The 57,671-nt window shown below is 50.3% G+C and carries 49 protein-coding genes, 1 pseudogene and 1 riboswitch (1 of these 51 running past the window's edge); of the genes and pseudogenes, 23 read left to right on the top strand and 27 right to left on the bottom strand.

All coding sequences use genetic code 11. From position 1 onward, the window contains the following. Window positions 1-1,216 precede the first annotated feature (1,216 nt). The 15 genes from ACO0LC_RS11350 (at window position 1,217) to ACO0LC_RS11420 (ending at window position 20,385) form a co-directional block, all read left to right on the top strand. A complete protein-coding gene (locus ACO0LC_RS11350; RefSeq protein ID WP_423003045.1) occupies window positions 1,217-3,001 on the top strand; it encodes an ABC transporter substrate-binding protein in 1,785 nt (594 codons plus the stop codon). An 86-nt stretch (window positions 3,002-3,087) separates the two neighbouring features. After that, complete coding sequence (locus ACO0LC_RS11355) at window positions 3,088-4,935, top strand: ABC transporter substrate-binding protein (protein ID WP_423003047.1); 1,848 nt, start codon at window positions 3,088-3,090, stop codon at window positions 4,933-4,935. 39 nt (window positions 4,936-4,974) lie between these two features. Continuing rightward, the gene (locus ACO0LC_RS11360; RefSeq protein WP_423003049.1) at window positions 4,975-5,913 is read left to right on the top strand and encodes an ABC transporter permease; all 939 of its coding nucleotides are present in this window, start codon (window positions 4,975-4,977) and stop codon (window positions 5,911-5,913) included. 9 nt (window positions 5,914-5,922) lie between these two features. Next, window positions 5,923-7,038 (top strand): ABC transporter permease, encoded by a 1,116-nt coding sequence (locus tag ACO0LC_RS11365; RefSeq protein WP_423003051.1) that lies wholly within the window; start codon window positions 5,923-5,925, stop codon window positions 7,036-7,038. Window positions 7,039-7,047: 9 nt separating this feature from the next. Next, window positions 7,048-8,748 carry an ABC transporter ATP-binding protein gene (locus ACO0LC_RS11370; protein ID WP_423003053.1) on the top strand — a complete coding sequence of 567 codons (1,701 nt, stop codon included), beginning with the start codon at window positions 7,048-7,050 and terminating at the stop codon, window positions 8,746-8,748. Window positions 8,749-8,958: 210 nt separating this feature from the next. Then, window positions 8,959-10,356 (top strand): TldD/PmbA family protein, encoded by a 1,398-nt coding sequence (locus ACO0LC_RS11375; RefSeq protein WP_423003596.1) that lies wholly within the window; start codon window positions 8,959-8,961, stop codon window positions 10,354-10,356. Continuing rightward, complete coding sequence (locus ACO0LC_RS11380) at window positions 10,356-11,678, top strand: metallopeptidase TldD-related protein (RefSeq protein ID WP_423003055.1); 1,323 nt, start codon at window positions 10,356-10,358, stop codon at window positions 11,676-11,678. Before ACO0LC_RS11375 ends, ACO0LC_RS11380 begins: the two co-directional genes overlap by 1 nt. 333 nt (window positions 11,679-12,011) lie before the next feature. Beyond that, window positions 12,012-12,806, top strand: coding sequence for an enoyl-ACP reductase FabI (gene fabI / locus ACO0LC_RS11385; RefSeq protein WP_423003057.1), 795 nt, complete (start codon window positions 12,012-12,014; stop codon window positions 12,804-12,806). A 71-nt stretch (window positions 12,807-12,877) separates the two neighbouring features. Then, a complete protein-coding gene (bcsZ, locus tag ACO0LC_RS11390) occupies window positions 12,878-14,068 on the top strand; it encodes a cellulose synthase complex periplasmic endoglucanase BcsZ (RefSeq protein ID WP_423003059.1) in 1,191 nt (396 codons plus the stop codon). Between the two features lie 421 nt (window positions 14,069-14,489). Beyond that, entirely contained in the window at window positions 14,490-15,953 is a 1,464-nt protein-coding gene (locus ACO0LC_RS11395; protein ID WP_422951117.1) for a DEAD/DEAH box helicase, read from the top strand. 273 nt (window positions 15,954-16,226) lie between these two features. Continuing rightward, complete coding sequence (gene selD / locus ACO0LC_RS11400; protein WP_423003061.1) at window positions 16,227-17,285, top strand: selenide, water dikinase SelD; 1,059 nt, start codon at window positions 16,227-16,229, stop codon at window positions 17,283-17,285. 33 nt (window positions 17,286-17,318) lie between these two features. After that, the gene (gene tal / locus ACO0LC_RS11405) at window positions 17,319-18,254 is read left to right on the top strand and encodes a transaldolase (protein ID WP_423003063.1); all 936 of its coding nucleotides are present in this window, start codon (window positions 17,319-17,321) and stop codon (window positions 18,252-18,254) included. Between the two features lie 74 nt (window positions 18,255-18,328). Continuing rightward, the gene (locus tag ACO0LC_RS11410; protein WP_423003065.1) at window positions 18,329-18,967 is read left to right on the top strand and encodes a CatA-like O-acetyltransferase; all 639 of its coding nucleotides are present in this window, start codon (window positions 18,329-18,331) and stop codon (window positions 18,965-18,967) included. Between the two features lie 2 nt (window positions 18,968-18,969). Next, window positions 18,970-19,656, top strand: coding sequence for a hypothetical protein (locus ACO0LC_RS11415; RefSeq protein ID WP_423003067.1), 687 nt, complete (start codon window positions 18,970-18,972; stop codon window positions 19,654-19,656). A gap of 36 nt (window positions 19,657-19,692) precedes the next feature. After that, complete coding sequence (locus ACO0LC_RS11420; protein ID WP_423003069.1) at window positions 19,693-20,385, top strand: tetratricopeptide repeat protein; 693 nt, start codon at window positions 19,693-19,695, stop codon at window positions 20,383-20,385. Window positions 20,386-20,406: 21 nt separating this feature from the next. Here ACO0LC_RS11420 and ACO0LC_RS11425 read toward each other — a convergent pair whose 3' ends face one another. After that, window positions 20,407-22,041 carry a DUF342 domain-containing protein gene (locus tag ACO0LC_RS11425; RefSeq protein WP_423003071.1) on the bottom strand — a complete coding sequence of 545 codons (1,635 nt, stop codon included), beginning with the start codon at window positions 22,039-22,041 and terminating at the stop codon, window positions 20,407-20,409. 200 nt (window positions 22,042-22,241) lie between these two features. On the opposite strand from ACO0LC_RS11425, the gene ACO0LC_RS11430 reads away from it, so the two are divergent. Both ACO0LC_RS11430 and ACO0LC_RS11435 read left to right on the top strand, forming a co-directional pair. Then, window positions 22,242-22,547 carry a hypothetical protein gene (locus ACO0LC_RS11430; protein ID WP_423003073.1) on the top strand — a complete coding sequence of 102 codons (306 nt, stop codon included), beginning with the start codon at window positions 22,242-22,244 and terminating at the stop codon, window positions 22,545-22,547. Between the two features lie 593 nt (window positions 22,548-23,140). Then, entirely contained in the window at window positions 23,141-25,093 is a 1,953-nt protein-coding gene (locus tag ACO0LC_RS11435; RefSeq protein WP_423003075.1) for a TonB-dependent receptor domain-containing protein, read from the top strand. A gap of 152 nt (window positions 25,094-25,245) precedes the next feature. Here the strand turns inward: ACO0LC_RS11435 and ACO0LC_RS11440 are convergent, their stop codons facing one another. Beyond that, complete coding sequence (locus ACO0LC_RS11440) at window positions 25,246-25,377, bottom strand: hypothetical protein (RefSeq protein ID WP_423003077.1); 132 nt, start codon at window positions 25,375-25,377, stop codon at window positions 25,246-25,248. A 59-nt stretch (window positions 25,378-25,436) separates the two neighbouring features. Between ACO0LC_RS11440 and ACO0LC_RS11445 the strand changes: the two genes are divergently transcribed. From ACO0LC_RS11445 to ACO0LC_RS11455, 3 genes are all read left to right on the top strand, one after another. Further along, entirely contained in the window at window positions 25,437-25,730 is a 294-nt protein-coding gene (locus ACO0LC_RS11445; RefSeq protein ID WP_423003079.1) for a hypothetical protein, read from the top strand. 11 nt (window positions 25,731-25,741) lie between these two features. Beyond that, the gene (locus tag ACO0LC_RS11450; protein WP_423003081.1) at window positions 25,742-27,343 is read left to right on the top strand and encodes a PepSY-associated TM helix domain-containing protein; all 1,602 of its coding nucleotides are present in this window, start codon (window positions 25,742-25,744) and stop codon (window positions 27,341-27,343) included. A 76-nt stretch (window positions 27,344-27,419) separates the two neighbouring features. Beyond that, window positions 27,420-27,827 carry a hypothetical protein gene (locus tag ACO0LC_RS11455; protein WP_423003083.1) on the top strand — a complete coding sequence of 136 codons (408 nt, stop codon included), beginning with the start codon at window positions 27,420-27,422 and terminating at the stop codon, window positions 27,825-27,827. Here the strand turns inward: ACO0LC_RS11455 and ACO0LC_RS11460 are convergent. The 16 genes from ACO0LC_RS11460 to ACO0LC_RS11535 all read right to left on the bottom strand — a co-directional run bounded on the left by ACO0LC_RS11460 (window position 27,824) and on the right by ACO0LC_RS11535 (window position 43,080). Continuing rightward, the gene (locus ACO0LC_RS11460; RefSeq protein WP_423003598.1) at window positions 27,824-29,245 is read right to left on the bottom strand and encodes a cobyric acid synthase; all 1,422 of its coding nucleotides are present in this window, start codon (window positions 29,243-29,245) and stop codon (window positions 27,824-27,826) included. The genes ACO0LC_RS11455 and ACO0LC_RS11460 overlap by 4 nt on opposite strands. Window positions 29,246-29,279: 34 nt before the next feature. After that, window positions 29,280-30,089 carry a cobalamin-binding protein gene (locus ACO0LC_RS11465; protein ID WP_423003085.1) on the bottom strand — a complete coding sequence of 270 codons (810 nt, stop codon included), beginning with the start codon at window positions 30,087-30,089 and terminating at the stop codon, window positions 29,280-29,282. Then, window positions 30,086-30,964 (bottom strand): cobalamin-binding protein, encoded by an 879-nt coding sequence (locus tag ACO0LC_RS11470; RefSeq protein WP_423003087.1) that lies wholly within the window; start codon window positions 30,962-30,964, stop codon window positions 30,086-30,088. Before ACO0LC_RS11470 ends, ACO0LC_RS11465 begins: the two co-directional genes overlap by 4 nt. An 84-nt stretch (window positions 30,965-31,048) precedes the next feature. Beyond that, window positions 31,049-32,092 (bottom strand): threonine-phosphate decarboxylase CobD, encoded by a 1,044-nt coding sequence (gene cobD, locus ACO0LC_RS11475; protein ID WP_423003089.1) that lies wholly within the window; start codon window positions 32,090-32,092, stop codon window positions 31,049-31,051. Then, window positions 32,085-33,038, bottom strand: coding sequence for an adenosylcobinamide-phosphate synthase CbiB (gene cbiB, locus ACO0LC_RS11480; RefSeq protein ID WP_423003091.1), 954 nt, complete (start codon window positions 33,036-33,038; stop codon window positions 32,085-32,087). Before cbiB ends, cobD begins: the two co-directional genes overlap by 8 nt. Continuing rightward, the gene (gene cobU, locus ACO0LC_RS11485; protein WP_423003093.1) at window positions 33,032-33,613 is read right to left on the bottom strand and encodes a bifunctional adenosylcobinamide kinase/adenosylcobinamide-phosphate guanylyltransferase; all 582 of its coding nucleotides are present in this window, start codon (window positions 33,611-33,613) and stop codon (window positions 33,032-33,034) included. Before cobU ends, cbiB begins: the two co-directional genes overlap by 7 nt. Continuing rightward, window positions 33,610-34,923 (bottom strand): cobyrinate a,c-diamide synthase, encoded by a 1,314-nt coding sequence (locus tag ACO0LC_RS11490; RefSeq protein ID WP_423003094.1) that lies wholly within the window; start codon window positions 34,921-34,923, stop codon window positions 33,610-33,612. The genes cobU and ACO0LC_RS11490 overlap by 4 nt, the downstream gene beginning before the upstream one ends. Then, window positions 34,917-35,552 (bottom strand): cob(I)yrinic acid a,c-diamide adenosyltransferase, encoded by a 636-nt coding sequence (gene cobO / locus ACO0LC_RS11495; protein WP_423003096.1) that lies wholly within the window; start codon window positions 35,550-35,552, stop codon window positions 34,917-34,919. Before cobO ends, ACO0LC_RS11490 begins: the two co-directional genes overlap by 7 nt. Window positions 35,553-35,560: 8 nt before the next feature. After that, window positions 35,561-36,322 carry an ABC transporter ATP-binding protein gene (locus tag ACO0LC_RS11500; protein ID WP_423003098.1) on the bottom strand — a complete coding sequence of 254 codons (762 nt, stop codon included), beginning with the start codon at window positions 36,320-36,322 and terminating at the stop codon, window positions 35,561-35,563. Further along, complete coding sequence (locus ACO0LC_RS11505; RefSeq protein ID WP_423003600.1) at window positions 36,322-37,380, bottom strand: FecCD family ABC transporter permease; 1,059 nt, start codon at window positions 37,378-37,380, stop codon at window positions 36,322-36,324. The genes ACO0LC_RS11500 and ACO0LC_RS11505 overlap by 1 nt, the downstream gene beginning before the upstream one ends. A 133-nt stretch (window positions 37,381-37,513) precedes the next feature. Further along, entirely contained in the window at window positions 37,514-39,412 is a 1,899-nt protein-coding gene (locus ACO0LC_RS11510; RefSeq protein ID WP_423003100.1) for a TonB-dependent receptor domain-containing protein, read from the bottom strand. 136 nt (window positions 39,413-39,548) lie between these two features. Then, a riboswitch (cobalamin riboswitch) is annotated at window positions 39,549-39,787 on the bottom strand. A gap of 105 nt (window positions 39,788-39,892) precedes the next feature. Continuing rightward, window positions 39,893-40,237 (bottom strand): PilZ domain-containing protein, encoded by a 345-nt coding sequence (locus ACO0LC_RS11515; RefSeq protein ID WP_423003102.1) that lies wholly within the window; start codon window positions 40,235-40,237, stop codon window positions 39,893-39,895. Between the two features lie 55 nt (window positions 40,238-40,292). Beyond that, the gene (locus ACO0LC_RS11520; protein ID WP_423003104.1) at window positions 40,293-40,841 is read right to left on the bottom strand and encodes a histidine phosphatase family protein; all 549 of its coding nucleotides are present in this window, start codon (window positions 40,839-40,841) and stop codon (window positions 40,293-40,295) included. After that, window positions 40,842-41,609 (bottom strand): adenosylcobinamide-GDP ribazoletransferase, encoded by a 768-nt coding sequence (locus ACO0LC_RS11525; protein ID WP_423003106.1) that lies wholly within the window; start codon window positions 41,607-41,609, stop codon window positions 40,842-40,844. 27 nt (window positions 41,610-41,636) lie between these two features. Beyond that, complete coding sequence (gene cobT / locus ACO0LC_RS11530) at window positions 41,637-42,671, bottom strand: nicotinate-nucleotide--dimethylbenzimidazole phosphoribosyltransferase (RefSeq protein WP_423003108.1); 1,035 nt, start codon at window positions 42,669-42,671, stop codon at window positions 41,637-41,639. A gap of 10 nt (window positions 42,672-42,681) precedes the next feature. Further along, window positions 42,682-43,080: a diacylglycerol kinase gene (locus ACO0LC_RS11535; protein WP_423003110.1), complete on the bottom strand. Its 399-nt coding sequence runs from the start codon at window positions 43,078-43,080 to the stop codon at window positions 42,682-42,684. Between the two features lie 280 nt (window positions 43,081-43,360). Here ACO0LC_RS11535 and ACO0LC_RS11540 point away from each other — a divergent pair, with 280 nt between their 5' ends. Further along, window positions 43,361-44,140, top strand: a complete 780-nt coding sequence (locus ACO0LC_RS11540; RefSeq protein WP_423003112.1) for an IclR family transcriptional regulator — start codon at window positions 43,361-43,363, stop codon at window positions 44,138-44,140. A gap of 54 nt (window positions 44,141-44,194) precedes the next feature. On the opposite strand, the pseudogene ACO0LC_RS11545 reads toward ACO0LC_RS11540, so the two are convergent. From ACO0LC_RS11545 to tkt, 9 genes and pseudogenes are all read right to left on the bottom strand, one after another. Further along, window positions 44,195-44,344 (bottom strand): annotated as a pseudogene (locus ACO0LC_RS11545) (hypothetical protein); the annotation flags it as partial. A gap of 72 nt (window positions 44,345-44,416) precedes the next feature. Then, window positions 44,417-45,034: a hypothetical protein gene (locus ACO0LC_RS11550; protein ID WP_423003114.1), complete on the bottom strand. Its 618-nt coding sequence runs from the start codon at window positions 45,032-45,034 to the stop codon at window positions 44,417-44,419. 143 nt (window positions 45,035-45,177) lie between these two features. Further along, complete coding sequence (locus ACO0LC_RS11555; protein WP_423003116.1) at window positions 45,178-47,286, bottom strand: S8 family serine peptidase; 2,109 nt, start codon at window positions 47,284-47,286, stop codon at window positions 45,178-45,180. A 401-nt stretch (window positions 47,287-47,687) separates the two neighbouring features. Further along, window positions 47,688-48,149 carry a cache domain-containing protein gene (locus ACO0LC_RS11560; RefSeq protein ID WP_423003118.1) on the bottom strand — a complete coding sequence of 154 codons (462 nt, stop codon included), beginning with the start codon at window positions 48,147-48,149 and terminating at the stop codon, window positions 47,688-47,690. 168 nt (window positions 48,150-48,317) lie between these two features. Then, window positions 48,318-48,791 (bottom strand): BON domain-containing protein, encoded by a 474-nt coding sequence (locus ACO0LC_RS11565; protein ID WP_423003120.1) that lies wholly within the window; start codon window positions 48,789-48,791, stop codon window positions 48,318-48,320. A 150-nt stretch (window positions 48,792-48,941) separates the two neighbouring features. After that, the gene (lepB, locus tag ACO0LC_RS11570) at window positions 48,942-49,622 is read right to left on the bottom strand and encodes a signal peptidase I (RefSeq protein WP_423003122.1); all 681 of its coding nucleotides are present in this window, start codon (window positions 49,620-49,622) and stop codon (window positions 48,942-48,944) included. A 129-nt stretch (window positions 49,623-49,751) separates the two neighbouring features. Beyond that, a complete protein-coding gene (gene gap, locus ACO0LC_RS11575) occupies window positions 49,752-50,765 on the bottom strand; it encodes a type I glyceraldehyde-3-phosphate dehydrogenase (RefSeq protein WP_422639180.1) in 1,014 nt (337 codons plus the stop codon). A gap of 278 nt (window positions 50,766-51,043) precedes the next feature. Beyond that, window positions 51,044-51,643, bottom strand: a complete 600-nt coding sequence (locus tag ACO0LC_RS11580) for a GNAT family N-acetyltransferase (RefSeq protein WP_423003124.1) — start codon at window positions 51,641-51,643, stop codon at window positions 51,044-51,046. A gap of 14 nt (window positions 51,644-51,657) precedes the next feature. Continuing rightward, window positions 51,658-53,661: a transketolase gene (gene tkt / locus ACO0LC_RS11585; RefSeq protein WP_423003126.1), complete on the bottom strand. Its 2,004-nt coding sequence runs from the start codon at window positions 53,659-53,661 to the stop codon at window positions 51,658-51,660. A gap of 194 nt (window positions 53,662-53,855) precedes the next feature. Here tkt and ACO0LC_RS11590 point away from each other — a divergent pair, with 194 nt between their 5' ends. Further along, complete coding sequence (locus ACO0LC_RS11590) at window positions 53,856-57,209, top strand: SNF2-related protein (protein ID WP_423003128.1); 3,354 nt, start codon at window positions 53,856-53,858, stop codon at window positions 57,207-57,209. A gap of 10 nt (window positions 57,210-57,219) precedes the next feature. Continuing rightward, window positions 57,220-57,671, top strand: partial view of a polyamine aminopropyltransferase gene (speE, locus tag ACO0LC_RS11595; protein WP_423003130.1) — the 5' end (the start) only. The gene runs 784 nt beyond the window's last position; only the first 452 of its 1,236 coding nucleotides appear in the window; its start codon is at window positions 57,220-57,222; the stop codon falls past the right edge of the window.

The raw sequence follows: 57,671 nt of genomic DNA on the forward strand, positions 1-57,671 counted from the left end.
GGCCTTGCGTGCCAGGCCTGATACCAGGGCCCATACGACAAGTATGTGAAATAATATGACCAGCCCCAAACCGATAAATTTCTTTCCCGGCTCTTGCTGGCGATTTGAAAAATCCATTCCCGCTCCTCCACTACCACTAGGTCTACTGTCTGACGCAAGTCAAAACAACTCAAACAAAAAAGTGATTATAAATGCTGAGCATCAATAAAAAGCCATACCGATACAAAACCACTTATAAATTCATAAGCAGCAGACTCATCAAAATATAAATCGCGCTTTTTCTTAAAACTGACTTATTTAATTTTGCCTGCGGCTTAACTATCAAGCTTTACTGATCACATCAGCAACTGACCAAGTAATAAAATTATTGATCTATTTTCACCATCCAGACCACGATGTCACAAGTGAACTGGCAAGCCAAGATGGTAAAGAAAAATTTTTATACGTCGCAACCCTATGCATAAACAGGCACACGTCACATCAAACAAGTCTGACGCCTGATTCGCCTCTGTAAAAAAAACCACTTTCACACAGTCAAAAATGTAAATTTTAGCGTCAGAAAATTTTCCGAAGGCGCATAAAACCACTTCAGCACAGAAGCTGTCAAGTGCAATGCCAGCACATCCATCAAAAAAACAACATTGCGCATTTTGCCAAAAAAACACCCGTAAAGGAAACCTAATTTCTTGTGCTATGCAGCATAAATTATTAAGACGCAGCTTTTTTTACACTTCCTTACACTGATTAATTTGCCATGCCTGCCATTCACCAAAATTAAATTTTTTTTGAGGCTTTTTTGAGCTGGCAAACTATCTAAAGTTGCGTCTAAATATTGCACCGCGATAGTGCATAGCAACATCAAACTCCCCTGAATAATGCGCATTTATTATCAAAATACACTCGAAAAATTCAATTTGAAAAATTTTGTCACACTGCAGCATATCAATATGAAATAAAAATTTCTTTCACTCCCCCTATCTACCAGACTCTTGCGTTATGGTTACGGCTTTTTGAAACTTAAGCTGGAAAACCCTAGAAGAAATTAAGAAAGAAATTAATTTGCATCTGCAATATGTAAATTAATCTGTTCAATTCTTATCCATTTCAAGAATTTATCCACCTGGTTGAGGAATTTTTTCTGATCAGGCCTGATCCATGCTTAAGCAAAGCGAATTTGCATCACCACGATGTTGTATCAGGACAAGAGGTAAGAGAAATGTTGACGCCCCCACAAAGAATTGCTTGCATGTTCAGCATGTTGCTGACGACATTCTCTTTACATGCAGTACATGCCAGCAATCCGGCTAGCCCAGATAAAATTGTCAGGCAAGCATTTGAGGCGGCTGACGATGGCTTCGATATGGTCAAGACACAGAATTTTTATTCTGGCTGGGTCAGTGAGGCTATTTACGAGCCTTTGCTAAGCTACGATTACCTGGCGCGCCCAGCCCGCCTCTTGCCTCTGACAGCAGAATCCATGCCTGAAGTGAGCGAGCAAGGCAAGGTTTTCACCTTTAAAATCAAGCCCGGCATCTATTTTGCGCCAGATCCAGCCTTTAAAGGCAAAAAGCATGAATTGACGGCGCTTGACTATGCCTATACGTTCAAGCGTGTGCTTGATCCGGCAAACCGCTCTCCTCACGCCAGTTTCATAGATGGCAAAATAGTCGGTTTGGATGAAGTTGCCAATAAAGCCAAGAAAACCGGCAAGTTTGATTATGATGCACCAGTGGCAGGTCTTAAGGCCATCGATAAATACACCCTGAGAATAGAGTTAAAGGCTACAGACTACAATTTCCTGTATGTGCTTGCCTATGGTGGCTTTGGCGCTGTCGCCAGAGAAGTCATTGAAGCCTACGGTGACCAGACTGGCTTGCACTCCGTTGGTACCGGGCCTTACATGGTAGAGAAATACCTCCCTCGCAGCAAGATTGTACTGACCGCCAACCCGGAATACCGCGGCTACACCTGGGATTTCAAATCGACTGGCAACGCCCGCGATGAAGAAATCGTCAAGCAAATGAAGGGCAAGAAAATGCCCCAGGTTGGCAAAGTCGATATCAGCATCATAGAAGAAGAGCAATCGCGCTGGCTGGCGTTTCAGGATGGACAACTAGATATAGATAAATTACCGCAAAGTGCTGCCACTGCGGCGCTGGATGGTCTTGAACTCAAGCCTGAGCTGAAAAACCAGGGCATCAAGATGGACAGGGTCACCGATGCCGGCAATACTTTTACGATTTTCAATATGCGCGATCCTGTCATCGGCGGCTACAGCAAGGAAAAAATTGCCCTGCGCCGTGCCATAGGCATGGCCTATAGCTATGAAGACGAAATTGCTCAAATGCGCCTGGGGCAAGCGATACGCTCAGAAATGATCATCCCCAAAGATATCGTTGGGTATGACCCATCCTACCGCAGCAGCCTTGTGTATGACATCAAACTGGCCAATAAACTGCTTGATCATTTTGGCTACAAGCGTGGCGCGGATGGCTATAGAAATAATCCTGATGGCAGCCCACTGACGATTAAAAAAACGGTAGAACCTGCCGCAGTATACAAGGTTCAGTCTGAAATCTATAAGCGTGGGCTGGACAAGATAGGGCTGCGCATAGATTTCCAGGTCAGCAATTTCGCCGACAATCTGAAAGCTGCATCTGCCTGCAAGCTAACTATGTGGAACGGCGCCTGGAATGCAGACTACCCCGATGGTGAAAATTTCCTGCAACTACTATACGGCCCCAAATCTGGTGCGGGCAATCATGCCTGCTATGAATCACCTGCCTATGATGCCTTGTACCGCAAAGCAGTATCCATGCCCCTGGGTGAAGAACGCAACAAGGTCTATACACAAATGAACCGCCAGGTAGAAGCTGATACCCCCTGGATAATGCACACTTCCCGCATCCGCAGTTGGCTGTACCGTCCCTGGATCATGGGCTATAAAAAACATCCCATCATGCATTCGGATTGGGCATTTATTGATGTGGAAAAGCATTAAGCCGCTCACGCAATGCCAATAGCCTTGCACGTCTTGTGTCTGTCTTATTTATCACTGTCGAAAAAAAATAGCAGGAGAATTTGTTGATGAAGTCCACCACTATGTTTCAGCCTGGTCGCGCCGTTCACCAGCTTGGCAAAAGCGCCATGGCACTTTGCCTGGGTCTGGCTGGCCTGGTATCTGTCAGCCTGCCTATGTCAGTGCTTGCAGCCACTCCTGAATTTGCAGATCCGGAAAAAGTATTACGCACTATCTTCCCCGTGGCAGAAACCGGTTTTGACCCGGCTGCGACGCGTGATCTATATTCAAATGCCATCAATGAAGTCGTTTTTGAGCGCCTGTTCACTTACGATTACCTGGCCAGTCCTGCGAAAATCATTCCAGAAACGGCAGATGGCATGCCAGAAATATCTGCCGATGGAAAAACCTACACCATCAAGCTGAAAAAAGGGATTTACTTCACGCCGGATGCCGCCTTCAACGGTAAAAAACGTGAGTTGACAGTGGAAGACTACGTCTATTCCTTCAAGCGCCTCATGGATCCCAAGATTGCTTCTACGCATTTGTGGCTACTGGAAGACAAGATCATAGGCCTGGATCAACTGGCGGCACAAGCAAAGAAGACTGGCAAATTCGATTATTCTGCAAAAATACCCGGATTTGAAATCGTCGACAAATATACCCTGCGCATCCATCTGACACGTCCGGACTTTAATTTACCCATGATCCTGGCCTATACCGCCATGTCAGCCGTGGCGCGTGAAGTCATAGAGAAATACCAGGATGTACAAGGTGCAGCCATGGCAAACCCGGTGGGCACTGGCCCCTACAAATTAAGCGAATGGGTACGCGGCTCAAAAATGGTGCTCGATGCCAATCCAGACTTCCATAAGATGATCTGGGATTTCCAGGCCAGTGCAGATCCCAATGACCAGAAGATCATCGCCGCCATGAAAGGCAAACGCATGCCGCAGATAGGTCGTGTGGTCGTGAGCGTGATCCTGGAAGACCAGTCACGCCTGCTGGCATTTCAAAAAGATGAAATCGACTTGTTCCAGCTGTATGGCGGCCTGGCACCACAGGTCTTGAATGGTCCTGAACTGAAACCGGAGTTCGCCAAGCGTGGCGTGCAAATGTCACGCATCGTCGACCCTGAGCTGACTATCTATTACTGGAATATGCAGGATCCCGTGTTCGGTGGCTTGAGCAAAGAAAAAATTGCCTTGCGCCGTGCCATGGCCATGTCTCATAACGTCGAAGAAGAAATTCGTATCGTCGACAATGGTCATGCAGTTCCACTGCAATACCCTATTCCACCAGGTGTGGTCGGCCATGATCCGAATTACAAGAGCAGCGTGCAATACAACCCGGCCGCAGCCAATGCCTTGCTGGACAAATTCGGCTACAAAAAAGGCAAGGATGGTTACCGCACCCTGCCTGACGGCAGCCCGCTGGAAATTGCTCACACTGCACAAACCGAATCGCGCGGCCATTTGCAGGCCGAAGTCTGGAAAAAATCTTATGACGGCATAGGCATCAAGATGCGCGCCGAATTCCGCCCGTTTGCTGAAATCCTCAAGGCAGAGAAGCAATGTCAGCTCACTCAACGTATTTCTCCATGGCTGGCCGACTATCCTGATGGCGATAATTTCATGCAGTTGTTTTACAGTAAAAACATCCATATGAATAATAACGGCTGCGTCACTATTCCAGAATATGACCAGTTGTATGAACAATCGCAGAAATTGCCTGCAGGCCCCGAACGTGACTTGCTGTATCACAAAATGACGCGCGTCATGGAATTGTATTCCGCCCAGCGCGTAGGCTATGCGCGCCACCGCATGATGTTGTCACAGCCACGCGTCATAGGTCACAAAAAACATCCCATCATGCATATAGAGTGGATGCAGATCGACATCGACAAGAACAAATGAACCGCAGTCTGAACGAAATTTGAAAACCGAGAGACAAACATGACCGCTTATATACTGCGCCGCCTATGGCAGATGGCACCCACGATGATGGGTGTCATCCTGCTGGTGTTTTTCCTGTTTAACTGGGTGGGTGGTGACCCTGCCTATATCCTGGCAGGCAAGATGTCGAATGCCGAACAGATTGCCAATATCCGCACTCAGTTGGGCATAGACCAACCCTACTATGTACAGTTGTGGATCTTCATCAAACAGATCGCCACCTTCAATTTTGGCAATAGCTGGAGTACTGGCGAGGCTGTTTCATCCATCATAGGTACTCGTCTTGGCCCTTCACTGACAGTACTGATACCCCTGACCATCATCGAAACCCTGATTGCCATTGCACTGGCACTGGCAATAGCCTTCAAGCGCGGCTCTTTCACAGACCGCTCTGTGATGATCGCATGTACGATGGGCATGTCAGTCAGTATCCTGGTCTATATCATTGTTGGCCAATATTTCTTCGCCTATAAACTGGGTATGTTCCCAGTGCAAGGCTGGGGCAATCACTTTGCTGAAAACCTGTTCAAATACTCTGCCCTGCCTATCCTGATTGCCCTGGCAGTTGGCGTGGCACCCAACTTGCGCCTGTTCCGCACCTTTGTGCTGGATGAAGTGAACCAGGATTATGTGCGTACTGCCCGCGCCAAAGGTGTCAGCGAAAGCCGCGTGAAATGGGTGCACGTCTTGCGTAATGCATCAATACCTATCATCACCCACGTCATGTCCAACCTGCCAGCCTTGCTGATTGGTGCCTTCCTGATCGAGCGCTTCTTTTCCATCCCCGGCATAGGCCGTGAAGTGATACTGGCAGTGGAACGCAGTGACTTCCCCGTGATCAAAGCGATCACCGTGTATGTCGCCGCAGCCACCATGTTTTTTAATTTGTTGACCGATCTGCTGTACCAGGCGGTTGATCCACGCGTACAGTTGAAATAAGGATCATTCATGAGCACGACTACAACAAATCCATCTATTCAAACTGTATCACCAGGGCTATGGGCGCTGGCCTGGCGCCGTTTGCGCGCTGACAAAGTCGCTATGATCGCCCTGGCTATTGTGGCGGCCTTCTTACTGGCACTGGTTTTGTCAGCCACTGGTGTCATCGCTTCTGACTGGGAACAGGAAAGTGGCGTCAGTTATGCACCTCCCAGCTTTGTTGGTGCAGATACCGGAGTAGCTGCCAAAGCAGAGGTCGAGGCACCACCACCAGAGAATCCACTAGACCCTTTGGCTGACATCATCCGCGAATTGCGCAAGCAACCAGATGCCGATCAGGCCATCATCGTCAATGATTACGGCATTCCTGACCCGCTGGCAAAGGAAATGGCAGAAATCCGCTTAGAGCTGGCCAAGTCTGGCAAAGCACAAGTGGCTGAACGTCTGCCTACCCTGCCCTTTGGGGCCGACAAATGGGGACATGACATCATCAAGAAAACCATCAAGGGTGCAGAGACCTCCATCGTAGTTGGCCTGGTCGCGGCTTTCCTGGCGACCTTGCTGGGTACCATGTTCGGTGCACTGGCCGGTTACTTTGGCGGCAAAGTCGATGATTTCTTTAACTGGTTTTACAGCATCTTCACTTCCATCCCTTACCTGCTATTGATACTTTCGGTGGCGGCTGTATTGCAGCAAAAAGGTGTTACTACCATCATCCTGATCTTGGCTTTCACTGGCTGGACTGGGCCTTTCCGCCTGATCCGGGCTGAATACATGAAACACAAGGCGCGTGAGTACGTTTGGGCAGCAGATGCCATAGGTGCTTCGCACTGGCGCAAGATGTTCGTCCATATCTTCCCGAATGTCAGCCATGTGGCACTGGTACAGGTATCTATCCTGGTGGTGGGTTTTATCAAGTCCGAAGTTATCCTGAGCTTCCTGGGCTTTGGCGTGCCGGTTGGCGTTGTGTCCTGGGGCAGTATGCTCAATGAAGCGCAGAATGAATTGATTTTGGGTAAATGGTGGCAATTGGTTGCCGCAACCGCAGCGATGGCCGTGCTGGTGACAGCCTTCTCATTGTTCACCGATGCCTTGCGCGATGCGCTTGACCCCAAGTTGAAATAAGGACAAATCATGAGTCAAGAAAACCCAAATCAAGCTTTGCTGAAAGTAGAAAACCTGCGCGTGTCTTTCCGCGTCAATAAAAAAGACAGCGTGGAAACGGTCAAGGGTATTTCCTTTGAAATCCCGCGCAACTCCACGGTTGCCCTGGTCGGTGAATCAGGCAGTGGTAAGTCAGTTAGCTCACTCGCTGTCATGGGCTTGCTGCCGCCAGATACCTCCAGCATTGCTGCTGACAGCAAGATTATTTTTGAAGGCCGCAGCCTGCTGGAACTCAGCATTGCTGAAAGGCGCGATCTGTGCGGCAAGGAAATCTCCATGATTTTCCAGGAACCGATGACCTCGCTGAATCCGGTGTTTACCGTTGGTTTCCAGATTGCAGAAGTGTTGCGTCTGCATATGGGCATGGATGCCAAACAAGCCAGGAAGCGAGCGATAGAATTGCTGGAAGAGGTCGGCATCCCCGATCCAAAAAACAAGATCGACGCCTACCCCAGCCAGATGTCTGGCGGCCAACAGCAAAGGGTGATGATCGCCATGGCGATTGCCTGCGAACCCAAATTGCTGATTGCCGATGAACCGACTACCGCTCTCGATGTCACCATACAAAAACAAATCATCGACCTGATCGACGCCTTGCGTATCAAGCACAAGATGTCCGTATTGTTTATCACCCATGACTTGGCCCTGGTCGGTGAAATTGCCGATCATGTCATCGTCATGCGCAATGGTGAAATCCGCGAAGCGGGCACGGTAGAACAAATCTTTGAAAGCCCGAAAGACACCTATACCCAAGCCCTGCTGCATTGCCGTCCCACCCTGGATACCCGTCCTTGGCGCTTACCGGTGATTGCTGATTTCATGAACAATAACGGCGCGCTGCTTGATCAAAAACAGCGGCCGCGTGGTCTCAAAGGTGATGAAGAGATTGTGCTGGAAGTCAAAGACCTCGGTAAAAGTTTTTACTCCCGTGAAGGCTTCTTTGGAAAAAAAGAATTCAAGGCCGTTGAAGGCGTTTCCTTCAAACTGGCACGTGGTAAAACCCTGGGCGTGGTAGGTGAATCAGGGTCTGGAAAAACCACGGTAGGCCTGACACTGATGCGCCTGCATCAGGCTACCTCTGGCCAGGCCCTGTTTGAAGGCAAGGACATCCTGTCCATGTCAAACAAGGAATTCCATCACTACAAGCGCCGCATACAAATCATTTTTCAGAACCCGTATGCATCGTTGAACCCACGCTTTACCGTAGGGCAGATTTTGATGGAACCCATGCACATCCATAATATTGGTGCCAACGATAGCGAGCGCTCTGCCATGGCTTATCAGTTGCTGGAAAAAGTTGGCCTGCCTACTGCAGCATTCCACCGTTACCCGCATGAATTTTCTGGTGGCCAGCGTCAGCGTATCGCGATTGCACGCTGCCTGACGATGAAACCGGAAGTACTGGTCTGCGATGAATCAGTATCCGCGTTAGACGTATCTGTGCAGGCCCAGGTATTAAATCTGTTGCAAGACTTGCAGGAAGAATTTGGCCTCTCTTACATTTTCATCTCACATGATCTGGCCGTCGTCAAATACATTGCCGACCAGGTCATGGTAATGAACAAAGGTAAAGTCGTTGAACTGGCGAATTCAGATGATCTGTATCTGAACCCGACTCAGGCTTATACCAGAACTTTGCTGAATGCCATACCAAAAGGCTTGCAACACTAAATTGCAATCGCGAACCGGCTGCCTGCCGGTTCGCACTCCCTTGCTTGAAAAATCCCCTTACACTTATATTTTTGACCAATCCTGCAAACACTGGCAAGATGACATTCGCCTGTGGCATGGCGAAACAGGCACAATCTCCCGCATATCCCGTATGCAGCACATTCACTGGAGTCAGGATTGGAAGCATTAAGAAGTTTATTCCGAGAATTAATGCCGGTAGTGGACTTTTGCTCCATGCGCGTAGTCGATGAGCGCAGCGAAGAATTACTGGTCAGGCAAAATATCTTGCAGCCCCTGCGCAATACACGCAGCCATGGTGCCATGCTGACCGTTATTCATGATGGCGGTTACGGCTATGCCGCAACTAGCGACTTATCCCGCAATGGTTTGAATACTGCAATGCAGCATGCTTTGCACTGGGCCAGGCTCAGCGCAGGTAAAACGGTAACGAATTTCAGCAAGATCCCGCAAGCCGCTGTGGTTGGTCAATATCAGGGCTTGACAGCATCCATCCCTACCAGAAAAGATTTGATTGCCTTACTGATGCGGGAATCTGCTACATCGCATTTCAGTGACAAGATTGTAGATTGGAGCGCATCCATAGGAGTGACGCAAACTGAGCAACTATTTATCAGTAGCGCAGGTGCTGACATCCATCAGCAATTCAACTACCTGATACCCAATCTCAGCGTTACCGCCAATGAAGGATCAGAAACCCAGACCCGCAGCCTGGGCGGTCAATACAATGGTTTTTGCCGCCAGGGCGGCATGGAAGTCTTGCAGCAATCCGGCTTTTATGGAGCGGGCAAACGCATTGCAGAAGAAGCACTGGCCTTATTGCATGCAGCTAACTGCCCCAGTGGGTGCATGGATTTACTGTTAATGCCAGAACAAATGATGCTGCAAATTCATGAATCCATAGGCCACCCGCTGGAACTGGACCGGATATTGGGTGATGAGCGCAATTTCGCTGGCACCAGTTTTGTCACACCCGACATGTTTGGTCATTTCCAGTATGGATCTGAATTACTGAATGTCACCTATGACCCCAGCCGCGCCGAACAATTTGCAAGTTTTGGCTGGGATGATGATGGCAGTACCGCAGAAAAAACATGGGTCATCAAAAATGGCATATTGGAACAGCCACTTGGCAGTGTTCTCTCACAAGCACGCGCTGGCATGGCGGGCGTTGCCAATTCGCGCGCCTGCGACTGGAACCGTCCGACCATAGACCGCATGGCCAATCTGAATATAGAAGCGGGCAGCAGCCGCCTGGATGAAATGATTGCCAGTGTTGAATATGGCGTACTGATGAATACCAATGTATCCTGGTCTATTGATGATTCACGCAATAAATTCCAGTTTGGCTGTGAATACGGGCAAATGATACGCAATGGCAAATTGCAGGAACTCGTCAAAAATCCCAATTATCGTGGCATATCAGAAAGTTTCTGGCGCTCGCTAAAAATGGTGGGTGATGCTTCTACGCTGGAAGTCATGGGTACACCCTTCTGCGGTAAAGGTGAGCCTTCGCAAGTCATACGCGTGGGCCATGCTTCACCGGCCTGCCTGTTCGATCAGGTAGAAGTATTTGGAGGTGAAGCCTGATGCATGACTATTTTTTATCCCTGGCCGAACATATAGAAACCCAGTTGGCAGCAAATGAGACCAGCACCGCCTGGTTGTCGGCAGAATCCAGCGATTTTGTGCGCTTCAATCACAGCGCCATACGCCAACCCGGCCATGTCTTGCAACTCATATTGAACCTGCAATTGATACAGGGGCAAACCCACGCCACCATGGGCTTCAACCTCAGCGGCAAGTTGAAAATAGATTTAGCGACGATCAATGCCGCAATCCAGGATTTGCGCATGCAGTTAGCAGACTTGCCAGCAGACCCGCACCTGATGGTAGCGACCGAGGTCAATAACAGTACACAAATCCTCCCATCTTCCCTGCCACCGGTAGCCAGCATGCTGGAACAAATACTGGCTGCTGCAAAAGATGTGGACATGGTGGGCTTGCTCACTACGGGTACGCAATATCGCGGCTTTGCCAATTCCTATGGCCAGCGCAATTGGTATGCAACCAGTAATGTCAATTTTGACTGGAGCTTGTTTTATTCAACAGACAAGGCTGTCAAATCCAACTATGCCGGCTTCCATTGGGATGAGGCTGAATTTCTGCGAAAATTCGACGATGCCCGTCAAAAGCTGGCCTTGCTGGCGCGACCACCAATCACTGTGGCCGCAGGCAATTACCGCGCGTATCTGAGCCCGACGGCATTGAATGAATTGATCATGATGCTGAACTGGGGTGGTTTATCCGAGAAGTCTTTGCGCACCCGCCATAGCTGCCTGCGCCGTATGCAATCCGGTGAAGCCAGTATGCATGCGATGGTCGACGTCTGCGAAGACAGCCGTGCTGGCCTGGAGCCTGGCTTTCAGGCAGAAGGCTTCATCAAACCCGACGTCATCCCCCTGATACAGGCAGGCAAACTCAGTGGCAGCATGATTTCACCGCGCAGCGCCAAGGAATTTGGCTTGATAGCCAATGGTGCGCCCAACGATGAATCAGCAAAATCCCTGATGATGCGCGCTGGTACTTTGGCACATGCAGACATACTCAAGGAACTGGGTACCGGCATCTATATTGCCAATCTCTGGTATCTGAATTTTTCTGACAGGGCAAACTGCCGTATCACTGGCATGACTCGTTTTGCCACCTTCTGGGTAGAAAATGGGCAAATCATTGCCCCACTGAATGTCATGCGTTTTGATGATTCTTTGTTCAGGATATTGGGAGAAAATTTGCTGGCACTAAGCCAGGAAACCGAAGTCATTATGGATGACCACTCGTATGGGGAGAGGAATACAGGGGGTGCCATCTTGCCCGGTGCACTGGTGAAGGAAATGCGCTTTGTCCTTTAGTAGGTTGATATGTCGTATTTTGCAGCCATGAAAGACGATGTTGCGATACATTCAGGCAAAATACTGCATTTCTCCGAATAGCTACTATGATGACATGTACATCGCATTTTTAGTCAGGATATGCATAAGCGAACTTAGCATTTGCCCGTTTCGGTGAGAGCAACTACAATTCGGACCTGTTGCGTAAAAGGCTGCAATTTAAGTATTCCCTATCAAGGCTAAATCTTAATAGGAAAACAACAAGTAATAAAAACCCACAGCGCAATAGAATAAGGCTTTCGACAAATTGTTACTGAGAGCCTTAAGCATATTGCGGTCATATCTGGAGTCAACATGGCATTTCTGCAAGGCAAAAAAATTCTGATTACCGGTTTGCTGTCTAACCGTTCTATCGCTTACGGCATCGCTCAGGCTTGCAAACGCGAAGGCGCTGAGCTGGCATTTACCTATGTAGGCGAACGCTTCAAAGACAGGATTACTGATTTTGCGGCTGAATTCGACAGCAAACTGATCTTTGATTGTGACGTATCCAGCGATGAACAAATTGAAGCAGTGTTTGCCGATCTGGGCAAATCCTGGGACAAACTCGATGGCTTGGTGCATGCTATCGGCTTTGCACCACGTGAAGCAATTGCCGGCGAATTCCTCGATGGTTTTTCCCGCGAAGCTTTCCGCATTGCACATGACATATCTGCTTACAGTTTCCCGGCAATGGCAAAAGCTGCGCTGCCGCTGTTGCGTGAAGACTCGGCCTTGCTGACTTTGTCTTACCTGGGTGCCATTCGCGCTATCCCGCATTACAACACCATGGGTATGGCCAAAGCGTCCCTGGAAGCATCGGTACGTTACCTGGCAGAACACCTGGGCAAAAAAGGCATACGCGTCAATGGTATTTCTGCCGGCCCTATCAAAACCCTGGCTGCCAGCGGCATCAAGGACTTTGGTAAATTGCTGGGCTTTGTAGCCGAGCACGCACCTCTGCGCCGTAACGTGACTATCGAAGACGTGGGCAATACTGCGGCTTTCCTGCTGTCACCACTGGCAAACGGTATTACTGGTGAAATCACTTACGTCGATGGCGGCTTCTCGCATGTCATGGGCTTGAACGCTGATTCTTACGATAAATAATCAGTCTGCACCAGCCTGAACATTGCATTACGGGACAGCATTTGCATCCCGTAATGCAATGCTGCTGTGAAATGAATAAATCTATCCTCATGTTCAACGTCTTGAACGACATAGCCCGGCTTACCAAACAACTGCTACTGATCATAGTCAGCTTGTGGCTGATGCTGACTGGTCCTGCCATGGCGGCTTCCTGCAATGACCCCTGGCCAGGCTGGGAGCATTTCAAGAAAACTTTCATCGCAGATGATGGCCGCGTGATCGACCACAGCGGCGCACGCAAGCCCACCACATCGGAAGGTCAGGCCTATGCCCTGTTCTTTGCGCTGAGCGCTAACGACAAAGCCGCATTTCAACGCATCCTGACCTGGACAGAGAATAACCTGGCAGCCGGTGACCTGACCGCGCGTCTGCCAGCCTGGCAATGGGGGCAGCGTGAAGATAATAGCTGGGGCGTCATCGACAAAAACCCGGCTTCTGATGCTGACCTATGGATAGCCTATAGCCTGGGTGTCGCTGGAGAAGCCTGGAAAGACAAGCGCTATACCGCCCTGTCCAGCTTGCTGGCGCAAAGAATACTGAATGAAGAAACTGCCGAACTGCCTGGACTGGGCCTGAGTTTATTACCAGCGCCGACTGGCTTTAACCTGCCCAACAATCAATGGAAACTCAACGCCAGCTACCTGCCCCTGCCCTTGCTGCGCTGGTTTGAAAAAAAAGAAAGCGATGAACGCTGGAAACGCATGATAGCCCCGGCCATGCATCTCATCGCAGGTAGCGCGCCCAAGGGCTATGCTGCCGACTGGATTATTTACGATGCCCAAAAAGGCTTCTTGCCAGATAGCCAGGGTCTGGAAAAAGGCCAGGGTGGCTATAACGCCATCCGGGTTTATCTATGGACAGGCATGATGGCCAGCCAGGATGCTGAAAGAGCGAATTTGCTTAAATTGTTGCGCCCCATGGCGCAACTGGTTGACAGCAAGGGCTACCCGCCAGAATTTGTCGACATTTTGAGCGGCGAGATCAATGGGCCAGGCTCCAGCGGCTTCTCTGCCGCCCTGCTACCCCTGCTGGAAGTCAATGGCGTACAAAAAACCCTGGTGCAGCAGCAATTGCGCCTGCAGGCACAAGCCATCAAACCGGATGCTTATTACGACCAAGTCTTGTCCTTGTTCGCTCTGGGCTGGCAAGAAAAACGTTTTCGCTTTGACATGCATGGGAATGCTGACTTTTACTGGCAACATTTTTGCTGGAAACTATTTTGAGCCAGAAGCAAGATATTCTTTGGGAACTGGCTGCTTTTTCCTGAAAAATCCTGTATAGTTTCGTTTTTTGCGCTGCAATATAAAAATTACAGCCAAAACCAAGTAGCATCGCAAGCCTGTGCACATCCTCAGGATGGTGCATGTAAAAGCCCTCCCGCCTCGCATGTCTGGTAGTAATCCATAGACATCATCCCGGCGCAAAGCTTTTGTGCCGAAATTTCATTGTCGTCCCTTGTTGGATTTTCTGTGTTCATTTCGTTTGGTTGGCGCTGCATTGTTGCGCGCGTTCGTTAGCAACGCGCTAATTTATACTGGGACAGAAGCAAACGTTCCGGCAAAACATGCTGCAAACTGGCCTTATCGCCGGTGAGCTTGGCATTGCTGCCGCATTTTGCAAACGTCCCAATCACGAAAGAAATTCATGAGTTTTGAAGCACTAGGTCTACACGTCAACATCATCCGCGCTCTGACTGACTCTGGCTATACCAAGCCAACTTCGGTACAAGAACAGGCAATCCCTGCCGCGATTGAAGGTCGTGACCTGATGGTCTCATCCCAGACCGGCTCCGGCAAAACTGCCGCTTTCATGCTGCCTGCTTTGCATAAACTGGTTACTGCTGAAGTTGTCAGCTACGACGCTGCCAGCAGCAAAACCCCTAATCAAGAACGTCAAGCTGCCCGTTCACGTGGCGACAAACCACGTTTCGTTGCTGCAAAACCAAAAATGCTGGTGTTGACGCCAACCCGCGAACTGGCTTTGCAAGTGACTACAGCAACTGACAAATACAGCGCTTATTCACGCCGTATCAAAGCTGTCTCCATCCTGGGTGGCATGCCTTATCCTAAACAGATGCAATTGCTGTCCCGCAATCCAGAAATTCTGGTGGCAACACCTGGCCGTCTGATTGATCATATGGAATCCGGCAAGATCGATTTCTCTGAATTGCAAATGCTGGTTCTGGACGAAGCTGACCGCATGCTGGACATGGGTTTCATCGACGATATCGAAAAAATCGTTGCTGCCACGCCTCCTACACGTCAAACCATGTTGTTCTCTGCAACACTGGATGGCGTAGTCGGCAACATGGCTAAACGCATCACGACTGAGCCTCTGGTCATCCAGATCGCCGGCTCTGCCAGCAAACATGAAAACATCCAGCAACGCGTACACTTCGTGGATGATCTGTCCCACAAAAATCGCATGCTTGATCACCTGCTGCGCGACACTACGGTTGACCAGGCCGTTGTATTTACAGCCACAAAACGTGATGCAGACACCATCGCTGACCGTTTGAATATCGCTGGTTTCGCTGCTGCTGCCCTGCATGGCGACATGCATCAAGGCGCACGTAACCGCACTCTGGACGCATTGCGTCGTGGCCAGGTACGTGTACTGGTAGCGACCGACGTTGCTGCCCGTGGTATCGACGTTCCTGCAATTACGCACGTATTCAACTACGATTTGCCTAAATTCCCGGAAGATTATGTCCACCGCATAGGCCGTACTGGCCGTGCCGGTCGTAAAGGTCTGGCGATTTCCCTGGTCAATCATGCTGAAGGCATGCACGTCAAGCGTATCGAACGCTTCACCAAGCAATTGATCCCTGTCGATGTCATCGAAGGTTTTGAACCTAAGAAATCTGCAGCACCAGCACGCTCTGCAGCCCGCAAGCCTAACGGCTGGAAACCAGGCGACGCCCGTAAAACCGGCGCTGGCGCAGGTGGTGGCGGTGGTTATGGCAACAACAAGCCAGGTCAACGCAGCTTCAGCAAACCAGCTGGCGCATCGACTGGCACCAGCGCTGGTCCACGTAAAGAAGGCGGCGGCTACAAAGGCAATCGCTCGAATGACAGCGGTGCACGTCGCACATTTGGCGATTACTAATTGGAATCACCGCGTAAGCTACTGCGCGGCGCCATTTTGAGCCTGTGATGCTCACCGTACTTTAGTGCGGTTGCGCTTCTCGACTCAAACTGACACCGCTCGCTACACTTACACAGCGACTCCAGAGAAGTTTGTTTCCATGCAAACAGAAACAACATAGACATTGCTGCATAAGCAATATCATGAAAAAGCGATCACTTTGGTGGTCGCTTTTTTTATACTTGTATGCTCGGCGTATAATCCGCTTCTGACCAACACAAAAGTATAAGTCTCATGAGCAAAGAAACTGACGCCCCAGTCCGACTTACCTCTTTCTCGCATGGCGGTGGCTGTGGTTGCAAGATTGCACCTGGCGTACTTGCCGAAATATTAAAAAAATCTTCAGGCTTTCCTGTGCCGCCATCCCTCATGGTCGGCATAGAAACCGCTGACGATGCAGCCGTCTACAAACTCAATGATGAGCAGGCGCTGATCGCCACCACTGATTTTTTCATGCCCATCGTCGATGATCCCTTTGATTTTGGCCGCATCGCCGCCACCAATGCCATTTCAGACATCTATGCCATGGGCGGCACACCCATCATGGCGCTGGCCCTGGTCGGCATGCCCATCAATCAGCTACCATTGGACGTCATAGGCAAGATTATCCAGGGTGGTGAAACCATCTGTGCCGAGGCTGGAATACCTATTGCCGGTGGCCATACCATCGATTCTGTCGAACCTATTTATGGCCTGGTCGTCATGGGCCTGATCCATCCATCCAAAGTCAAACGCAATGCTGATGCCAAAGCGGGGGATAAATTGATACTCAGCAAGCCGCTGGGTGTTGGTATCCTGTCCGCGGCACTGAAAAAGCAAGCGCTGGATGAAGCTGGCTATGCCACCATGATAGACAGCACCACCAAACTGAACAAACCTGGCCAGGCACTTTCTACCCTTGAGAGCGTACATGCCATGACCGACGTCACCGGCTTTGGTCTGCTTGGCCATTTACTCGAAGTCTGTCGCGGCTCGAAACTGGCAGCACAGTTGAATATGTCTACCCTGCCTTTGCTGGCAAAGGTAGAACAACTGGCGAGCGATGGCTATATTACCGGAGCATCTGCCCGTAACTGGAGTGCTTATGGTCAATCTGTCATACTCGATGCACAGATCAGTGCTGTCCAAAAAGCCTTGCTGACCGACCCACAGACATCGGGGGGCTTACTGGTCGCCTGCGATCCGGCTGCCGTAGAAGATGTTTTGACGATTTTCCGTCAAGGTGGTTTCTTGGAAGCTGCCGTGATTGGTGATATTGTTGCAGGTGAGCCTTTAATTACTGTCCTGCCCTGATTTTTTGATTTTGCCCCTACTTTTGCAAATACCATGAACCAATTAGAACAACTCAAGCAATACACCACTGTGGTCGCTGACACTGGCGATTTCCAGGCTATCCAGGCTTACGCCCCACGCGATGCGACGACCAATCCATCCCTGATCCTGAAAGCAGTGCAAAAGCCGGAATACCTGCCTTTGCTGGAAAAAGCCGTCAAAGACACAGCAGGCAAGTCCATCGATGAAACCATCGATCACTTGCTGATTGCTTTTGGTCTGCAAATTTTAAAAGTCATCCCTGGCCGTGTTTCTACCGAAACCGATGCCCGCCTGTCTTTCGATACGGCTGGCACCATTGCCAAAGGCCGTCAACTAATCGCCATGTATGAAGCAGCAGGTATACCGCGTGAACGCATCCTGATCAAGATCGCCTCGACCTGGGAAGGCATACGTGCTGCCGAAGTATTGGAAAAAGAAGGTATACGCTGCAATATGACCCTGCTGTTCTGCCTGGCACAAGCAATTGCCTGTGCTGAAGCAGGTGCGCAGTTGATCTCGCCTTTCGTTGGCCGCATCTATGACTGGTACAAAAACAAGACTGGCCAGGAAATTTTTGGTGCAGATGACCCAGGTGTCTTGTCTGTCAAAAAAATCTACACTTACTATCGCAAGTTTGGCTATAGCACAGAAGTCATGGGTGCCAGCTTCCGTAATACTTCACAAATCCTGGAACTGGCAGGCTGCGACTTGCTGACTATCAGCCCTGATCTTTTGCAAAAACTCAGCGACAGCAATAGCAATGTCACTCAAAAACTGAGCAAGGAACTGGCCGCTTCTTCTGACCTGCAAAAAGTCAGCATGGATGAAAAGACTTTCCGTCTTGATTTGAATGAAGATGCCATGGCGACAGAAAAGCTGTCAGAAGGCATACGTGCTTTTTGTGCTGATACCGTCAAACTGGAAAAGATGATTGCCGCAATGCTTTGAGCCAACACCATCTGACAGGTTATGATGAGGGGGTAGAATTTTCTGCCCCCCTTTTTTATTTTGATGACCCGGATATGAAAAAGCAGTTAGACATAGCAAGCTGGAACAGGCGCGAACACTATGCCTTTTTTTCCCAGATGGATGAACCCTTCCATGGCTTGAACCTGCATGTGGATTGCACCTGGGCCTATCAGCATTGCAAAGACAAACAGCATTCCTTCTTCCTGTTTTATCTGCATCAGATATTAAGCGCCATCATGCGCACCGATGCCATGCGCTACCGCATAGAAGACGGCAAGGTATTTGATTATGAAGTGATACACGCAAATGCGACCGTGCAACGCGCTGACCATACTTTTGGCTTCTGCCCCATTTATTATGAAAAAGATTTTGCCGTTTTCGCCACCGGGGCAAACATTGCCATGGATAAAATCAAGAACAGCAGCGGCCTTTGCTTTAATGATGAGTGTGCACGTGAGGATGTGATCCATTTCTCTGCCCTGCCCTGGATCAGCTTCACAGGGCTAACCCATGCACGGCAGTATGATCGCAAGGACAGCGTGCCCAAAATCTCAGTTGGCAAATTTTTTAAACAACACCAGCGCCTGATGCTACCTATCGCAATATTTGTTCATCATGGCTTGGTCGATGCGTATCATGTACATCAATTCATGGAAGTACTGGAAACAGGTCTATCTGGGCAACTCAAATAATCATGATCAAATCCATCAATAAAACGCAGATACTTTTTTGCTTTGCCAGTTTTCTCAGTGCAAGTGCTGTAGCAGAAACAGATACACTCTGGAGCAAGACCTTTTTGCAATACCAGGCAGCAAACCTATGGGTACCAAAAGAAATAAGGACACAGCTCGAAGCGGAACGCAAAGACCAGCCTGGCAAAACCAAGTATATAAAATCCACTCTCAGTAGTTGGGAAAAACATGATCCTGTTTATACAAATGTCAGTACTAACAATAACTGGCAAGTTTTAACCGAAGAGACGAAATCCGTTGATGGGATCAATAATATGTTGATGAGTCTCGATAAGATGAAATCCAGTTTACTTGTTCAGGGTTCCGTGCCACTTCGCCTCGAAAACCAAAACTTGGATGGCAGAAATCTGGCGGTATTTGAGCTTAGCGATGGCGGCATGGGGAAAAAGGTCAGTATTAAAATGTGGGTTGCCCCAGATACTGCCTGCATGGTTAAAATGGACACTTCCATACACATAACCCTCTATGCCGATGTAAATTTCAGCACTCGCTATACTGAACCTAATAAAGATGGATTATGTCTGCATAGCCTGATGCAAGGCAACATCGACATGCAAATCCCCTTTAAAAAAGGAAACATACATATTAAGCAAAGCAATAGTGACTGGACGCCAAGACCAGCGAATTAAGATCCCAAGCCAGCCTCGCCCCTTCAAGGAAACATCATGCGCAAATTGAATCCTGCAGTCTTCGTTCTGGCTTGCATATTGGTAACTGGTAATGCATGTGCTGATGACTTCACAGATGGTGTCAGTTACTACGAGCAAGGTGACTTTACCTCGGCACTGGCGTCGTTCAAAGCCGCAGCAGATAAGGGTAATGCCGATGCACAGTTCAATCTGGGTCTGATGTTTTTGAATGGTGAAGGCGTGCAGCAAGACTACAGGCAGGCACTCAACTGGTTCGAGCAAGCGGCCAGCAAGGGCAATGTCAGGGCGCAAGTAAATATAGGGCGCATGTATGCAAAAGGTAAGGGCATGCTCTCGAATCATGGCATCGCTGCTTCATGGTTCAAAAAGGCTGCTGACCAGGGCTATGCCGATGCTCAATATAGCCTGGGCATTTTGTATGTCACGGGTACAGGCGTGGGGCGTGACTATAACAAGGCCAGGGATTTGTTCCAGCAAGCTGCCAATCAAAGTAATGCCAGCGCCCAATATCAATTGGGCCTGCTTTATCTGAAAGGCCGCGGTGTCACAGAAAACCTGGTTGAAGCCTATAAGTGGCTGAGTCTGGCCGGTGATTATGAAGACAGCGAAGTATTCAGGAAATATGTGGCTGCCAAAATGAGCAAGGAAGCAGTCAGCGAAGCGCAAGCATTGGCAAAGGACTGGAAGTCTGAGAAGGCTGCTGAATAGCAGCACTGCAGGTTTCGGACCTTATATGATGGTAATATGTCCGTCATGTATTTGGTAATTGCCAGGCCCGGAATCTTCCTTGACCTGCCATTTCTGCTTGCCTATTTGTATCTCCACGCCCTCGTGGATTTTCTTTATGATCTTCACACTGGCTTTGTCTATCAGCTCTTGCTCTGCTTCCAGCTCATCCAGCTCTTTTTCCAGGGCATCCAGTTCCGCCAATAAATACAGGCGTTTGGCTTCGACTTTCTCACCAACACCGCCTGCTGCCTTTTGCGGGTGAGTGGTAAAAAATGCTTGCAACTTGATCAATTGATCCAGCTCAGCCGCCTTGCGTCCTATCTGGTATTGCTTGTCATGAATTTGCTCATCCCGGTAAGGATCAAACCCCACTTGAATTTGGGTGCGAGTCCCCGCTGGTGATCCAAGAGACACTGCGCAAATCGCTAGTGCAGCCTGTGCCCGGCCACCCAGGATATTACCCACATTGGAACCTGGCTTACCGACGATAATTTCTCTCCTTGCGACTAACTCGCACTGTCTGGCATTTTGCTGCAGATGTATGCTATTCCCTGCCTCTATATGGGCATTCTCGGCAAACAGAGCTTGCACTGAGCCTTCGCATTTAATTCTTGAAGTTATCCCACTGAGATGTTGTGTTCCTGACATTTTTTCTGCCAGTCCTATGATCCCTCCCTTGACTGCGACATTGCCACCGGCTGTAATATCCGCCGCCTCCACCATGCCGTTGACGATAATATCTCCGGTGACATTTAATATCATGCCTGCCTTGACATCGCCATCCACATGAATAGTGCCTTCAAAACTGATATTACCCGTACTCAAATCCACATCGGGCACCTGCAACACCGGATTGACGATGACACCATCATCTACCAGGACAGGTTGGCCAGCATTGATCGCCACCAGTAAATCGGGGTTGCCGGCAGATGGTGTTGCCCCCTGCAAATGCGCGCCAAAAGCCATTTCAGGCATGGGCTTGGCCAGGATAACCTGACCCTTGATATTCATGCCGAACTTGCCTTGGACTGGAGGTATGCGCCGCATCAGTTCGTCACCGACATGAACGATCAATAAATGGCTGAGCTCGCGAAACTTGATGATCGCCAGTTCATCTCTTTGTGTAATTTCACTTTTTTGTGCCCCAAACAGTGGCTCCAGCTTACCTGCCACTCCCTGGCGTGGTGGCTCACCTTCTGCAATCAGCACATGATGGCATGCACCTGCAGCCAGGGCAGCATCGAGCTCTTTATGCAAAATCCCATGGATAATACCCTGTTCACGTAAGGCATCATTGATTGCGCTACCTATGGTTTTACCACCCTGAGCGGGGATCATGGTCAGGTACGCAGATAATAAATCGTCGGAAATTTCCAGTGAGAATTCAGCGTCTCTGCGTTCCCCTATCTGGAATTTTTGCAACTCTTTAGCATCGCGACATAATTTGATGAAAGCCAGTAAAGCAACGCTGTCTTTATAAAAATCGGCGCATTTACTTGCTTGCAACGCGCTTTCAAGACTGCTCATATCCGGGGGGATGCCAGCATCGTCGGGATCATATTGCGCAAACAAAATACCGGCAGGCTCTTCTGTGAAAAAAGATAAGTTTACTGAATGAGAAAGCGATTCGCTCAAGATGCTTCCTTTACATTGAAATCCATGTAGAAATCGTCGCACATACTTACATCACATACAAGCACGCCACGCGGACAAGTACATGGCTAGCTATACTTTGGTAGATACTGAAATACATGCAAAAACCCTGTATAAATGCGAATTCAGACGGCAATTCCATTTAAAAGCACAGTTTGCCGACACTTTTTAACACCTGAAAAATGGGCAGACCGAATATAAAATGCAAAGATGCGCAAGTTGTCACCCTTGACCTTAAACAGGATCTGCTGACATTGGCACAAATGCTGGCCGCCAACCAGTTGCCCCCTCCCTGGCAACTTGGTCTGAGCTTAAGTGATTTTGCCGATTCTTTTGATGATGATATGGCTTACATCGATGCATTCAGGCTTTGGGGCATGTCAGCATTTGATGATGCTGAATATGTGCAAAAACTCCTGGACAGTACCCATGCACCAGAAGAATGGCGATCATGGGCTGCAGAGCATTTTAATTTCACTCTGGAATAAGCGGAGGCGAGGCCTGGATTTTATTTGTCGATGAAAAACGCTCTACATGTACCTCGCCAGCATGCCCCAAATAACTGACGTGGTGACCTGTTATCCAGACAATGTAACCTACACAACCAGCGGCCATGGATAGCTGGAGAAATTCTGAATAGCGCACCACATCGCGTTGCGCTTCACGCATTGCCGCGAGCAAAGCACCTGCATCGAATGCGGCAGGAATGGGATACTTTTTCTACCCAAAATCAAGCGCATCAACGCTGCCGTCCTGCAAATAATAAATTGTGCTTCCGCTACGGTAATCAGCAAAATAAGATTCCATGCCCGCATCGATAAGTTTGCCAACGACTCCCCCCGCAAGTCAGCCTCCATGCATATGAGTCACTGGATAGCATGCCTATTGCCTGTATCGCTGCTTCGTCCATCACTTGCTCCTTTTAATTTCAAGCTTACTTCTCCGGTATTTGCCTCATGCCATGCAAATTTCATGTGCTTCGTGCTTTAAAAAGATAAATTCATTTATTAATGCAAATGCGAATCATTTGCATTCAATATTTATTTGCATTATTATCACGCCCTTAACAAAAGGGGAAACCATGCATTTCAAAAGGAAATTGATCGTTGTAGTACTGGCCAGTTTAGCTGCTGGACAAGCTGTATGTTCTGCGTCACAAGAATCAGCAGATGGGCAACAGGTCGTAGTCACTGCAACTTTGCGTAACCATAGCATCGCCTCAGCACCAGCCTTTACTACGGTGGTGACTGCTGAAGATATCGCCAAATCACCAGTAAACAGTCTGGCAGATTTATTGCGGGAAACCGTCGGTGTCAACAATCAGACTGATGGCACGGGTCGCGATGAAATCCAGATTCGCGGGTTGGGCGGCAAATACACTTTGATGCTGGTCAACGGCAAACGCATTTCCTCAGGTGGTGCCTTGTGGCGCGGCAGTGACTTTGACTTCAGTTCCATCCCTTTGAACAGCATCAAACGAGTAGAAATCGTGCGTGGCCCCATGGCTGCCTTGTATGGTTCTGACGCCATTGGCGGCGTCATCAATATCATCACCAAGACGCCTGCCAAAACATGGACAGGTACATTCAATACCGAGTACCGCAAGATCGCCACTGGCGAACAAGGTGACCAATACCGCATAGGCGCAGCCACCAGCGGTGCCTTCAATGAGCAGCTCAGCATGGCTATTTCTGGCGAAGTGTATGACAGGCAGCCATGGTTCAGCACCACGGCATCCGACCCCACTCGCCCTGCCCGCCTGGAGAAAAAACAATCACAGAACCTGGTAACGACAACGACATGGAAATTATCGGGTACCCAGTCCCTGGACTTTGACTTTGGCTATAACAAGGACAAACGTCCCTACGCGCTGTACTACTATGCCTATTATCCTGCATACAAATTTGAAGCCAAGGATTACAGAGAGCAGGAAATTACACGCTACACCTATGGCATCAGTCACAAGGCTTCATGGGATTGGGGTACGACTACTGCGTTCCTGAATCAGGAAGACGCCTCCATTGATGACTTCAACAGCCGCTATAACAAACCGCAACAGCGCCTGTTAAAGGAGCAAAACACCTATGCAAAAGTGTACGCCAATATGGAATTGGGCAGCCATGGCCTGACTGCAGGTGTCGACCTGCGTCGTCAATTGATCAAAGATCCGCTAACTTATCTGAAGACAGGGAAAATCAGCACCAGAAGTTCTGCGATATTTGCAGAAGATGAAATCAGCCTGAGCAAGGATTTGCATTTAACACTAGCTGGTCGTGTGGATGACAGCAATACCTTTGGCAATCATTTTTCGCCCAAGACTTATCTGTCTTACCAGGCCAACAATGTCGTCACTGTCAAAGGTGGTATCAGCAAGGCATTCAAAGCCCCTGATGCCTATCAGTTAAGCCCGGAGTACATTGTGATCAGCTGTGCAGGCGCCTGCTATTTATCAGGCAACCCCAACTTGAAACCTGAGACCAGTACTAACTTTGAGGCCGGCTTTGAAGCGCATCAAAAAGGCTGGAATATGAGCGCCGTGATGTTCAAGAATGACGTAGATTCCATGATCGTATCCAATTACGATAGCGTCAAAAATGCCCGCAATTGGATCAACGTTGCCAAAGCCAAGACCAGTGGCATTGAGTTGCAGGGTGATGTTGAAATCAATCCCGCCTTCTCCATCAATGGAAACTATACGCATTTGAAGGCAGACTACACTGACGAGCGCGGCAAGGAAACCAAACTGGATAACCGTCCTGCCAATGTAGCAAAACTGGGCGTAAATTGGAAAGCAACTGAACGTCTGCAAACAAGCCTGATTGCACATTACACAGGTAACCAGTTCTATGAAGGCAAGGAATTGCCAGCCTATACCCGTCTGGACTGGAATCTGTCTGCCCGTCTGCAAGACAATCTGATTTTGCGCGTGGGCGTAAAGAACCTCACTAATGTGAACCTGGAACAAAAGAGCAAAGATTTTGCATACTTTGAATTAGGTCGCAATTATTACGTGAGTGCCACACTGGCGTTTTAGGCGTGCTGGTTGAAAAGCTGCCGGCATTTCCGTGCCTGCGGCTTTTTGCTGCAAATTCGTTCTATCTACTTAAACAGGAATAGTCTTGTGTCTATTTTGTTTTTTCTGCTAACACTGACCGCCTCTATCCTGCTGTATCTGTGCCATAGGCATCAAGCCTGGCTGACAAAGGCTTTACCAGCAAAACCTTTGCTTGCAATTGCCAGCCTGCTCATGGCATTGGCCTTGTATTGCGGATGGCAGGCTTTCAGCATCGCAACTGCAATATTTGCGTGGCTAGTCATTAGTATGCTGGTTTTGGGCTTGCTGCCATTTTTCCCCCTGCTCAAGAAAAAGAAAACGCATGGAGAATGAAGCAAAAAAAACACCCATCCGCGCTGACTGGTGGACTAAAACAATATCCGGCCTGGTGCTGGGCTTTACCCTGGCGTTAACGATATCTGGCTTGTTTGCCTGGGCAGGTCCAGGCGGCATCGCTGCGCCACAGAAAGTGCAGTTTGTCATGTGGCTCATCACACCGATATGGATGCTGATACTCAGCCTGATTTATCTGGTGCGCACAGGCGTGCGCGCATTGACAGGGCTGCTATTTGCCAACGTGCTGGCCTATGCCCTGCTATTTCTTGTAAAAACTTAGTCGAGCAGTCTATGAAGATTAGAAGTGACATCTTGCGCATCTATCAATCCCTGCATACCTGGGTAGGCATCAGTGCAGGCTTATTGCTGTTCATCGGTTTCTTTGCCGGCGCCTTGACCATGTTCAAGCAACCACTGGATCATTGGGTCAGCCCGCCAGCACCAGTACCAGCCATGCTTCGCGAACAGGAAATCAACAGCCTGGCGCAACAGGCACTGGCACAGCATCCCGCTGCACGCAAGGGTTTCATCATGCATCTGGGCGAGCATGAAAACACAGTAGCAACAATGAGCTGGACAGCAGGCAAACCCGGGCGTGAGCTGGATTTCTCAGGCAAACAATGGATGGCCAACCTGGATCAAGAGGGCAAACTGCAAGCCAAAGAAGAACTACCGTCAATACTGGCACAAATGATAGACATGCTGCACAGGACTGGCGGCATACCTGGAAAGATAGGTGATGAATACCTGGGTGGTTATCTGATGGGCGTGGCAGGTATTTTGTACTTCCTGGCCCTGGTATCTGGCTTGATTTTATTACTGCCGACTCTGGCGAAAGATTTCTTTGCACTGCGCCCCGGCAAAAACCGCAAGCGCTTCTGGCTTGATGCGCACAATATTATCGGCATTACCAGCCTGCCCTACCATATCGTCATCAGTATCACCGTCATTGTATTTGCCTTTCATGACCAGTTTTACGACAGTCTGGCAGAAGTAGTCTATAAAAACCAGGCCATGTTTGGTGCGCCACCACCGGCTGCTGCTAAACCCTATGCAGCCAAAGACATGCTGCCACTGACCAGCATCATCAGCAAGGTCAAAGCTGAAGCGGGTGATTCAAGAATTTCAGAGATACAGTTCTTTGGTCTGGAAAGCCCACGTCCCATGGCAAGGGTAGCGCTTGTCAATCCACGCTATCTGGTGCAAGGGCCGGAAGCGGGCTACCTCATCGTGCATCCCTATACTGGTGTCATCATCAATGCCAGCATGTTGCCGGGCAAGGAAAGTACCTGGAGCGCCATCGTCGGTCCCTTCTTTTCACTGCACTTCGGCAGTTATGGTGGAGACATGATGCGCTGGGTGTATTTCGCTTTTGGCCTGAGTGGTGCCTTCCTGTTTTATTCGGGTAATTTGTTATGGCTGGAAAAGCGCCGTAAGGTGCAACGGCCAAATCAGCCACTTCCTGTACAAACATTGTCGACCAGGCTGATGGCTGCTGGCACGGTAGGTGTATGCCTGGGTACTGTGGCAGGCGTATGCTTCACTCTGGTGGCGGGCAAGTTGTTTGCTGCTGCGGCCGAGAATATCAATTTCGTTTATTTATTCGTGTATTACAGCGTCTTTCTGAGTGCACTGGCCTGGTCATATCTGCTTGGAGCTGCGCGCGCCTCTGTGGATTTGCTGTGGTTGTGCGTGCTTGCTGCGCTGGCCATCCCTTGCAGCTCTGTCATCATGGCCTTGCAATCCCCATCCAGTAATAACCTGACTGGCCCCGGTATAGAACTGGTTGCCATTGCAATGGCGCTGACATTTATCTACGCGGCACGCAAGACAGGCAAGCGTATCAGGGATGAAACAAAGGATAGCGTCTGGTCCTTACAGCAAATCCAGTAATTCATTGAAGAAGTGTCTTGACCTTGGACTCAAGTCCAAGGTTTAGCATAGTCTTTCTTAATTATGGAGAGACTACATGCAACTGAAGACCTACCTGCGCATCGTGCGCACCAGCGCCTGGTATGACCTGATCGTCACCATAGGCTTTGCTACGCCCTGGAGTTTTGCACACCTTCACCAAAGCCTGTCACAGCTCAATAGCAGCCTGGGCATTGCAGGTGAATTCCCGGCATTTGCCGCTGCCCATGTCCTGATGGCAAACTTGCTGGGATCTATTGTCACGATCTGGGCAATTTTGCGCTTGCGTGACACCCGCATGGAATATGGCCGCTATGATGCTGCCGGGCGCATCCTGTTCAGCATGTGGCAGCTGTATGCTGTCGCTCATGGGGCCAGCCAGATCATACTGGCCTTCACTGTGTTTGAAATCGCTTTTGGGATTGCGCAGTTACTGCCTGTTGAAAAACAGGCAGTGGCAAATTAAAGACGCTGCAAGGCATCCAGCAGCGGCACGCAGACATCTGCCACCCGGTTCAAGCTATGCTCACGCAATGCAGCCAAATCAACCTTTTGCTCGCTTTCCAGCCCCGCCCAGGCCAGCAAGGCGGCACAGGCTTCTGGATGGTCGAACAGGCCGTGCAGGTAAGTACCGAGTATCAGGTCGTCGGGTGAGCGCGCGCCTTCGTCTTCGCCATTGATGGTAAAAACAGGCTGCGTGTCATTGCTGGCATAGGTGATGCCCATATGAATTTCGTAGCCACTGACTTGTGCCGTGCTGGTGTTGAATGCGCAAACGCCTGTCACTTGTTGCAGACGTTTTTCCTGTGTCAGTTCGGTGGTGATGTCGAGCAGGCCCAAGCCATCAGAATCACCGGCCTGCCCCTCCACACCATGCGGGTCGCTGATGATTTGGCCCAGCATCTGGTAACCACCGCATATGCCTATGACTTTACCGCCATAGCGCAAGTGCTTTTCCAGCACAGGCTGCCAGCCCTGTGCCTGCAAGAACGCCAGATCGGCACGGGTGTTTTTACTGCCGGGCAGGATAATCAGATCGGCAGGTGGAATCGCCCTGTCCGGGCCTATGAATTGCAGGTCAACATCGGGATGAGCACGCAGTGCATCAAAATCTGTATGGTTCGATATGCGCGGTATGGCAGGCACGATGATGCGGAACTTGCCCGCATTGCCCTGGCTGGACTGTATCGCATCTTCCGCATCGAGTTGCAGGCCATGCAGGTAAGGCAGCACTGCCAATACAGGTTTGCCGGTCTTTTTCTCCAGCCATTCAAGGCCAGGTTCCAGTAAACGGATATCACCGCGAAAGCGATTGATGACAAAACCGATGATGCGTTTTTGTTCTGACTCAGACAAACAATCCAGGGTGCCGACGAAATGGGCAAACACACCGCCACGATCTATATCTGCGACCAGAATGACCGGGCAATCCACCGCCTCAGCAAAGCCCATGTTGGCGATATCGCGATCACGCAGATTCACTTCTGCCGGGCTGCCTGCGCCTTCGACGATAATCGCCTCATATTGCTGTTGCAGACGAGTATAAGACTCCAGCACTGCACCCATGGCAATAGTTTTGTATTGATGGTAATCACGCGCATCCATGTCTGCCCTGACCTTGCCATGGATGATGACTTGCGCACCAGTATCGGAAGAAGGTTTCAGCAAGACCGGGTTCATGTCGGTATGCGCAGGCAAGCCCGCCGCCAGCGCCTGCAAGGCCTGGGCGCGGCCTATCTCACCGCCGTCTATGGTCACGGCACTATTGAGTGCCATGTTTTGCGGCTTCATAGGGACCACGCGCACACCCTGGCGATACAATAGACGGCACAGGGCTGCAACCACCGTGCTTTTGCCAGCGTCAGAAGTCGTGCCCTGCACCATCAGCGTGGATATTTTCATAGGATAGGATTCTTGTTCAAGGGTTTTGTGCGGACTGCCATTCAGCAATCAGTATATGCAATTGCATCAAGCCATGCTGTATCGCTGAGGGGCCTGGCGAGAGGATATCAGCTGACTTTATCTCCAGCACCCTGCCATTTCTTACTGCTGGAATATAATCCCAGCCTTCGCGCGCCACTACACTTTCAGGCCGGAATTTCTTGCCACACCAGGAACCGATGATGATATCTGGTGCACGCCGTATGACTTCTGCCGGGTCGGCAATAATACGTTCTTTGGCGCTATGATGCTGAGCCAGATCAGCAAAAGCATCCTCACCACCAGCAATGTGTATCAACTCTGACACCCAGCCTATGCAAGACATGAGCGGGTCATTCCATTCTTCGAAATAGATTTTTGGCCTGTGTGCCCAGTTTGCGCTTTGTTGTTTGATCGTTGTTATTTGTGACTGCAATTCTGCAATCAATAGCGCACCCTGCTCCTGCTTGCCAACCAGGGTCGCCAATACTTTGATCATTTGCAAAATACCAGCAACATCACGCTGGTTAAAGACATGCACTTCTATACCTGCACTAATCAGTTCACGCGAAATCTCGGCTTGCATATTTGAATAAGCAACAACAAGGTCAGGCTTGACTGCAAGGATACGGTCTATCTGCGCCGATGAAAACCCGCTGACTTTGGGCTTTTCATCACGCGCCCGGGCTGGCCTGGTGGTATAGCCAGAAATGCCCACCACATAATCTTCTGCCCCCAGGGCATACAAGACTTCCACCGCTTCTGTAGAGAGGCAGGCAATACGTTGATACAGGCTGATTGAATTCATTTCTTCCCTTGTGACGGTGCCACGGTTTTATCACGCTTCTGCCTGGCTTGCTCCAGTGCCTGGCATATCAGTTTGGCACCTTCGATAATGCGCGGACCTGAGCGGTTGAGCAGATCACCTTCTATTGAGATCAAATTATTGTTTTTTGTCGCCAGCAAGGTAGGAAAAGTCTTCCATTGCTCGACACCACTCACAGCCTGGGTTTTACTGTCACCAGTGATGATGACCTCAGGGTTTTCCTGCAAGACTGCTTCTGTGCCGACCACAGGTGCCGTGGTAGCTAATTTTCCGAAGATATTTTCACCACCGCAGGTACGTATCGCATCGCTGACGATGTGGCTGTCATTCAAAGTGTAAAGTGGCTTGCCCCATACCTGGTAAAAAGTCTTGACCTTGCTTTTATTTTGGTGCTGAGTACTCAGTTGTTGCACTTGCTGCCGGAATTCTGTCGCCGCTACCTGCGCCTGTTTTTCTGTGCCGAACAGGCTACCGAATTTGAGCAAAGTTTCCGCCACATTGTCGAGCTTGTGCGGCTCGCTGAAGAAATAAGGGATGCCAGAATTATGCAAAATTTCCAACTGACGCTCATAAGCACCATGCATCCAGACGATGAGTAAATCCGGCTTCATCGCCAGTATGCGTTCAATATCCAATTGGCGGTTATCACCAACATGCGGAATATTTTTTGCCGCCGCCGGATAATCACTGTACTTGACCGTAGCAATAATCCTGTCACCTGCGCCTGCCACATAAATCATTTCCGTCACATGCGGCGACAAACTAATAATCCGCTGCGCAGGCTTGGCCAGAGTAACTTGATTACCCAAGTCATCAATTACAGTAATAGCTGCCTGCACATGAGCTGCAGCCATCATAATGATTACAAAACTCAAAAGCCTGAACATATCACTCCAATACTCAAAGAAAAAAACGAACTATCTTTTGCACTTCCTCTGTGCTCACTCTGTGTCTCCGTGCCTCTGTGGTGAGTGGTTTTGAATTTCCGACCATTCGCCCAGGCCAGCCTCCAAACGCAACCGCCCCGACTCACTCCCCGGCAAGCCAAAGCGCAGACCATGCGGCCTGTGTGCTCCCTGCGCAAACCAGCGCAGCCAGATCCCGCGTTCTGCCATGAATTGCCACAACTGTTCTGATTTATTATTTAAGTCTTCATGACTGCACCATTGGAACAGATCAGTGCCTGATGAACGTATATCATGCACTTTCAAAAGTTGACGCAGTCGTTCACCTTCTTGCTGCAAGCGTTGAGCTGTCTGCACTTGCCACTGCTGGTCATTCAAGGCCACGATAGCTATTTGCTGGGCAGGCCCGCTAACACTCCAGGGGCCAAGATAATTCGCCAATTGCTGCAACAGACTTCTTTCAGCAGCGACAAAACCCAGGCGTATACCTGCCAGGCCAAAGAACTTGCCAACTGAGCGCAAGACGATAAGGCCAGGCTGGTCGGCATGGGCCGCTACACTGATGTCGGGCAGAGTATCAGCAAAGGCTTCATCAACGACCAGCCAACCACCGCGCTCAGACAGTTGCGCAGCCCAGCGCAAAAGCTGGTCTGCCGGGATAAATTCGCCGGTAGGATTATTGGGATTGCACAGCACTACGACATCTGCCTGTTCGACGGCTGCATCCAGTTCTGCATATATACATTCTGTCACTGCATGTCCGGCTTGCCGCCATTGGTAAGCATGTTCAGCATAGCTGGGGGCAGACACAACGACCTTTGCTGCCGGACGCAAGCGCGGCAAGGCTTGTATGACTGCCTGTGATCCCGCCACGGCGAGCATCTGTGGCGCACGATAATAAGTTTGCGCAGCTTTTGCCAATTCATCAGAATATTCAGGCAAGCGATGCCAGGCATTCGCTGTCAGTTGTGGCGCAGGATAAAAGTGAGGATTGATGCCTGTCGATAAGTCCAGCCAGTCTTCCAGTGGACGGCCAAAATGCCTCACTGCATCGCGCAGGTTGCCACCGTGTTCAAGCATGCATGACTCCACTCAAAAATAAGACTGCCAGCAAAGCTATGCCACACCACAATGCAGCACCCGTTTCTACCAGACGCAGAGCACGAAGAATATCTTCCGCCTTGGCCATCTCACCTTCTCCCAGTGGTGGCCGGGTTTCCAACACGCCGTCGTAACTAGCCGCGCCACCCAGCGCCAAGCCAAGCGCACCGGCACCAGCGGCCATCACTGGGCCCGCATTCGGACTAGGCCAGCCAGATGCCTGGCGCCGCCAGCATTGCCATGCCAGACGGGTCTTGCCCAAAGTCGCATAGGTGCATGCAGTCAGTCGCGCAGGTAGCCAGTTCATGACATCATCCATGCGCGCAGCCACACAGCCAAAGCGCAGAAAGCGCGTGGAGCGATAACCCCACATGGCATCAAGAGTATTCACGAGGCGGTACAAGACTGCACCTAGGCCACCGAGCAAGGTAAACCAGAACAAGGTGGCAAAGACGGCATCGCAGCCATTTTCCAATACGGATTCGACGCTGGCCTTGGCTAGGTAAGCCTCATCTGCATCTTGTGTATCGCGGCTAACGATATACGAAGTGCGTTTTCTCGCCTCCGGTAAATCACCCGCCTGCAAGGCAGTAGCAATGGTGGCATTATGCTCGCGCAGGCTGCGCAAACCCAGGCAAAAATACAGCAATACGATGTGCAATATAGCGGCCAGCCACATACTAAAATGCTGCGCCAGCAGCAGTGCTAGCACACTCAATCCAACCAGCGGTAAAACCGCCAGGCACCATCCCAAAGCACCAGTCCAGCGGCTAGCTGTTGGCTTGTTCAACCACCGCTCGACGGCATTTGCCAAATTACCAAAGCCCACCAGCGGATGGAATTTACTCGCCTCACCCAACGCCAGGTCCAGCAAGATACCCAGCAACAGGCATGACACCATGACCTGACCATCCTGCATCAGCATGGCTGGCCTTTAAAATACAGCGGCAAACCGGCGGCGACCCAGACCACATTGTCTGCGATGGCCGCCACCGCCTGATTCAAACGCCCTGCTTCATCGACAAACCAGCGCGATACTGCCCCCATGGGGACTATGCCCATACCGACTTCATTCGATACCAGAATAATCTGCCCCGGTGTCTGCACCAGTGCATCCAGCAAAGCCTGGCGTTGCACGGCAAACTGTGGTGGAGGCGTGATGTGGCCTACCTCAGGGAAATCTGTCGCTTCTGAAAACAAGAGATTCGACAGCCAGACTGTCAGGCAATCGACGAGGATGATATTGTCTGCACGGCTATGCGCCATGATGGTCGCGCCCAGTTCCAGGCTTTGTTCCAGTGTGCCCCAATGTACGGGGCGGCGTGCGCGGTGGTGAGCAATGCGCTCTTTCATCTCAGCATCGCCTGCACTGGCGGTTGCGAGGTACAGAACTTCTTGTTTGCCGTCACTGAGGAGTCTGCTTGCCAGTCGCTCGGCAAAGGCGCTCTTGCCCGAACGCGCACCGCCAAAAATCAGACTGGTACGGTGTGCGGATTTCATGTTAAATTTCTTAAGAACAATGCTGCCGTTGCCGCTGGATTAGATGCAAAGTAGGCATGAAAATAAGAAGCACACACATTGCCAACTCGGTAAATAGCTTCGCCCTGCTGCTGAGTAGTATGCTTGATGGTATGGCTGCTGGCCGTCAATATGGTTTCAAAGCGTGAGTAATGAAAGGTATGTCCGCGCAATTCGCCCTGCGATGTATTCCAGGCTTGTGCACCCAGCGCTGCCAGTCTTTCTTGCATGATGACTTTGCCAGGCAAGATGCCTGCCATGGGCCAGCTTTGTCCTTGCTTGTCTACCAGACCTTCAGTAATCGCCATCATGCCGCCGCACTCAGCCAATACAGGCATGCCTTGCGTATGAGCGGCGTGCAGAGATGCCAGCCAGTTACTGGCCTGCGTCAGCGTCTTTGCATGCAATTCTGGATAACCACCGGGCAGGTACAGGGCATCCGCTTGCGGCGGTATCGCTTCATCTGCCAAAGGTGAAAAGAAAATTAGCTCTGCGCCCAGCCCTATCAGGCATTCAATATTGGCTGGATAGATAAAGGCAAATGCGGCATCACGCGCAATGGCGATGGTCTTGCCTGCCAGATTGGCGGCTGATTGAGATATATGCTGAGATGCATGTTCGCGTAATTCAAAACTGGTGTCCGGCAAGGCATCCCAGGCTGGCATGTCCAGTTCCAGGCTGTCGGCCATGGCATCGAGTATGGCTTCGATGTGATCCACTTCTTGTGGCAAGACCAGACCCAGGTGGCGCTCGGGCAAGGCTGCTTCCTGCCTACGCAGGCTGCCGAGCAAGGGTATATCGCGCATGGCAGCCGCTACCATCTTGGCATGGCCTTCTGAGGCGATGCGGTTGGCGATGACACCAGCCAGGTGCACAGGTCCAAAGTCACGCAAACCCATGGCCAATGCACCGACAGTCTGCGCCATGGCAGAGGCGTCGAGCACCGCCACGACAGGCACGCCAAAGGCACGGGCCAGATCAGCCGATGAGGGATTGCCGTCATACAGGCCCATGACGCCTTCGATGAGAATGACATCGGTATCCAGCGCTGCACGTGCCAGCATGCCTTCGGAATCAGCCTGCCCTACCATCCACAAATCCAGTGAATGTACAGGAGAGCCACAGGCACGCTCCAGCATCATGGGGTCGATAAAGTCTGGACCGGTTTTAAATACACGTACAGTCTTTCCAAGCTTCACCAGCTTGCGCGCCAGTGCTGCCGTAGTCGTGGTTTTTCCTTGACCTGATGCAATGGCCGATATCAGTACGACCTTGGCGCTGGGCCTTACCATTCCACGCCCGCCTGTGCCACGATACCTTCTTTGAAAGCATGTTTGATGACATTCATTTCTGTGACGGTATCAGCAATCGCGATAATCTCTGGCAAGGCACCGCGACCAGTGACGGCAACGTGCTGCATTTCTGGCCTGCCATCGAGATCATCAATGACCATCTGGATGTCCAGGTAATGGTATTTGAGGGCGATATTGAGTTCATCCAGCACAACCAGGCCTATGGTGGGGTCAGTCAAAAAGCGCTTTGCCTGTTCCCACGCGGCTGCGGCTTTTTCCATATCGCGTTCACGGTTCTGGGTGACCCAGGTATAGCCTTCGCCCATGGCATGGAATTCAACTTCATCAGGAAAGCGGCGCAAGAAAATTTCTTCTCCTGTCGACATCGCGCCCTTGATGAACTGCACTACACCTACCTTCATGCCATGCCCCATGGCGCGCATGACCATGCCAAAGGCGCTGGAACTTTTACCCTTGCCATTGCCGGTATGTACCAGCAAGACGCCGGTCTTGCGTTGCGCCTTTTCTATCTTTTCATCCATCATCGCCTTTTTGCGTTGCATGCGGCGCTCATGACGGGTGTTGATGTTGTCAGTCGGGGTGTCTGGTTTGGGCAATGTTTCAGTCATAGTAATCTTCAGTTTTGCGGGAGGAATAAGCTGTGCTCACCGTGGGTGATGCGTTCTATGGGATGTCCAAGACAAGTACTCAGCGAAGACACCTTGAAGATATCTTCAGCAGGCCCGGCCAGCCAGCTACCATCACCCATCAGCAACAGGGCATGCGTGGCAATGCGATATGCCATGTTCAAATCATGGCTTACCATGATGACTGCCTTGTCTTGCTCACGACACAGACGAGCAAAGAGTTGCATGACACTGACCTGGTGTCCCAGATCCAGGGCATTGGCTGGTTCATCGAGCAACATCCATCTGGCATCCTGGGCCAGCAAGGCGGCGATGGCGACCCGCTGTCTTTCGCCGCCAGACAGGCTGCGCACATCGCGCTCAGCCAGGTCGGCGACATCCAGCTCGGCCAGCGCCGCCATGGCAAAATCCATGTCTTCACTATTTTCCCAGTAATGCACATCCTGGTAGGGATGGCGCGCGCTCAGAACAGTGTCGAGTGCCGAATAACCAAAAGCATCAGCCCGGGCTTGCGGTAAAAAAGAACGCTGGCGTGCCAGTTGCGTCAATGGCCAATCCTGCAGGCGCTTGTCCTGTAAATAAATCTGACCACTCTCTACGGTACGCATGCCTGCCAAGGTACGCAGCAAAGTGCTTTTACCAGCGCCATTGCGGCCTATGATGCACCAGCATTCGCCAGGCTGTACCTGCCAATTCAAATCGCGTAACAGGACACGCTTACCTACTGATAAATGAAGGGAGCGGATATCCATTAACGCCTCCGCCGTAATTGATGCAGTTGCAACAGGAATACCGGCACGCCCACCATGGCAGTAATCACCCCTACCGGCAATTGCTGGGGCGCGACGACAGTGCGCGCCACAGTATCAGCCAGCACTAAAAAGCAGCCTCCTGCCAGACTGGCAGCAGGTATCAGCAAGCGGTGATCCGGCCCCCAGGCGAAACGGCAGGCATGGGGCATAATAAGGCCGACAAAACCTATGCTACCGGCATTACTGACGGCACTGGCAGTCAACAAGGCGGCACTCAAAAACAATAATTGCCGCAAGCGGCCTATATTGACACCGAGAGTACTGGCACTGTCTGCATGCATGGCAGCGACATTAATGGACCTGGCATTGCGCATGGCAAACACAGCGATGATCGCTAATATGACCCAGGGCAGATAGCGCGATTGTGAATTCGATAAGTCCCCTATCATCCAGAACACCATGCCGCGCAAACGACTATCAGGTGCAATCGATAACATCAAGGTGATCACGGCACCACAGCCGGTAGCGACGATGACACCAGTCAGCAAGAGAATAGGTGCGCTGCCATCGGTGCTGCCAGCGCCACGCAAATCATGATAAGCCAGGCCAAACAACAATAAAGCAACACTGATCGCGCCAGCGAAAGCGGCAAGGTCAACCAGCCAGGATAAGCCAAAAAACAATATGGTCGCCAGCGCGCCGACCGAAGCACCTCCAGAGATGCCCAGGACATAAGGATCAGCCAAGGGATTGCGTAACAAGGCTTGCATCATGACACCAGATAGCGCCAAGGTAGCACCGGTTACAAACCCAGTCAGGGCACGGCCCAGGCGCAAGTCCAGCAGGCTGCCTGGCAAGGTGGTCGGCTGGCCATGCAGCAACTCCAGCAAGGCTTGCCATAACTCAGCAAAACTCAGCGAGACCGAACCACAAACACAGGCGATCAGCACACTGCCTATGGCAGCAGTCATTAAAATCGGGAGGACCAAGCCAGCACGTTGAGCAACAGCCGGTTTGTTGACCGAAAGCCGCTGTCGTGTAGAAAAAAGGGACGTCATCATCGGTCTGGTCCAGAAGAAAAACAACTAACTGATATGCAGCACCATGTCAGCGACATGGTCCGCATATCATGAAAAACAAGCAGTATGACGGATCATATCAACATGAAACCGCCATCACTAAAGGACAAAATTATTTAAAGCCGTAGTTCACACCGACAAATACATTGGAACCAGCTGTCGCATAATTTTTTGCCAGCTCATAGTCTTTGTTCAGGGCATTATTCCAGCGCGCCAGTATCGTCGTGTTTTTTGCTACTTCATAAGTTGCATACAGATTCAGCAAATTATAAGAACCCAGGGATTTGGTGTTGGCTGCATCATCAAAACGATCACCAGAGTAGATGGTTTCTACACCAATTTTTGCTTCTTTTTGCAATGCATATTCTAATGCCAGAGTACCGTGTTGTTTGGCGCGACGTGCCAGGCGTTTGTTTGCCGTGTCGTCTTTGGGATCTTGAATATCAATCGAGCCACGCAAAGTCAGATCAGCAAAACGGGTGGTGCCGCCAATTGTCAGGCCAGACAAAGTCGCCTTATTGACATTAGTTGCGCAGCCATAAGCATAATCAGGCGTACCAGGGCAATAGGGCTTACCTTGGGGATCTTTACCAGCAACATACACCAGCAAGTCTGTTGCCTTGTTTTGATAGTAAACAGCACTCAACTGAGTGTCGCCCTGCTCATAATACAGGCCAATTTCAGCATTCTTTGCTTTTTCCGGCCTGTTGGTGGCAACGCCATAACCCTGGTAATACAGCTCATTGTAAGTTGGTGCACGGAAGCTGGTGCCGTAGCTGGCATTGACGCGCAAGGCATCGCTTAAACGGTAACCATACGCCACGCTACCTGTCGTATTGGAGCCGTATTGTGAGCTACGGTCATTGCGTATGCTGGCGCTAGCCAGGTGAGCATCTTGTTTGAATACATAAGATGCAGCAAATGAATTCGTTGTACGTTTCGTGCCATTGATGCCTGCTGCGGGAATACCTCCAGAAACAGAATCAACTTTTTCTTCACGCGTTTCTGCGATCAGTTGCAATACGTCTTTGCCGATACGGATATCATTTTGTAAGCTCAGGCTATCCTGACGTGTATCAATCTGGCTCTTGCCATAGGATGCATCGGTATACCCTTTGTCTGCTGCTTGAGCATATTGCAGGGATGCAGACCAGTTATCGGTGAACTTGCCGCGGCCAAAGACGGCTATGGTTTCCAGTGTCGAGACACTACGGTCATCTTTTGATGGTCCTGCATCAAACTGTGCATCATTGCGGCTATGTAAAATGCTGGCGCCCAGTTCATAACCCTTGCTGATTTCCCATACCAGACGGCCATTGAAGCTATCCATCTTGTAACCATCTTTATCCGGGTTATAAGTATATATGCCTGCCCCTGGCTTGCTGGCAGAAAAGCCATCACTCTCTTCGTGCGCTGCACTCAAGCTGAGACTGAGATTACTGGCAACCGAACCTGTAATACCCGCTTGCAGTTTGCGTGTGCCATAGCTGCCCAGGCCTGCAGATACGGCAGGTGAAATTTCACCTGTGCCTTTTTTAGTGAATATCTGTATCACACCGCCCATGGCATCAGCACCATACAGACTGGACAAAGGTCCATACACGACTTCGATACGGTCGACCTGTGACAATGGTATAGCAGACCATGTCGCGCCACCTAAAGTCGAAGAGCCGATGCGCACACCGTCAATCAGCACCACGTTTTGTGTATTATTGCCACCGCGCATGAAGACAGATGAGGTAGTACCAGGACCACCATTGCGGGTAATTTCTATACCGCGCTGTTGCTGCAAGAGATCGACAATAGAAGCCGCGCCGGATTTGGCGATGTCTTCTGCAGTGATGACGACGTTGTCAGCCAATACATCTTTGGCCGCTTGCGTCTGACGGCCAGCGGTAATGACTACGTTGGAAACTGCACTGACAGAAGTGGCTTGAGCAAACACAGTAGTGGATGGAAATGCAGCGGCCAGGGCCAGGCTGAGGGCGAGTGGTTTGAATACAGTTGTCATGATATTTCAGAAAAAAATGGAGCAAGCAGCCGACGTCCCCGCAGGCCACTTTTAACAAAGCAATAAGAACTGACAAGATTCAGCACCATGCGCGACAGCAAACAGTGCATTTCTGTTTCAGGAGTTCCCCGTCCGTATTACTTCACGTATTCTGGCCGGTATCCGGGCTGACAAGCATCACCATCTGACCTTCCCATGCACATTGCACAGTGGTATTGGAAAATGGCTGGCTGCGGGCTAGAACTACTGTATGTATTCAATTCGCAGCAACTTGTACACCGTTGCGGGGGCAGCACACTTAGGCAAGCGCTTAGTGTTTCCCGTTTAACCGCAGATATGAGTATATCCGCGAGCACCAAAACCCCGCCATTCTATAGACAGACGGGGGTAGCCGCAAGTTAAGCCAGCTTAAAAGCTGAGACAAATCAGTTTATTAACTGATTGAAAACAAAGCAGATATGGCTTGATAGCACCCAAATTTCAAGTCAGATGTGCAGTCTTGGAGATCCAGGCAGAGACCAGTTGCGCATGCAGCTCAGACATTTCCGACAACTGCACGCCCACATGATAAATCTCGCCACTGAGAATGGCATGCCTGACCGTGCACTTGCAACTGACCTTATGGATGTCCGCCTCCTGGTAGATGCCAGGAATTTCTACCATCATGGGATAAGTACGCTGAGGCAGCAAGTTTTCAGGCACATGCAAGAGTACGCCGTCAGCGGATAGATTAACCACCTTGGCTAGCAACAGCCTGCCATCAGGCAACTTGACACCTGCTCGCCATGTGACGGTAATACGCGGTGATCTCCGGAGTTCTATCATGCGATGGCCATGCACACATGGTTTTCGTGTAGGTCTTGCGTAAATACTATCTGGATTATTGAAGGAATACCAGTATTTCCTTGCGCTCACCAAAGGGGAAACTGAAATTTTGTGTACACACTTGCTGCGCTAACCCTTCCGCACTCACCTCTTCCTGCCAGGCGCTTAGCATGCGCATGATGCCAGCATGAGTCACAACGATCGCTTCTGGCAAATCCAGCTGACGCAATTCTGTCAGCCAATGGATGACGCGTTGCGCGACATCGACTGCTGATTCAAGGCCGCCCGGCCTGTAAGTGGCAGGCGCTGCGGCCCAGGCATCAATCTGGTTGCGCGGAATATGCTCCCAAGCCTGCATTTCCCAGTCGCCAAAATTGATTTCCATCAGGTCGGCGCAAAATACCGGGGCCATATGCAATAGTTTGGCAAGCCTGGCGCAGCGTTGCAAGGGGCTGGAAAATACTGGCAAGCCAGCAGGCAATTGGGTAGCAAGCTGATTCGCCAATGTGATACACGCCGCCTCTGACACAGCAACATCAGCCTGGCCATAGCACAGGCCGACAGGGATCAAAGGCTGGGTGTGCCTGATAACATGCAAGCGCATTCAAGACACCTGAAAAGCCAGCAAACCCAAATAGATGGCAAGTTCTGCCACTTGTTGGGTAGCACCGAGACAGTCCCCGGTAAAACCGCCTATCCGGCGCTGAAACATGCGTGCCATGTACCATGTCAGCAAAACTGGCAAAGCAAAAGCCAACAGCAATGCCTTGAGAGGCATGGGAAAGTAATATAACAACAAAGCAGCGGGGAGCAACACTGTCAGGCTGGCGACCAGAAATTCACCCGCATGCATTTCTTGCGCCAGTGGCTTGGCCTTACCCTCGTGGCGGGCATACTGCATACGCCAGATCAGGCTGCATGAGGCCAGGCGCGACAAAGTGTGCGCCAATAACAAGGCTGGCAACACCAGCCTTGTTGGCAGGCTGATGAGCATTGCCAGCTTGCATGTCAGCAGCAGAAAAATCCCTATGGCGCCATAGGCACCAACCCGAGAATCCTTCATGATTTCCAGCACGCGTTCTGGCGTCATGCCACCGCCAAAGCCATCGCAGACATCGGCAAAACCATCCTCATGAAAAGCGCCCGTCAGCAAGACGCCGGCGATAGTAGACAGCAGCACCGCCACAGCATGCGGCCACAGTTGTGCCGCGGCGACATACACGGCAGCGCAGACCACGCCAACTATCCAGCCAGTTGCTGGAAAATAGCGGGAAGACTGGCGCAACCAGTCAGGTTCAAACCCCACCCAGGCAGGTATGGGGATGCGGGTAAAAAATTGCAGTGCAATCAAGAATAGGCGTAGTTGATGCAAACCAGCTCCCGCAATGATAGATTGACTTCAAGCGCTGCTTTTTTCGCTTACCTGGGCGGATGCAAACGTCGCCATCTGATTCAGGAAGTTCACAGCGGCCTGCAGCATAGGGTAGACCAGCGCAGCACCTGTGCCCTCACCCAGGCGCAAATCCAGCTGCAACACTGGCTTGACCTGCAAGGCTTGCAGCATACGGGCATGGCCACTTTCATCTGAGAGATGTGAAAACACGCAATAATCGATGATTGCTGGCTGCATTCTGGAAGCCACCAGCAAGGCACTGCTGACGATGAAGCCATCTATCAGCAAGACCATGCGGCGCTCTGCCGCTGCCAGCATGGCCCCCACCATGGTGGCAATTTCAAAGCCGCCAAAAGTAGCCAACACTGCTGCGGCCTCATGCACATCATCGTGCAATGCTATAGCTTCCTCTATCACTACTTGTTTATGGCGTATGCCATCGGAAGATAGACCTGTCCCTGCCCCGACACAATCAGCCACCGGAACGCCAGTCAATTTATGCATGAGTGCGGCAGCGGCAGTCGTGTTACCTATCCCCATCTCACCAAAACCCAGCACATTACCAGACAAACCTGCCACTAATTCCCGGCCATTTTGCAAAGCAGCCTGGCATTGCTCAGCAGTCATCGCCGGTTCTTTGGCGAAGTTACGCGTACCAGCGGCGACCTTCCTGTTAAGCAGTTTTTCACGGTTGCCAAAATCGTGATTGACGCCTGCGTCCACGACATGCAGGGTTATACAATTCTGGCGGGCAAAGACATTGATTGCCGCACCATCTGCCAGAAAATTCTCTACCATCTGCCAGGTCACATCCTGGGGAAAGGCAGAAATACCTTCGGCAACGACACCATGGTCCCCAGCAAACACCATGATGGCAGGAGCGCGTAATGCTGGTTGCGTGGTGCGCTGTATCAAACCTATCTGCGCTGCCAAATGTTCAAGACGGCCCAGGCTGCCCAGGGGTTTGGTCTTGTTATTGATGGCAGCAGTAAGTTCGGCTTCCAGCACAGGGTTGGCAGTTGCAATGATAGGCATATTCATGGGCAGGTCATCAATAGTAAAAACGGTCCAGCAAGATCACGGTCCAGGTTGCCAGGGCAATCAAGACCGTCAACAAGACTGCGGCACTGCCAAAGTCCTTGGCATTCTTGGACAAGGTGTGGCGCTCGAGTGAGACACGGTCAACCACCGCTTCAATTGCAGAGTTAATCAACTCTACGATCAATATAAGTATCAGTACAGCAATCATCATCAACTTGGCAAAAGCCGACACTGGTAAAAACAGTGCAATGATGGAACCTGTCACCACCAGTACCAGTTCTTGGCGGAAAGCATGCTCATTCTTCCAGGCAGAACACAGGCCATCTATAGAGTATAAAATTGCCGAAAATATACGACGCAGACCACTCTTACTTTTGAATTCGCTGACAGCTTGCTCTTTTTCAGACATTTTTATTCCTTAAACTCGTTACTCAATCTATTACATAAGCTACTACATAAGCTACTGCATAAGCGGTATTGCAGATGAAGACCAGACCAGCTTGCCTTCGCTCAGGTGGCGAATTTTACAGGACTGGCCGTTGCAAACAAGGGAATTTACCGACTGTAAATTAAATTAATGCAAGCGCGTTTGCGCCATGTCTGACTCAGTGCTGCATTTTGGCGACGAAGCAGTGACGATCATTTCACATTGTGGTATAACTTGTATATTGCAGCGCACCAACCACCATATGAAAAACGATACACCCTCCTCAGAGAAAACTTCCATCCAGGTAATAGAACGCATGGTGTCCTTGCTGGATGCCCTGTCGCGCTATCAGGATCCGGTCAGCCTGAAGGAGCTGGCCATAGTCACAGGCTTGCACCCATCCACTGCACACCGCATTCTCAATGACATGGTGGTCACTCGCTTTGTAGACCGCGCCGACACAGGCTCATACCGCCTGGGCATGCGTTTGCTGGAGTTGGGCAATATCGTCAAAAGCCGCTTGAATGTACGTGAAGCGGCGCTGGAATTCATGCGATCCCTGCATCGTCAAACCAACCAGACCATTAATCTATCGGTGCGCCAGGGCGATGAAATTGTGTATATAGACCGGGCTTTCTCAGAACGCTCCGGCATGCAAGTGGTGCGTGCCATAGGTGGGCGCGCGCCGCTACACCTGACCTCCACCGGGAAATTGTTCCTGTCTCTGGATGAACCCAAAGCCATACGCGCCTATGCAACCCGCACAGGTTTGACTGGCCACAATAAAAATTCGATTACCGACCTCGCCAAACTGGAAAAAGAATTAGCCGCCGTGCGCGAAAATGGCTATGCCAGGGATAATGAAGAACTGGAGCTGGGGGTACGCTGTATGGCCGCCGGTATTCATGACGATAGCGGCAAAATGATCGCCGGCCTGTCGATCTCGGCACCAGCCGATCGCCTGCAAGAAGAATGGCTGAGTAATCTGACCGAGACAGCCAGGCAAATCTCCTTGACCCTGGGTTATATGGAGAACAGATAATCCAGCATTGCTTATAAGAATCCGGGCCTTGAGGGCCCGGATTCTTGCTTAGGCTCAACCAAGATATTCAAGAAAGTCAAAACCATTCTGGATGACGCCGATCACCTTCAGTTTATTCTCCTGGCTTTCGGTAAAGCTGGCTAGCGTTCCGGCAAAGCTGATTTTATTGGCGCTCAATTCAGCTTTCCAATAATCATAACCAGCCTGGTCAGGGCGCGCGCCCTAAAACATTTTTGTATAGGGTCGTCAGTGATATGAACAGTTTTTCGTCTGCAACTATTTTGGTTTGACAGGTATTGCAATTGGTATAAAGTCTAATTTTGCGACACGCTCGTCTTTTGCCAGGGCGACATATTCGGCCGTGATATCTGCAGCATCAACCGCGATCTCTCCATATAAGGGGTTCACAAACAAACGTCTGGCCTTGCTGCGCTCACGGATGAAAGCCTCATAATCTGTTCCGTCCTTGAGCAAGAAACGCAAAGCTGACTGACGGTATGCCAGCTGACCACTGACTTCGTCACGCATAACCAGTACAGTCTGCTTTCCTCCAATGCCGTCCGCTTCTCTGCTGCCAAGTATGGCCCAATTCCGCTCGTCTATCTTCATGGTATGGTAGTCGGGAAGACGCCTATCCAGTCGAATTTCATTTTGCGCCCGTAAGGCCATCTGCTCCTCCTGTGATGGTGTCAGCCCCCCAGCTTGCCCGGTCTGGGCAGTTACATTTGCTGGCTCGCTGTGAGTCGCCTGAGTAGTAGAAGATATTGATGCCTCTGACGATGCATGCTGAGATGCAAGCTCACCCGACGCCACTACTGCCTCGGGTGAAAAACAGTACCAGGTACCCACAATAACAATCACCAGCATGATTGAGATTATCAAATATTTTTTCATTGCCTTGCACTTTTAAAATCGACTTGCGGGAATTCGTCAGAATTTAACTGGGATGCCAGATTGATGGCAATTCATGCTCTCATCAACCTGGCAATATGTAGCTAATTCCTGATGCTATTAAAGCTGGTAAGAAAAGAGTTTTTTTAAATACTGAATGAAGTAATCACAGTCTGTACATCCAGCGCCTTGCCTGCACCACCAGATGCGCCACTAAAGTCAACTACATAGACTTTATATTTACCAGCCAAAGGCTCACCATAAAAAGCATTTGAATGGAAACGGAATTTCTGTTGTGCGCCCTTCAGCATCTTGAAGTTTTTTCCACCCACATACCAGGAAGTAAATGCTGGCATAACGATGGATTTGGTACCAGTCGTCGTATTTTCTACGATGAATTGCAAATATCCCGGATTAATATCTGTCCCGGAATTATTCGTCAGGGTTATATCAAGACGCATAGGTCCATTGACCTCGCTGGCGTTAGAGAACGTCACCATGGAAGAATTGACACCCACCGTAGGGCTGACGCGGGCGGACGTTGATGGCTCCCCTGTCGCTGACAAGATACCACTGCGTCTGCCAGCTGGTGGCGTGTATTTGGTAGCCAGCTTGACAGCAGCATCTGCATCTACCAGACCGAAGCCATAACGATTTTGATAATTGAATCCAGCTGAATTAACGATCCAAGGATCTTCAATATTCCAGGGGCCAGTTCCCATGCTAGGTGTGAAGTTGACCGCATTGGCACCTGTAGCGATTGTCGCGTCGACCTTGCGTGCAGTTTTCGCCAAAATGTAGCCCACGTCTTGCCAGCTCAGTTTGGGATTGGCTTCCAGCATGAGCGCTGTTACTCCCGAGACACTAGGTGTGGCCGAAGAAGTACCATTCATGCGCCCGGTATAGTTGCAATTCGGGTCCTTGGATGAGGCGGCTCCAAACAGATCGGCAATCAGTTTTTCTGCAATTTCACCAAATTGAGCGACCAGATCAGATTTATTGCTGATGTTATTGCCACCCGTTGCGCAACCCGAATTATCGGTACTGATAATAGCCACTTCCTGGGTACCAAACTCGCCACCAAAACCGGTCACCCAATTTGATGCACCAGAGTTAGAGTAAGACGAAGCCTTGCCCGTATTATGTATCGACGCTACCTGGTAGAAATAGGGCTTGCCGCGTGATTCATGATTAGGATTGCCACAAGACATACCCTTGACATTTGATAATTCACCGCCTAATGCATTGGCGTCGGACAATAATGCAGAATGACAATTGACCATCATGGTCGTGCCGTCTGGCAGCTGACCTGTCATCCCGCTGAATTCATTTCCGGTTGCCTGGAAATAGATAGCACCCAAGCCCGAACGCAGGTTGCCAGTGCCCCATTTTGAAGCCAGCTCAAAAGGGGAGAAATCGTCAATCGCAGCAGGCGCAGCGTAGTCGGCACCGGCACTATAGTTAAATATCGATGTTGCGTCAGCCCTGTTGCCAAAGGAAGTTACAACACTTTGCACGCTATCGGCCAGATTTCTGGCACCGAAAGAAAGATAATCCATATCGCTACGATTGGTGCCACTAACCGGCGTCACACCCACAGTAGGGTAAGCCACCAGAGAGGCAAATGGTGCCGTACCACGGGAGCCACGACCATTCCAGCCTACTGCAGCAGCAACACCCGCTACACCGGTACCATGATCGGTGCTTGCTTGCACTACGGGTGGACTAGGATCATCGGAATTATTGGCGAAATTCCAGGACTTGCCGGGCAAGACATTGGCAGCCAGATCTTCATGCCCAATTTCCAGCGCGCTATCCACGATGGCTATCGTTACACCTTTGCCAGTGCAGCCCTTGCCATCTTTATGGACATTTTCAACATTGGCATCTATACCTGCAAGGCCATTATTATTGACAGCAGATACGACCTGGGTCGGTCCAGTATTTTTTAAATGCCAGGCATTTTCATAAAAGGAATCGTTTCCAGAAATGGGGTTATTAATTCCCCCGTCATAGCATGTAGTCGCAGCTGCTGTCGTACTTGTTACCGTAGAAACCGCAACGGCACTTTTGGGAGTTGCCTGATTCGTTCCCTGTACTGCGGCCGTCGAGCTTTCCCCTCCCCCACCACAAGCGCCCAATACTGCCAGCATCATGATGGATAAGGGCAATTTACAGACCTGTATCACGCCATGGCTTTTCTGGCTAGCTGACTTGGCGATAACTGCTACTGGTTTAATTAGATATGTTTGCACGATTTACCTCTCGTTTTATTAAGTAAAATAGTAGATTATATATTAACATTGTATATAAATCAATTAGCCCGTCACAGTTTGGACGGCAATGCGAATGGGCGTGAGGGGCAACTCAGTTTAGGTAAACAAGATCGAGAACATGTTGCCAGCATGAGACACAACGGATTTCAATCCGAATAAAAAGGAGCATATGTTCTGCAAACAACTCGCAGGAAATCGTCATTCCCAGAGCTAGAAAAGCGGTGAACTAAGAGGCAATATTGAAGCCAAAAAGATAATGCAAACTATTGCAACACAGGCGCTACTCACCAAATATAACCTCACAGGTTTCACATAAGCCCCCAAAAAAAAATGCCATTGCAATGCAATGGCGTTTTTTTGGGGGGGGATGACCTGCAGATTTATTTATAAGCACCACTTCCAACAAAATAGTCGTCTATTTTCTCAAAATAACTGGACTTGGTTTCCAGGGCTTTGGTCACAGGATTTGGCCATTGATAATCAATCCAGCCATCGTTCTTGGTTTTCAGCGCAGTAATCATGTCTTTGATGATGGGCTTGCCTTCCACTTTCAAGTCGAGCAAATTCTTGCCTATCATTTTAGGATTGGCACCATGAGACAAATTAACGCCATTCATGTCATAAACAAACAAATAGAGGTCACGGTCATGAAAGTCCTTGTTCGCGGCATCGTTGAAATCGGCAAAGGCTTTTTCCTTGCCATTTTTCTTGATGTAAGCAATTCCTTTTTTCACCATGGCTTGCGCCTGGGCTGTCGTACCGCGCTCTTCCCTTGCCATCGCCGACGAAGACATGAAGAAACCCATGACTGCGAACAAAAACAATTTGCTGAATATTTTCATGAACCATCTCCTTATTATGCCCGGGTGTCTATGCCCGGATTTGGTTGCTATTGCTTTACAGCATCAATCATTCATTAATTAATTTCCATCGTCCAGTATTAGTCACTGTGCAGCGCAACAATTTAATGATTTTGTGGTGAAATCTCTCACCAGCATAGACTATGCCGCTTATTTGTAGTTGAGCAAATTCACTACCCCCTCCACATCATCGAGTTTGCGGACCAGTTTTTCCAGTTCTTTGGCCTGTCCTACTGTCTGCACACACCCCTTCAACCAGACAAAACGGCGTTGCCCCTCTATCCAGATACTGGTTTCAACAAACCGCCCATCTGCCTCGATTGCCCGTTTTACCCGGGGAATAATTTCCTGATCATACAGATAGGAATTTGGCAATCGACATTGCCCGGATTGATAACAACTAGTGCCACGCTCTATTCTCGAATGTGCTTCAGCCCTGGCTTGTGCCTCAGTGAGCATGGGCCCAGCAGGGACAGGGCAATCTTTGATGGCCAGTGTTACATTGAGAAAAGGATCATTGAAGTAATTGCTTCGCACCTCTTCAGTTTGCCCCGTACCCGCGAACAGAGCAAGGAAGAGAAAAAGTACGAAAGCAAATTGATATTGATTTTCTGTGAGAGGCATGCACACTCCGGCAAGTGGCTACATCATGAAAACGGCTAGAAGACAGTTTGCATATTAAACAATTTCCCGGGATGCTGCATATCATAAAAAAGCCAGCGCAAAAAAATTGGCACTGGCTCTTGAGTTACTTAATTGTATGCTTGTCTGTTTTTAAATTTTCGCCCCAAAGCGATCAAATCGTGGCGAATAGTACTGGTCGCCATTGAGCGAATACATCAGGCGTTTTACCTGGCCGGTAATCAACTCACGCTTGACCAGGCCTATGTAGCGGGAATCGTGGCTATTATCGCGATTATCCCCCAGCATCATATATTCACCCCCTGGAACCTTGACGGGAGCGAAGGAACGCAGTGCCTCACGCTCTGGCATGACGATCATTTCATGATGCATGCTGCCCAGCTGTTCTTTGTAAACCAATTGCTGGCCTTTGTATTCGCGTTTTGGTGTCAGATGATCGTCACTGCGCGGCTCCAGCGCTTCATAGCTGGCGGCAACACCATTAATAAACAGCTTTTCTTCACGCATTTCGACCACATCACCCGGCACGGCAACCAGGCGCTTGATCAGGCGCACACCATCCACTGGCGAAGTGAAGGTGACAACATCGCCACGTTGCGGGTCAGACATATGCTTGAGGATGACATCAGTGAATGGCAGCTTGACGTCATAAGCCAGGCGATCACAAATCACGCGATCACCTTCCAGCAGCGTCGGGTACATGGAACTGGTGGGCACGATGTAGTAATCAGCCAGCGCGCTGCGCACAAAGACCATGCCTAGCATGAGTACGATGAAACCTTTATTGTCAGCCAACAGTTTCTTGAGCTTCACAGCAATCTCCCAAAACAAAAATATCTTTCAATGAACCAAGCTTACCCTCAATAGACAAAAAAATACCCCGAAAGTTCGGGGTATTTTTAAGCATGTTGCAAAAACTATCTGAACAACAAATTAAGCAGATTATTTTGCATGCATCAGTGCAACAGTAGTGTCCAGCATACGGTTGGAGAAACCCCACTCATTGTCGTACCAGCTGGACACTTTAACCAGGCGACCAGATACTTTTGTCAGTGTTTCATCATAAGTACTGGAAGCTGGATTGTGGTTGAAATCCACAGAAACCAGAGGAGCAGTGTTGTAATCCAGGATGCCTTTCAGGGCGCCTTCGGATGCATCTTTCAATACCTGGTTGATTTCTGCCACTGTTGTGTCTCGGGCAGCAACGAAAGTCAGGTCAACCACGGATACATTGATGGTTGGTACGCGCATGGCGTAGCCATCCAGCTTGCCATTCAGTTCTGGCAATACCAGGCCAACGGCAGCAGCTGCGCCAGTTTTGGTCGGGATCATGCTCATGGTGGCAGAACGTGCACGACGCAAGTCTTCATGCATGACGTCAGTCAACACCTGGTCATTGGTGTAGGCATGGATAGTCGTCATCAAACCGTTGACGATACCAATAGCATCATTCAAAGGCTTGGCCAGAGGTGCCAGGCAGTTGGTCGTGCAGGATGCATTGGAAATCACTGTGTCAGTGGCTTTCAATACATTGTGATTAACGCCGTAGACGATGGTTGCATCAACATCTTTGCCGCCTGGGGCAGAGATGATGACTTTTTTCGCGCCGCCAGCCAAGTGAGCAGAAGCTTTTTCTTTTGTTGTGAAGAAGCCTGTGCATTCCAGCACGACGTCAACATTCAATTCACCCCAAGGGATATTGGCTGGATTGCGTTCTGCAAATACCTTGATCTTGTCGCCATTGACGATCATGGTGTCGCCTTCGACCGTGACTGTGCCTGGGAACTTGCCGTGGGCTGTGTCGTAACGGGTCAGGTGGGCATTGGATTCTGCATTGCCGAGGTCATTGATCGCAACGATCTGGATCTCGTTCTTGAACTTGCCACCTTCGTAGTGAGCGCGAAGGATGTTGCGGCCGATACGGCCATAGCCGTTGATTGCGACGCGAATCGTCATGGTTTTATCTCCAAAGGACTAAACAACAATAAATACAATAGGTAAAACTTTAAGACCTCTCAACACAGAGGCACCGAGGGAGGAAAGGCTTTTTGCAAAAAGCCTTCGTTCCGCAAGCGTGTGGCATGCCACACGAATTCCTTGCTACACCACAGAGAACTGCAAGAGAACGGCACAAGCTATTTTGCTTATGCGAGTCATCATTTATCAGTTTTTCTCATGTTTTTTCTCTGTGTCTCCGTGTCTCTGTGGTGAGCTTTTTGGTCTTCAAAATACGTCTAATGCAAAGACAAAGGTGTACGCATGGCATTCACCGATGCCATCAGCACCGACAAATCGCCCCAGCCGTAACCCACTTCCATCAAATCCATGCCATCCCAGCTAAATGCCTGCTCTATCAACAGCGCGCCGCCCAGCTCCTCATAAAAATTGCGGGCGATGGAATTGCCGGAGATGACCCATACCAGCAAACTCTCTGCGCCTTGCGCCTGCAGGGTGCGTGCTACTTTCTGTACCATGCGACGGCCTATGCCAGAACGCTGCCAGGCTGGTCGCAGATATACTGCGGTCAGCTCAGCCTGCATGCCCAGCTTGGGCTCAGGCAGCATCATACCGGAGGCGAAGCCGATGATATGACCTTCGCTCTCAGCCACATACACGCAAATGCGGTCTTCTGCCTGCGACATGGCTTGCAGGATTTGTCGCCATTGCAGCATGCTGTCTTCTACGCGCATTTCATCCAGATAATTATCCGGGATCATGCCACGGTAAGTAGCTTGCCAGCTTTCCACACGTACAGCAGCAATCGCCTCTGCATCGCCTACAGTAGCACGACGCAGGCTGACCTCTTTGATGCTGCTCACAGTAATGTCTGTCAATTCCGTCTTCCAGCTTAAACTAAAGTCGCTTTTACTTTGGCAACAACATTGTCAACAGTGAAGCCAAAGTATTTGAACAAGACGCCAGCTGGTGCTGATTCACCGAAAGTATCGATACCAACTACTGCGCCTTCCAGACCTACATATTTATACCAGAAGTCTGTGACACCGGCTTCGATGGCAATACGTGGCAAACCCTTGCCCAGTACCGCAGCCTTGTAAGCTGCATCCTGGCGGTCAAATACATCTGTCGATGGCATGGACACCACGCGCACCGCAATACCTTGCTGCGCCAGTTCAGCCGCAGATTTAACAGCCAGTTCAATTTCAGAACCGGTTGCAATCAATACAGCTTTTGCGTCAGCCACGTCTTGCAAGACATAGCCACCACGCTGGACATCAGCGATTTGCTGAGCGCTGCGCTCTTGATAAGGCAGGTTTTGACGAGAGAAAATCAGGGTCGATGGGCCATCATTGCGTTTGACTGCATGCGCCCAGGCAGCAGCAGATTCCACCGTGTCACATGGACGCCAGTTATCCAGGTTAGGGATCAGGCGCATGCTGGAGACGTGCTCGACGGATTGATGGGTAGGACCATCTTCACCCAGGCCGATAGAGTCGTGGGTGAATACAAACAGGGTACGGATTTTCATCAGTGCAGCCATGCGGATGGCATTGCGGCTGTAATCCGAGAAGGTCAGGAAGGTTGCGCCAAACGGGATATAACCGCCGTGCAGGGCGATACCATTCATCATCGCGCTCATACCGAATTCGCGCACGCCATAATTGATGTGATTACCAGCCTGATTGCCACGGACAGCAATACTTTCTTTCCAGTTGGTCAGGTTGGAACCTGTCAAATCGGCAGAACCGCCGAGGAATTCTGGCAGCGATGGGGCAAATGCCTGGATCGCATTCTGGCTAGCCTTGCGGGTCGCGATGTTTTCTTTTTTCTCTACACAGGATGCAATCGCATTCGCCACCACTTCATCGAAGTTGGCAGGCAAATCACCGTTCATGCGGCGTGTCAGTTCAGCAGCTTTTTGTGGGAACTGGGCCGTGTAGGCGGCAAATTGTGTATTCCATTCAGCTTCGGCTTTGGCGCCATCTGCTTTGGCATCCCAGGCTTCATAGACTTCAGCCGGGACTTCAAATGGTGGATATTCCCAGCCTATGTGCGCACGTACTGCGGCAATTTCCTTGTCACCCAAAGCGGCACCGTGCACATTGTGCGTGCCTTCCATATTTGGCGAGCCCTTGCCAATTACGGTTTTGCAGCAGATCAGGGTAGGTTTGTCGGATGTTTTGGCGGCAGCAATGGCATTGGCTACGGCTTCAGCATTGTGGCCATCAATTGCCGGAATCACATTCCAGCCATAGGCTTCAAAGCGTTTTGGGGTGTTGTCGGTGAACCAGCCTTCGACATGACCGTCGATGGAAATGCCATTGTCATCCCAGAAAGCGATCAGTTTATTCAGTTGCAGCGTGCCAGCCAGTGAGCAGGCTTCATGCGAAATGCCTTCCATCAGGCAGCCATCACCCATGAATACATAGGTGTAGTGATCAACAACCTTCAAGTCGCCCTGATTGAATTCGGCTGCCAGCAGTTTTTCAGCCAGTGCCATACCGACGGCATTGGTAATGCCCTGACCCAGAGGGCCAGTAGTCGTTTCCACGCCCGGCGTAATATGCACTTCAGGGTGACCGGCAGTCTTGGAATGCAGTTGACGGAAATTTTTGATCTCTTCGATAGGCAGGTCATAGCCTGTCAGATGCAACAGCGAATAATGCAGCATAGAACCATGACCATTCGACAACACAAAGCGGTCGCGGTTGATCCATTTAGGATTAGCTGGATTGTGACGATAAAAGCCTTTCCATAAAGCAACAGCGATATCCGCCATGCCCATAGGTGCGCCTGGGTGGCCAGAATTGGCTTTTTGTACGGCATCCATGGACAAGGCACGAATTGCATTGGCCATTTTGGTGAGTGTTGCTGGCTGAAGAGATGAAATCATGGTGTCAGAAGGTAGTCTTGAGAAAACTGGTCAGTGTTGCGAGCTAGGGACATGAAACTCTCCCCGCGAAAACCCGATATTTTACCAGAGCATGAGGTCCATACTACAATTGCGACTCTTTAGAAGTATAAACAGGCAACAAACTAGACTAGTTTCTGTCTTCAACACTTTGCTTTACCAGTAAAAACGCACACATGCCATCAAAAAATCACCGCTTCACACTGGAAGATTTAGCTGAACAATTCCCTCGCGAGACCTTTATACGCGGCATAAGCTATGCAAATGACAACAAAGTCAAAGGGTGGAGTTTTGAAAATGATTTTATAGAGTCCGAAGTACAAGGCAGCGGACGTAATATTTATACTCAGGAAATTGAGCTTATCTTTGATGATAAGGGTGTCCTGGAAGAAGTTATCGGCGGCTGCAGTTGTCCGGTCGAGTACAACTGCAAACACACTGTTGCCGTTTTGCTCAACATTGTAGACCACCAGCAAAAAAACGCCCCCTCTGGCAAGCCTGCAAACGCGACTTCTCTCAGCTTCGCCGAGCAAAAATGGCTTCATGAACTGGAATTTGCACAAAATGCCAGGCATGCAGATCGCTACACTGAGCCAGGCAAACAGGAAAAGCCTGATGAAGGTTTTTTGATTTTCACCCTCTCAACGCTGGCAAATGGCAAGGAAGTTCGCCTTATTCCAGGCAAGGCCAAACTCAACGCCAAGGGTGAACTGAAATACACCAAATTATCCCAGGCGGTACGCGATGTGATGCGCACCAGTCATTTCACCCAGGGCGATGACTACGATTTGCTGGCCTTGTTCAATATGAGCACGATGAATTCCTACTATTACTCTTACTACAATCCTAGAGAAAAAATGGGTGCCGTCTTGCTTGAGCGTATCGCCAAGGCAGGAAAACTATACTGGCTGAGCACAGAGAATAAGCAAAGCTCCATAAAAAAACTGGAATTTCATGAGCATCAGCATGCCCATCTGATTTGGCAGGAAGATCAAGACTTTATGCGTCTGCGCTGGCAATTATCGACTGAAAACGCTAGCCTGCCTCAAGAGTATTATTTGCTGCCTACCGATCCTCCGTGGATAGTGACGCCTCAGAGTTGCGGCAAATTGCATGCGGCCACTACTGGCGACCTGGATTTGCCTGCCCTGATCAGACTGGTAGAAGAAGCGCCTACAATTGCGCTGGAGCGTCAAAAAACTCGCATTTCGATGGCACATAAGCTGCTGGAGCTGGGGCTGCAAAACACCATCCCCATGCCTGCAGAGTTGCAGAAAATCCAGCGCGACGACATCAAGTTGCGCCCCTCGCTGCTCATGGGTAGTCACGAACGCAAACCTTGGGAAACCATAGACTTTGCCCTGCTGCAATACTCTTACGATAACGCCCTTATCCCCTTCGACATGCCAGGCGACAGCATCATGCGCCGCAATGGTGACGATGTGGAAAGCATTACCCGGGACAAACGGGCAGAACAGGCCGCCATGCAAACCCTGCTTGACCTGGGATTTTCCCTGGAAGATATCAGTGAGCATCATCTGGGCGACGTGTTAGTGCTGGGAGACCAAAACGCCTGGCTGAAATTCACTACCCAGCAATTACCCCTGCTTCATGCACAAGGCTGGGATTTGCGCCTGATGGATAATTATCGCTATGACCTGGAAGAGGTAGAAGACTGGTATGCCGAAGTTGCAGAAGAAAACCAGCAATCTACCTGGTTTGACCTGGAACTGGGCATCGTCGTCAACCAGACCAAAATTTCCCTGCTGCCCTTGCTGGTTGGCCTGATACGCCAGGCCCCGCAAGATTTTAGTGTGCAACAATTGAACCAGCGTGCTGATGATGAACAAGTCTTGCTGAACCTGTCCGACAGCAGCAGGGTCGCCCTGCCCTATGCACGTATCAAACCTATTTTACTGGTCCTGGGTGAATTGTATTTCAATGAACACCAGGGCGATGCCATACGACTGCCCATGCTGGATGCAGCACGCCTGGCAGAATTAGCGGCCACCACGCATCTACGCTGGATAGGCGGCGAGCGCCAGCAAGCCTTTGGCCAGCGCCTGGCAGAGTTTGGCGGCATCAATAGCATCAGCCCGCCAACTGGCTTGCAAGCCAATCTGCGCGATTACCAAAAAGAAGGTGTGGCATGGATGCAATTTTTGCGTGAATACCAGCTGGCTGGCATATTGGCGGACGACATGGGTCTGGGCAAAACCATACAAACCCTGACCCATATCCTGATAGAAAAAGAAGCTGGCAGGCTGACCCAGCCAGCATTGGTAGTTGCCCCCACCAGCCTGATGGATAACTGGGCCAGCGAAGCACAACGTTTCACGCCCGGCTTGCGGGTATTGGTTTTGCAGGGCAAGGACCGCAGCAAGCTGTTTGAAAAAATTCCTGAAGTTGACCTGGTGTTGACCACCTATCCACTCTTGCCACGCGATGAAGACGCCTTGCGACAACATCGCTATCATTTATTGATACTCGATGAAGCCCAGTACATCAAGAATGCCCAGGCCAAGGCCAGCCAGACTGCCAGCCTGCTGCAAGCCAATCATCGTCTGTGCCTGACTGGTACACCTTTACAAAATCACCTGGGTGAATTGTGGTCGCAATTTAATTTCCTCATGCCTGGTTTATTGGGAGATCTCAAAAGCTTTACCAAGGATTTCCGCACTCCTATAGAAAAGCTGGGCGATACCCAACGCCACGCCTTGTTGACCCGCCGTATCAAACCTTTCTTGCTAAGGCGTACCAAGGACAAGGTCGCCACTGAATTGCCTGCCAAAACCGAGATAGTCCGGCATATAGAACTCAGTGGAGCACAGCGCGACCTGTATGAAACCGTGCGTGTCGCCATGGATAAAAAAGTACGCGATGAAATCGCAAAAAAAGGAGTGGCGCGCAGCCAGATTATTATTCTGGATGCCTTGCTCAAACTGCGCCAGGTCTGTTGCGACCCACGCCTGGTCAAAATTACCGGCACGACTACGGGCAAGGGCAAAGCCCCCGCCTCTGCCAAGCTCACTGAACTCATAGAGATGGTAGAAGAATTGCTGTCCGAGGGACGCAAGATACTGGTCTTTTCACAATTCACCAGCATGCTGGACCTGATCGCCGAAGCCCTGCAAGAAAAAAAGCTCACCTATGCCATGTTGACGGGAGATACCGAACATCGCGGAGAAGTGGTAAGGCGCTTCCAGGAAGGCGATGTTCCGTTATTCCTTATCAGCCTGAAGGCTGGTGGCGTGGGCCTGAACCTGACTGCGGCCGATACCGTCATCCACTATGACCCCTGGTGGAACCCGGCGGCAGAAAACCAGGCAACCGACCGCGCCTGGCGCATAGGGCAGGATAAACCGGTATTTGTCTATCGCCTGATAGCCAAGGGTACGCTGGAAGAAAAGATACAGGAAATGCAGATCAAGAAATCTGACCTGGCGCGCGCCATACTCGATCAGGGTGAAATCGCCAGCGCGCAACTGACTGCAGAAGATTTGCAGGGTATTTTCGAACCTTTGAATTAAAGAAAGTTTTATGGAAGGCTTACACCTGACCGCCGACTGCTTCAATTGTAAAGCAGCGCCAGAATATTTCGTCAGCCCAGAAAGCCTGCGTCTCTGCCTGAGTAACATCACCGTCGCTGCTGGCCTGACTATCGTCGGGGAAAAATTTCACCCCTTCAGCCATGAAGATGGCAGCCCGGCTGGTGTAACCGGTGCCTTGCTGCTGGCAGAATCCCATGTCGCCATCCATACCTGGCCAGAACGTCATGCGGTGACGCTGGATGTGTATGTTTGCAATTTCAACCATGATAATGGCAGCAAGGCCAGGCAGATAGTCGACGCACTAATTGCAGTCTTCAAACCTGGCAATGTCTCACGCCAGGAATTGCAAAGGGGCGAACATGGCCCGGCCATGGCCTTTGAAGCCCTGACTAAAGACAGTTTTATGGCCACCCGCATCAATCAGGTATTGGCACGCCGCAG

Origin of the sequence: Undibacterium sp. JH2W (genome assembly GCF_049340425.1) — a bacterium.
Classification (GTDB): Bacteria; Pseudomonadota; Gammaproteobacteria; order Burkholderiales; family Burkholderiaceae_D; genus Undibacterium.

Coding starts and splice junctions, on each gene's coding strand:
- ACO0LC_RS11490 (WP_423003094.1), bottom strand. CDS start 34,923: ATGGTAAGGCCCAGCGCCAAGGTCGTACTGATATCGGCCATTGCATCA.
- ACO0LC_RS11365 (WP_423003051.1), top strand. CDS start 5,923: ATGAGCACGACTACAACAAATCCATCTATTCAAACTGTATCACCAGGG.
- ACO0LC_RS11370 (WP_423003053.1), top strand. CDS start 7,048: ATGAGTCAAGAAAACCCAAATCAAGCTTTGCTGAAAGTAGAAAACCTG.
- ACO0LC_RS11520 (WP_423003104.1), bottom strand. CDS start 40,841: ATGCGCTTGCATGTTATCAGGCACACCCAGCCTTTGATCCCTGTCGGC.
- ACO0LC_RS11535 (WP_423003110.1), bottom strand. CDS start 43,080: ATGTCTGAAAAAGAGCAAGCTGTCAGCGAATTCAAAAGTAAGAGTGGT.
- ACO0LC_RS11560 (WP_423003118.1), bottom strand. CDS start 48,149: ATGAAAATATTCAGCAAATTGTTTTTGTTCGCAGTCATGGGTTTCTTC.
- ACO0LC_RS11540 (WP_423003112.1), top strand. CDS start 43,361: ATGAAAAACGATACACCCTCCTCAGAGAAAACTTCCATCCAGGTAATA.
- tkt (WP_423003126.1), bottom strand. CDS start 53,661: ATGATTTCATCTCTTCAGCCAGCAACACTCACCAAAATGGCCAATGCA.
- gap (WP_422639180.1), bottom strand. CDS start 50,765: ATGACGATTCGCGTCGCAATCAACGGCTATGGCCGTATCGGCCGCAAC.
- ACO0LC_RS11470 (WP_423003087.1), bottom strand. CDS start 30,964: ATGATGGCTGCAGCTCATGTGCAGGCAGCTATTACTGTAATTGATGAC.
- ACO0LC_RS11465 (WP_423003085.1), bottom strand. CDS start 30,089: ATGAATTCAATCAGCCTGTATCAACGTATTGCCTGCCTCTCTACAGAA.
- ACO0LC_RS11420 (WP_423003069.1), top strand. CDS start 19,693: ATGCGCAAATTGAATCCTGCAGTCTTCGTTCTGGCTTGCATATTGGTA.
- ACO0LC_RS11355 (WP_423003047.1), top strand. CDS start 3,088: ATGAAGTCCACCACTATGTTTCAGCCTGGTCGCGCCGTTCACCAGCTT.
- ACO0LC_RS11510 (WP_423003100.1), bottom strand. CDS start 39,412: ATGACAACTGTATTCAAACCACTCGCCCTCAGCCTGGCCCTGGCCGCT.
- ACO0LC_RS11410 (WP_423003065.1), top strand. CDS start 18,329: ATGAAAAAGCAGTTAGACATAGCAAGCTGGAACAGGCGCGAACACTAT.
- tal (WP_423003063.1), top strand. CDS start 17,319: ATGAACCAATTAGAACAACTCAAGCAATACACCACTGTGGTCGCTGAC.
- ACO0LC_RS11435 (WP_423003075.1), top strand. CDS start 23,141: ATGCATTTCAAAAGGAAATTGATCGTTGTAGTACTGGCCAGTTTAGCT.
- ACO0LC_RS11450 (WP_423003081.1), top strand. CDS start 25,742: ATGAAGATTAGAAGTGACATCTTGCGCATCTATCAATCCCTGCATACC.
- cbiB (WP_423003091.1), bottom strand. CDS start 33,038: ATGCTGATGCAGGATGGTCAGGTCATGGTGTCATGCCTGTTGCTGGGT.
- ACO0LC_RS11565 (WP_423003120.1), bottom strand. CDS start 48,791: ATGCCTCTCACAGAAAATCAATATCAATTTGCTTTCGTACTTTTTCTC.
- ACO0LC_RS11515 (WP_423003102.1), bottom strand. CDS start 40,237: ATGATAGAACTCCGGAGATCACCGCGTATTACCGTCACATGGCGAGCA.
- ACO0LC_RS11440 (WP_423003077.1), bottom strand. CDS start 25,377: ATGACTAGCCACGCAAATATTGCAGTTGCGATGCTGAAAGCCTGCCAT.
- ACO0LC_RS11375 (WP_423003596.1), top strand. CDS start 8,959: ATGCCGGTAGTGGACTTTTGCTCCATGCGCGTAGTCGATGAGCGCAGC.
- ACO0LC_RS11350 (WP_423003045.1), top strand. CDS start 1,217: ATGTTGACGCCCCCACAAAGAATTGCTTGCATGTTCAGCATGTTGCTG.
- ACO0LC_RS11500 (WP_423003098.1), bottom strand. CDS start 36,322: ATGGATATCCGCTCCCTTCATTTATCAGTAGGTAAGCGTGTCCTGTTA.
- ACO0LC_RS11430 (WP_423003073.1), top strand. CDS start 22,242: ATGGGCAGACCGAATATAAAATGCAAAGATGCGCAAGTTGTCACCCTT.
- ACO0LC_RS11590 (WP_423003128.1), top strand. CDS start 53,856: ATGCCATCAAAAAATCACCGCTTCACACTGGAAGATTTAGCTGAACAA.
- ACO0LC_RS11415 (WP_423003067.1), top strand. CDS start 18,970: ATGATCAAATCCATCAATAAAACGCAGATACTTTTTTGCTTTGCCAGT.
- bcsZ (WP_423003059.1), top strand. CDS start 12,878: ATGAATAAATCTATCCTCATGTTCAACGTCTTGAACGACATAGCCCGG.
- ACO0LC_RS11395 (WP_422951117.1), top strand. CDS start 14,490: ATGAGTTTTGAAGCACTAGGTCTACACGTCAACATCATCCGCGCTCTG.
- ACO0LC_RS11380 (WP_423003055.1), top strand. CDS start 10,356: ATGCATGACTATTTTTTATCCCTGGCCGAACATATAGAAACCCAGTTG.
- cobD (WP_423003089.1), bottom strand. CDS start 32,092: ATGCTTGAACACGGTGGCAACCTGCGCGATGCAGTGAGGCATTTTGGC.
- selD (WP_423003061.1), top strand. CDS start 16,227: ATGAGCAAAGAAACTGACGCCCCAGTCCGACTTACCTCTTTCTCGCAT.
- ACO0LC_RS11550 (WP_423003114.1), bottom strand. CDS start 45,034: ATGAAAAAATATTTGATAATCTCAATCATGCTGGTGATTGTTATTGTG.
- ACO0LC_RS11455 (WP_423003083.1), top strand. CDS start 27,420: ATGCAACTGAAGACCTACCTGCGCATCGTGCGCACCAGCGCCTGGTAT.
- fabI (WP_423003057.1), top strand. CDS start 12,012: ATGGCATTTCTGCAAGGCAAAAAAATTCTGATTACCGGTTTGCTGTCT.
- cobT (WP_423003108.1), bottom strand. CDS start 42,671: ATGAATATGCCTATCATTGCAACTGCCAACCCTGTGCTGGAAGCCGAA.
- cobO (WP_423003096.1), bottom strand. CDS start 35,552: ATGACTGAAACATTGCCCAAACCAGACACCCCGACTGACAACATCAAC.
- ACO0LC_RS11505 (WP_423003600.1), bottom strand. CDS start 37,380: ATGACGTCCCTTTTTTCTACACGACAGCGGCTTTCGGTCAACAAACCG.
- cobU (WP_423003093.1), bottom strand. CDS start 33,613: ATGAAATCCGCACACCGTACCAGTCTGATTTTTGGCGGTGCGCGTTCG.
- ACO0LC_RS11360 (WP_423003049.1), top strand. CDS start 4,975: ATGACCGCTTATATACTGCGCCGCCTATGGCAGATGGCACCCACGATG.
- ACO0LC_RS11460 (WP_423003598.1), bottom strand. CDS start 29,245: ATGGTGCAGGGCACGACTTCTGACGCTGGCAAAAGCACGGTGGTTGCA.
- ACO0LC_RS11445 (WP_423003079.1), top strand. CDS start 25,437: ATGGAGAATGAAGCAAAAAAAACACCCATCCGCGCTGACTGGTGGACT.